The organism is Rhizobium sullae, from assembly GCF_900169785.1.
Classification (GTDB): Bacteria; Pseudomonadota; Alphaproteobacteria; order Rhizobiales; family Rhizobiaceae; genus Rhizobium; species Rhizobium sullae.
This window is the reverse complement of sequence record NZ_FWER01000042.1, coordinates 1-48,879: the sequence shown is the minus strand read 5'-3', so window position 1 is coordinate 48,879 and position 48,879 is coordinate 1. Positions and strand designations below refer to the sequence as shown.

52 protein-coding genes, 1 pseudogene and 1 riboswitch are annotated in these 48,879 nt (G+C 59.6%); of the genes and pseudogenes, 41 read left to right on the top strand and 12 right to left on the bottom strand.

The genetic code is table 11. The features are described from left to right. Positions 1-353 precede the first annotated feature (353 nt). The 28 genes from BN1800_RS28320 (at position 354) to dhaK (ending at position 28,979) form a co-directional block, all read left to right on the top strand. A complete protein-coding gene (locus tag BN1800_RS28320; RefSeq protein WP_027510905.1) occupies positions 354-1,136 on the top strand; it encodes a DUF899 domain-containing protein in 783 nt (260 codons plus the stop codon). A gap of 192 nt (positions 1,137-1,328) precedes the next feature. Continuing rightward, a complete protein-coding gene (locus BN1800_RS28315) occupies positions 1,329-1,895 on the top strand; it encodes a hypothetical protein (protein WP_143534119.1) in 567 nt (188 codons plus the stop codon). Between the two features lie 388 nt (positions 1,896-2,283). After that, entirely contained in the window at positions 2,284-4,068 is a 1,785-nt protein-coding gene (locus BN1800_RS28310) for a sensor histidine kinase (protein WP_244564682.1), read from the top strand. Beyond that, the gene (locus BN1800_RS28305) at positions 4,029-4,718 is read left to right on the top strand and encodes a response regulator (RefSeq protein ID WP_244564681.1); all 690 of its coding nucleotides are present in this window, start codon (positions 4,029-4,031) and stop codon (positions 4,716-4,718) included. Before BN1800_RS28310 ends, BN1800_RS28305 begins: the two co-directional genes overlap by 40 nt. 53 nt (positions 4,719-4,771) lie before the next feature. Then, entirely contained in the window at positions 4,772-6,103 is a 1,332-nt protein-coding gene (locus BN1800_RS28300) for a GDSL-type esterase/lipase family protein (RefSeq protein ID WP_087002189.1), read from the top strand. A 155-nt stretch (positions 6,104-6,258) separates the two neighbouring features. Then, entirely contained in the window at positions 6,259-6,690 is a 432-nt protein-coding gene (locus BN1800_RS28295; protein WP_087002187.1) for a hypothetical protein, read from the top strand. Positions 6,691-6,735: 45 nt separating this feature from the next. Next, positions 6,736-6,885, top strand: a complete 150-nt coding sequence (locus tag BN1800_RS28290; protein WP_087002203.1) for a DUF5989 family protein — start codon at positions 6,736-6,738, stop codon at positions 6,883-6,885. Positions 6,886-6,899: 14 nt separating this feature from the next. After that, positions 6,900-8,732: a carbamoyltransferase family protein gene (locus BN1800_RS28285; RefSeq protein ID WP_087002185.1), complete on the top strand. Its 1,833-nt coding sequence runs from the start codon at positions 6,900-6,902 to the stop codon at positions 8,730-8,732. Positions 8,733-8,905: 173 nt separating this feature from the next. Next, positions 8,906-10,030, top strand: a complete 1,125-nt coding sequence (locus tag BN1800_RS28280) for a glycosyltransferase family 4 protein (RefSeq protein WP_051336614.1) — start codon at positions 8,906-8,908, stop codon at positions 10,028-10,030. Beyond that, on the top strand, positions 10,027-11,001 hold the full coding sequence (locus BN1800_RS28275; protein ID WP_087002183.1) for a sulfotransferase: 975 nt from the start codon (positions 10,027-10,029) through the stop codon (positions 10,999-11,001). Before BN1800_RS28280 ends, BN1800_RS28275 begins: the two co-directional genes overlap by 4 nt. 262 nt (positions 11,002-11,263) lie before the next feature. Further along, complete coding sequence (locus BN1800_RS28270; RefSeq protein ID WP_027510912.1) at positions 11,264-11,962, top strand: CerR family C-terminal domain-containing protein; 699 nt, start codon at positions 11,264-11,266, stop codon at positions 11,960-11,962. Then, positions 11,959-12,969, top strand: coding sequence for a secretion protein HlyD (hlyD, locus tag BN1800_RS28265; protein WP_087002181.1), 1,011 nt, complete (start codon positions 11,959-11,961; stop codon positions 12,967-12,969). The genes BN1800_RS28270 and hlyD overlap by 4 nt, the downstream gene beginning before the upstream one ends. Further along, positions 12,966-14,708, top strand: coding sequence for an ATP-binding cassette domain-containing protein (locus BN1800_RS28260; protein WP_087002180.1), 1,743 nt, complete (start codon positions 12,966-12,968; stop codon positions 14,706-14,708). The genes hlyD and BN1800_RS28260 overlap by 4 nt, the downstream gene beginning before the upstream one ends. Next, positions 14,705-15,859 (top strand): ABC transporter permease, encoded by a 1,155-nt coding sequence (locus BN1800_RS28255; protein ID WP_087002178.1) that lies wholly within the window; start codon positions 14,705-14,707, stop codon positions 15,857-15,859. Before BN1800_RS28260 ends, BN1800_RS28255 begins: the two co-directional genes overlap by 4 nt. A 1-nt stretch (position 15,860) precedes the next feature. Beyond that, positions 15,861-16,973 carry an ABC transporter permease gene (locus tag BN1800_RS28250; RefSeq protein ID WP_027510916.1) on the top strand — a complete coding sequence of 371 codons (1,113 nt, stop codon included), beginning with the start codon at positions 15,861-15,863 and terminating at the stop codon, positions 16,971-16,973. A 234-nt stretch (positions 16,974-17,207) separates the two neighbouring features. Next, positions 17,208-18,533: an ABC transporter substrate-binding protein gene (locus tag BN1800_RS28245; protein ID WP_087002176.1), complete on the top strand. Its 1,326-nt coding sequence runs from the start codon at positions 17,208-17,210 to the stop codon at positions 18,531-18,533. Between the two features lie 101 nt (positions 18,534-18,634). Beyond that, on the top strand, positions 18,635-19,600 hold the full coding sequence (locus BN1800_RS28240) for a carbohydrate ABC transporter permease (RefSeq protein WP_132563303.1): 966 nt from the start codon (positions 18,635-18,637) through the stop codon (positions 19,598-19,600). Next, the gene (locus BN1800_RS28235; protein ID WP_027510919.1) at positions 19,597-20,550 is read left to right on the top strand and encodes a carbohydrate ABC transporter permease; all 954 of its coding nucleotides are present in this window, start codon (positions 19,597-19,599) and stop codon (positions 20,548-20,550) included. Before BN1800_RS28240 ends, BN1800_RS28235 begins: the two co-directional genes overlap by 4 nt. After that, positions 20,547-20,759 (top strand): hypothetical protein, encoded by a 213-nt coding sequence (locus BN1800_RS28230; protein WP_087002172.1) that lies wholly within the window; start codon positions 20,547-20,549, stop codon positions 20,757-20,759. Before BN1800_RS28235 ends, BN1800_RS28230 begins: the two co-directional genes overlap by 4 nt. Positions 20,760-20,762: 3 nt before the next feature. Beyond that, the gene (locus BN1800_RS28225) at positions 20,763-21,860 is read left to right on the top strand and encodes an ABC transporter ATP-binding protein (RefSeq protein ID WP_087002171.1); all 1,098 of its coding nucleotides are present in this window, start codon (positions 20,763-20,765) and stop codon (positions 21,858-21,860) included. After that, positions 21,853-22,860, top strand: coding sequence for an ABC transporter ATP-binding protein (locus tag BN1800_RS28220; RefSeq protein ID WP_087002169.1), 1,008 nt, complete (start codon positions 21,853-21,855; stop codon positions 22,858-22,860). The genes BN1800_RS28225 and BN1800_RS28220 overlap by 8 nt, the downstream gene beginning before the upstream one ends. Before the next feature lie 51 nt (positions 22,861-22,911). Continuing rightward, positions 22,912-24,552, top strand: coding sequence for a dihydroxyacetone kinase subunit DhaK (locus BN1800_RS28215; RefSeq protein ID WP_087002167.1), 1,641 nt, complete (start codon positions 22,912-22,914; stop codon positions 24,550-24,552). 28 nt (positions 24,553-24,580) lie between these two features. After that, positions 24,581-25,195 (top strand): dihydroxyacetone kinase subunit DhaL, encoded by a 615-nt coding sequence (gene dhaL, locus BN1800_RS28210; protein ID WP_027510924.1) that lies wholly within the window; start codon positions 24,581-24,583, stop codon positions 25,193-25,195. Continuing rightward, entirely contained in the window at positions 25,192-25,590 is a 399-nt protein-coding gene (gene dhaM / locus BN1800_RS28205) for a dihydroxyacetone kinase phosphoryl donor subunit DhaM (RefSeq protein ID WP_027510925.1), read from the top strand. Before dhaL ends, dhaM begins: the two co-directional genes overlap by 4 nt. Then, the gene (locus BN1800_RS28200) at positions 25,590-25,934 is read left to right on the top strand and encodes an HPr family phosphocarrier protein (protein WP_027510926.1); all 345 of its coding nucleotides are present in this window, start codon (positions 25,590-25,592) and stop codon (positions 25,932-25,934) included. Before dhaM ends, BN1800_RS28200 begins: the two co-directional genes overlap by 1 nt. After that, complete coding sequence (locus BN1800_RS28195; RefSeq protein ID WP_087002165.1) at positions 25,918-27,513, top strand: putative PEP-binding protein; 1,596 nt, start codon at positions 25,918-25,920, stop codon at positions 27,511-27,513. Before BN1800_RS28200 ends, BN1800_RS28195 begins: the two co-directional genes overlap by 17 nt. Before the next feature lies 1 nt (position 27,514). Beyond that, the gene (locus BN1800_RS28190) at positions 27,515-27,925 is read left to right on the top strand and encodes a hypothetical protein (RefSeq protein ID WP_027510928.1); all 411 of its coding nucleotides are present in this window, start codon (positions 27,515-27,517) and stop codon (positions 27,923-27,925) included. 58 nt (positions 27,926-27,983) lie between these two features. After that, on the top strand, positions 27,984-28,979 hold the full coding sequence (gene dhaK, locus BN1800_RS28185; protein WP_027510929.1) for a dihydroxyacetone kinase subunit DhaK: 996 nt from the start codon (positions 27,984-27,986) through the stop codon (positions 28,977-28,979). Between the two features lie 20 nt (positions 28,980-28,999). On the opposite strand, the gene BN1800_RS28180 is transcribed toward dhaK, so the two are convergent. The 4 genes and pseudogenes from BN1800_RS28180 to BN1800_RS28165 all read right to left on the bottom strand — a co-directional run bounded on the left by BN1800_RS28180 (position 29,000) and on the right by BN1800_RS28165 (position 32,279). Continuing rightward, positions 29,000-30,205, bottom strand: a complete 1,206-nt coding sequence (locus BN1800_RS28180) for an MFS transporter (RefSeq protein WP_027510930.1) — start codon at positions 30,203-30,205, stop codon at positions 29,000-29,002. A 252-nt stretch (positions 30,206-30,457) separates the two neighbouring features. Continuing rightward, positions 30,458-30,758, bottom strand: a pseudogene (locus BN1800_RS43670) (hypothetical protein). Between the two features lie 90 nt (positions 30,759-30,848). After that, positions 30,849-31,784 (bottom strand): L,D-transpeptidase family protein, encoded by a 936-nt coding sequence (locus BN1800_RS28170; RefSeq protein WP_244564683.1) that lies wholly within the window; start codon positions 31,782-31,784, stop codon positions 30,849-30,851. Between the two features lie 177 nt (positions 31,785-31,961). Then, positions 31,962-32,279, bottom strand: a complete 318-nt coding sequence (locus BN1800_RS28165) for a hypothetical protein (protein ID WP_087002161.1) — start codon at positions 32,277-32,279, stop codon at positions 31,962-31,964. Between the two features lie 361 nt (positions 32,280-32,640). Beyond that, positions 32,641-32,737: riboswitch (TPP riboswitch) on the top strand. A 50-nt stretch (positions 32,738-32,787) separates the two neighbouring features. Between BN1800_RS28165 and thiM the strand changes: the two genes are divergently transcribed. The 3 genes from thiM to thiD are packed head-to-tail and all read left to right on the top strand — an operon-like array spanning position 32,788 to position 35,020. Continuing rightward, on the top strand, positions 32,788-33,591 hold the full coding sequence (gene thiM / locus BN1800_RS28160) for a hydroxyethylthiazole kinase (protein WP_087002159.1): 804 nt from the start codon (positions 32,788-32,790) through the stop codon (positions 33,589-33,591). After that, positions 33,588-34,223, top strand: a complete 636-nt coding sequence (gene thiE / locus BN1800_RS28155) for a thiamine phosphate synthase (protein WP_027510934.1) — start codon at positions 33,588-33,590, stop codon at positions 34,221-34,223. Before thiM ends, thiE begins: the two co-directional genes overlap by 4 nt. Then, positions 34,220-35,020 (top strand): bifunctional hydroxymethylpyrimidine kinase/phosphomethylpyrimidine kinase, encoded by an 801-nt coding sequence (gene thiD, locus BN1800_RS28150; protein ID WP_087002157.1) that lies wholly within the window; start codon positions 34,220-34,222, stop codon positions 35,018-35,020. The genes thiE and thiD overlap by 4 nt, the downstream gene beginning before the upstream one ends. A 13-nt stretch (positions 35,021-35,033) precedes the next feature. Here thiD and BN1800_RS28145 read toward each other — a convergent pair whose 3' ends face one another. The 3 genes from BN1800_RS28145 to BN1800_RS28135 all read right to left on the bottom strand — a co-directional run bounded on the left by BN1800_RS28145 (position 35,034) and on the right by BN1800_RS28135 (position 38,194). Next, entirely contained in the window at positions 35,034-35,882 is an 849-nt protein-coding gene (locus BN1800_RS28145) for a carbohydrate ABC transporter permease (RefSeq protein ID WP_087002155.1), read from the bottom strand. Further along, complete coding sequence (locus BN1800_RS28140; RefSeq protein ID WP_027510937.1) at positions 35,875-36,813, bottom strand: carbohydrate ABC transporter permease; 939 nt, start codon at positions 36,811-36,813, stop codon at positions 35,875-35,877. Before BN1800_RS28140 ends, BN1800_RS28145 begins: the two co-directional genes overlap by 8 nt. 73 nt (positions 36,814-36,886) lie before the next feature. After that, positions 36,887-38,194, bottom strand: a complete 1,308-nt coding sequence (locus BN1800_RS28135; RefSeq protein ID WP_027510938.1) for an ABC transporter substrate-binding protein — start codon at positions 38,192-38,194, stop codon at positions 36,887-36,889. A 210-nt stretch (positions 38,195-38,404) separates the two neighbouring features. On the opposite strand from BN1800_RS28135, the gene BN1800_RS28130 reads away from it, so the two are divergent. From BN1800_RS28130 to BN1800_RS28110, 5 genes are all read left to right on the top strand, one after another. After that, the gene (locus BN1800_RS28130; RefSeq protein WP_087002153.1) at positions 38,405-39,604 is read left to right on the top strand and encodes an ROK family transcriptional regulator; all 1,200 of its coding nucleotides are present in this window, start codon (positions 38,405-38,407) and stop codon (positions 39,602-39,604) included. A 34-nt stretch (positions 39,605-39,638) separates the two neighbouring features. Beyond that, a complete protein-coding gene (locus BN1800_RS28125; protein WP_087002151.1) occupies positions 39,639-40,739 on the top strand; it encodes a Gfo/Idh/MocA family protein in 1,101 nt (366 codons plus the stop codon). 18 nt (positions 40,740-40,757) lie between these two features. Then, a complete protein-coding gene (locus BN1800_RS28120) occupies positions 40,758-41,399 on the top strand; it encodes a ThuA domain-containing protein (protein ID WP_087002149.1) in 642 nt (213 codons plus the stop codon). Positions 41,400-41,510: 111 nt separating this feature from the next. Then, positions 41,511-41,810, top strand: coding sequence for a hypothetical protein (locus tag BN1800_RS28115; RefSeq protein WP_087002201.1), 300 nt, complete (start codon positions 41,511-41,513; stop codon positions 41,808-41,810). Positions 41,811-41,911: 101 nt separating this feature from the next. Continuing rightward, entirely contained in the window at positions 41,912-42,592 is a 681-nt protein-coding gene (locus BN1800_RS28110) for a spermidine synthase (protein ID WP_087002199.1), read from the top strand. On the opposite strand, the gene BN1800_RS28105 is transcribed toward BN1800_RS28110, so the two are convergent. From BN1800_RS28105 to BN1800_RS28095, 3 genes are read right to left on the bottom strand one after another with little or no spacing between them, the layout of a single operon-like run. After that, complete coding sequence (locus BN1800_RS28105; protein WP_087002147.1) at positions 42,589-43,389, bottom strand: HpcH/HpaI aldolase family protein; 801 nt, start codon at positions 43,387-43,389, stop codon at positions 42,589-42,591. The two genes, BN1800_RS28110 and BN1800_RS28105, sit on opposite strands and share 4 nt — an antisense overlap. Before the next feature lie 19 nt (positions 43,390-43,408). Next, complete coding sequence (locus BN1800_RS28100; protein ID WP_087002145.1) at positions 43,409-44,269, bottom strand: sugar phosphate isomerase/epimerase family protein; 861 nt, start codon at positions 44,267-44,269, stop codon at positions 43,409-43,411. Between the two features lie 50 nt (positions 44,270-44,319). Beyond that, positions 44,320-45,690 carry an amidase gene (locus tag BN1800_RS28095; RefSeq protein ID WP_087002197.1) on the bottom strand — a complete coding sequence of 457 codons (1,371 nt, stop codon included), beginning with the start codon at positions 45,688-45,690 and terminating at the stop codon, positions 44,320-44,322. A 228-nt stretch (positions 45,691-45,918) separates the two neighbouring features. On the opposite strand from BN1800_RS28095, the gene BN1800_RS28090 reads away from it, so the two are divergent. Both BN1800_RS28090 and BN1800_RS28085 read left to right on the top strand, forming a co-directional pair. Then, on the top strand, positions 45,919-46,233 hold the full coding sequence (locus tag BN1800_RS28090) for a hypothetical protein (protein WP_244564680.1): 315 nt from the start codon (positions 45,919-45,921) through the stop codon (positions 46,231-46,233). A gap of 74 nt (positions 46,234-46,307) precedes the next feature. Continuing rightward, positions 46,308-46,745 carry a DUF1810 domain-containing protein gene (locus BN1800_RS28085; protein WP_087002143.1) on the top strand — a complete coding sequence of 146 codons (438 nt, stop codon included), beginning with the start codon at positions 46,308-46,310 and terminating at the stop codon, positions 46,743-46,745. Here BN1800_RS28085 and BN1800_RS28080 read toward each other — a convergent pair. Next, a complete protein-coding gene (locus BN1800_RS28080) occupies positions 46,742-46,930 on the bottom strand; it encodes a hypothetical protein (protein ID WP_027510948.1) in 189 nt (62 codons plus the stop codon). The genes BN1800_RS28085 and BN1800_RS28080 overlap by 4 nt on opposite strands. Positions 46,931-47,012: 82 nt before the next feature. Further along, entirely contained in the window at positions 47,013-47,636 is a 624-nt protein-coding gene (locus BN1800_RS28075) for a TetR/AcrR family transcriptional regulator (RefSeq protein ID WP_087002141.1), read from the bottom strand. Between the two features lie 128 nt (positions 47,637-47,764). Between BN1800_RS28075 and BN1800_RS28070 the strand changes: the two genes are divergently transcribed. The 3 genes from BN1800_RS28070 (at position 47,765) to BN1800_RS28060 (ending at position 48,806) form a co-directional block, all read left to right on the top strand. Beyond that, positions 47,765-47,983: a hypothetical protein gene (locus BN1800_RS28070; protein ID WP_027510950.1), complete on the top strand. Its 219-nt coding sequence runs from the start codon at positions 47,765-47,767 to the stop codon at positions 47,981-47,983. A 155-nt stretch (positions 47,984-48,138) separates the two neighbouring features. Next, entirely contained in the window at positions 48,139-48,387 is a 249-nt protein-coding gene (locus BN1800_RS28065; RefSeq protein ID WP_087002193.1) for a type II toxin-antitoxin system Phd/YefM family antitoxin, read from the top strand. Then, positions 48,387-48,806: a type II toxin-antitoxin system VapC family toxin gene (locus BN1800_RS28060; RefSeq protein WP_087002139.1), complete on the top strand. Its 420-nt coding sequence runs from the start codon at positions 48,387-48,389 to the stop codon at positions 48,804-48,806. The genes BN1800_RS28065 and BN1800_RS28060 overlap by 1 nt, the downstream gene beginning before the upstream one ends. Positions 48,807-48,879 lie beyond the last annotated feature (73 nt).

Sequence of the window (48,879 nt, the reverse complement as noted above, 5' to 3'; positions counted from 1 at the left end):
ATCGGACGCATCGGCTCGACGAGCCGACAAACGCGTCGGCGCTCCGCCTGACGGTCACCGCGACAAACGGCGCGGCCGAGGCGCATGTGGTCGCGGTGCGTGCTTACGGGGCGTGAGCCGGCACAGACTGGCTGGCCGACGTGGGAGGCCGCGCCGCGAAGAGATGACATATCGCGTGACGCTACGGTCGTAGTCATCGCCTCCATCGGAATGCCGCCACACTTGTTACTCCCACTGTTCGCTTTCCGGTGCCACACTATCTCACAGACAACAACGAGCGATGAGCAGCGGATGGACCCGCGCCTCGGCCACAAGGCGCGGGAACTCACCCAAACCAGGAGGTTTCAGCAGCCATGACGACATCAGCAAAGAATGGACAGTCTATCATGCACACACCGCCGGTCGTGTCGCCGCAGGCGTGGGAGGCGGCCCGCCAGCAGCTGCTCGTGAAGGAAAAGGCGCAGACCCGCGCCCGTGACGCCCTGGCCGCAGAGCGCCGGCGAATGCCATGGATGACCGTGGATAAGGCATATACGTTCGAGGGGCCCGCGGGTAAGGCGAGCCTGCTCGACCTGTTCGACGACCGGCGTCAGCTGATCGTCTACCGCGCCTTCTTTGAGCCGGGGGTGTTCGGCTGGCCAGACCACGCCTGCCGGGGTTGCTCCATGGTGGCCGACCAGGTCGCCCACCTCGCCCACCTCAACGCCCGCGACACCACTCTCGTCTTCGTCTCGCGTGCTCCTCAGGCAGACATCGCGCGGCTGAAGGCGCGGATGGGGTGGGAGATGCCGTGGTTCACCATCACGGACAGCTTCGACGCCGACTTCGGCGTGGACGAGTGGCACGGCACGAACGTGTTCTACCGTGACGGCGAGCGGGTATTCCGCACCTACTTCATCAACAACCGCGGCGACGAGCAGATGGGAGGCACATGGAACTACCTCGACATCACGCCGCTGGGCCGGCAGGAGGTCTGGGAGGACTCGCCCCAGGGCTATCCTCAGACCCCGACCTACAAGTGGTGGAACTGGCACGACAGCTACGTCGCGGACGCAGCACCCGACAAGACGTGGGTCGAGGTGTCGGAGGCCGGAGAAGCGGCGTTCCGGAACCAGCACCCGAACACGAAGCTGTGAGCCTGCTCCCGTCGATCCGATAGGCGGCGGTTGGTCTGATGGGCCGCCGCCATGCAGCGCCAAGATCCATCGCGCGTATCCGGCACTTGGCCTATTGTTGTTGATCCCAATGCAGCGTCCGGACCGCGTCTGCTGCCTGGCCGTCCGGGTCGGAAATCTCTCCCCCTATATCCAAGGACATATATTCCGCAGATGGAGAACGAGCTACAGTATTTTGTCGAAATGGCTGGCGGGGATGGTTTCCGCTGGGTGATTTGCTGTGCGATGCTGTTCTGCGTACGGCTGAATTGCCGGGTCGGAATGTTTGGCCAGGAGATGACCATGTTAGGCTGCAGCGTCATCGAAATCATGCCATCGAACGGGCGGTTACCTGCCGAATTGATCGAAGCAGGCTATCGGTCGAGCCAATATGGTCTCGTCGTATTTGTCCTGAACAACGTGACGCCGCAGGCTATTAACTTGGTTCTCGACCCGGTCGTCAGGACAATGCCGCTGTCGATTCCAGGCGTGCTTTACATTGAAATTGGCGACGAGCAGCGAGTGCGCGACGCGATAACTTCCGCGTCGATCATATATTTCGCAAGCAACGCCCTCTACAACTTGGCGGCCAGCTATGGCGTATCGCCGGCGCTGGTCTATTCGGATTTACCCCCGCAGCCGAGCGACACAGCCGAGCTCCCGGCAATACACCGACAGGTTCCGCCTCCGGAAACCGTTGATTGGCGCCGCCACAGCTTTCATCATGTTTTCGCGGCATAGCCACGACTACAATTCTGCTTCGCGTGAACTAATAAAGTTTACAATGCGAGGCGAAGACAAGAATACAATCCCTGCTGAATTCCAGATGACCAAGAAGCCTCTGGCTGGCGGGAAGAGATGGCACGCGTAGTAAAAAGAGTTGCCACGGCCTTCAAGCAGTCAGTCGTTCGCATGATTGGAGCAACGCAATTCATCATTCTGTTTAAGTTCATTTTTTAGTATGTTATATAGAAGTAATATACGTTCCAGGACTCGGGAAGCAGCAAGTCCATGGCCTGAGAATATCCCAGTCGTCACATCGAGTAGTTAGCAGTCGGTAGGTTAATTCTGAGCGCCGTTTACGAGCGCGGGCAAAGCAGCCCGGCTCGGCCATCGCTGGAGACGGGCCATGCGCATGAAAGTCTGGCGAAACTTCGTCCTCAGGGGCTATAACGCCTCGCCTGTTCGACCCCAGGATCTTAGCACAACCGACGAAGCAGACGCCCCGAGCCGTCAAACGACCTGGATCAACACCCATCGTGCCCGTGCGGATAAGGTCATCGCGATTGGCCGTGTCATGTCGGCGATCGGCAGCGTTCTCCTATCCTGGCTCGACGCGGAGCATCAGCTAATTCCTGCGGCGTTTGTGTTTCCTCTTCTGTCGGCCTATCTCTCATACGCGATCCTTTGCGCAATCCACGTTTGGAGAAGCAAGATTTCGCGTGTTAGCGGGACCCTCATACGCCATGTGGTCGATGTCGCGACCTTTGTTGTCTTCATGCTACTTACTGGCGGAGCTTCCAGTCCATTTTTCATATTTATGCCCTTCGTTCTCCTGAGTGCAACGCTGCATTGGCGTTGGCGAGGTGCGTTTTGGACGGCCCTCGTCTGCATGACGGCCCCTGTATACCTGATGGCGTTCGAAACCACCTCCGACGTGACGACGGACATGTCACACATGCTGTTCGTGACTGTCGCTGGCACTTTACTGGTCTGGCTCGGTGCTCACCAGGAAGTCGTTCGCGCCGAGATGCTGCGCCTGGTGGAGAAAACTCCTGCGGCACCCGAAGGGCCTGAGTGGCCCGCTGACGCGGCTCTTGAATACGCAGCGCACGTGATGCACTTGCCCCGCGCACTCCTTATCTGGAGCGACTCGGATGAGCCGTGGACGTATGTAGCAGTGCGCAAGAATGGCGCTTGCAGTGTCGCGCAATTGCCGCCGGACGCCTATTGGCCATGGGTCGCCGAACCCTTGCAGCGCGCGAGCCTCTTAATCGCCGACGCCGTACATTCCCAGGTCCTCGTCCACCGGGGCGAGGGATATTTCGACGAATGGGCTGATGCAATGTCACCTGTTTGTCCTGCGCTCGCTGCCGATTTTTCGATTGCCTCGGCTGTCTCGACACAATTCCGCGTCGATGATCTTGAGGCGCGCATCTTTCTCTTGGATCCACCGACACTTTCTCTCGATGACGTGGCGGTTGCAGAGGTCATCGCCGACAGAATCAAAGCATTGTTCGAGCAAGCCATGTTGATGCGCAGGCTTAGCGATGCAGCGGCTGTCGAGGAGCGTATCAAGATCGGGCGCGATCTTCACGACGGAGTGCTTCAAGCTCTGGCCGGAACGGCGTTGCAACTCGAGTCCCTGCGTTCATTCACTCTCGGGGAGCATCAACAGATCGATGGGCGCGTAACTGCAATCCAAGCCATGCTTGCCGACGAGCAACGCGAACTTCGCTCTTTCATCCATGCGCTCGAACCAGGTCAAGGGTACCGCACCCTCCCCGAATCTCATTTGGCACTGCAATTCGAGGCATTGGCCCGGCGTTTACGAAAGCAATGGTCGATCGATATTCGCTTCGCTCTCAACCCTATAGATCTTCGTCTTCCCGCCACGATGGTCTACGAGCTAATACGCATGGCTTCCGAAGCCACTGCCAATGCGGTTCGTCACGGTGGCGCGCGAACGCTTGAAATCAACTTGCAGCTGGATGCCGGCACGATCTTGCTGACGGTCGATGATGATGGATCAGGCTTCGGCTTTGAACGACGGTTTGATCATGCGGAGCTGAAGAACAGCAAGACCGGACCTCGCAGCCTTCGCGAACGGGCCGCAGCCCGTGGTGGAGAACTTTCGATCGACAGGGTTGCGCAGTGGACACGCATATTGATCAGATTGCCGGTGCACCCATGAGCTTGCGCATTGTCATTGTCGATGATCACCTGATTGTTCTGGACGGATTGCGCCGCATGATCGAGACCGAGGACGATTTGCTGGTGATCGCTACATGTCAAAGTGCGTTACACGCAATCGAGGTGATCGATGGGGAAAAGGTTGATCTCGTCGTGCTGGATCTGCGAATGCCCGCAATGAGTGGACTCGAGTTCATTCATTACATCCGCGCCAGTAGGCCGGACCTGCCAATCGTCGTCCTTACCGCCGATATCAGTGACGAAAATCTGGCCATAGCCATGCAATATCGCGTCAATGGCATTGTGCTGAAGGAACAGGCACCGACGGTACTTCTCAACTGCATCCGGACCGTTGCCACCGGCGGCACATATCTTACGGACAAAAACCTGGTCTGCGCGCTGGACAGGCTCCGCGAAAGCGATTTCCAATATACCTCCCTTCTGCAAGCATTGACACCGCGTGAAGTTGAGGTTTCGCGTCTTGCTGCCGATGGATTGCGCAGCAGGGAGATCGGGGACGAGCTCGGAATTTCTCACGGCACCGTCAAACTGCATCTTCACAGCATCTACGGCAAACTTGGCATTTCATCACGCGTTGAGCTAGCAAACCTAGCAAAACGGCAATGGCTGACGAATGACAGCCGATTTTAGCAAGACGTCAAGCGCGACCTTTTGAAGCCCAAAGGCGAGAAAGTAGAAACGTTGTGATCAAGCGAAAACGTGGCATTCTAATCTGCGTACTCATTGCTGTTTATCTTCTGGTGAGCCCGGCATATGCGCTTTTAAACTTTCGGGATTTTGCCTCAGATCTTCCACTTTTCATCCGCTATGTCGCCGTACCTGGTCTGCTCGGCGTTGCCTTCCTGGCAACAGCCTTGTTTGCGAAACCGGCTTTTGCAACGGCGGTTGGCGTTTACGGACTGAGCGTCCTGGTGGCCCTTTTCGCATTCGAGGCGTTTCTCGCCTTCCAATCGATCTCGGTGCGACTGGCCATGCTGGGCCAACTCAGCCCTGCGCAGGCTGAAACGGTTGAGCAGGACAAGAACATCGTCCGCGGCTTCGCGCTAGGCAGTCTGAATCGATTCTTGGAAACAGACGCGCTATCGACAGCGCTTTTGTCGGGCTTCCCAAACACCGACGTCGTTTTGTGCACGCCTGACAATCAAATCATAAAGTACACTGCGGACCGCTATGGCTTCAACAATCCGGACGATGTCTATGACAAACAGCTGGACTTGATGCTTTTGGGTGATTCCTTCGTCGAGGGGTTCTGCCTGCCACCAGGCCAGGATCTTGCGTCGCGTCTAAGGGCGAGCGGTTTTTCCGCGGCGGGGGCGGGAATTCGCGGTAACGGTCCCTTGCTCGAACTCGCGACGCTGGGCCGTTTTGGGCCGCTCTTTCGACCACGCCACGTGGTGATGGTTTTCTTCGAAGGCAATGACTGGGAGAATTTCGAGACCGAGCTAGGCAAGCCCTGGCTGCGCGATGCGCTATCGCCGACCGCCCACTTTGGAACACCGTCGACCGCGCAGCAGGCCTTGCTTGAGGCCAGAGTCATATTGAACCGGAACAACAGCAAGCCCATCAACTTCGTTGATGTACTGAAACGAACAGCGATGCTTCGAAACTTCCTCGCCCTGCAGCAAACCTTTACGAGGCTCGGGCTAATTTACCCGAAGGCCGCACGTGTGATGCCGGAATTCAGGGAGACATTGCATCGAGCTAAAACGCTGTCCGCCGGATGGGGTGGAAAATTCGCCATTGTATATGTGCCGAGAGTCGACCGCTTCATCGGCCCATTCGCTGCAGACCGCGTCTTCGATCAGCTCCGCACGATCGTGACCGATGCTGCGGCAGCCGAAGGAATCGAGGTCATTGATCTGCGCCAGGCGCTGGAGAGGCAGCCCGACCCAGCGCGCATGTACGCCCCCGACAGCCATTTCAACCGCGACGGAGCAGCCTTTGCCGCCGATGTCATCAGCCAGCATCTGCAAACCGTCGACGGGCCGTCCAAGACTGCAACGAATGTCAGGTAACTGCGTAAGACTGCGGGAAGAACGCAAACGCTGTCTATATCCATCGGCATATTGACCGGGACGGTGCGTACCTGTTGAATCCACCGCGAGGCTAATAAAACGATAATCGAGCTGCGTCCCTTACCGTCTGTTCCGTGGTCTATGGGCAAGAAACAGTGAGCGAATCGCACGAGCTATTATTCGAGGATATTCCCGAAGGGCCATCGAATCGTAATTTCGGTTACACGGTGGGCGGGATCCTCCTTTGTCTTGTTGCGGCGAGATGGATCATCAACGGAACGATGACACCCGTCATGCTGGGCTTTGCCAGCTTGGGTGGCCTTCTGGTTCTGCTGGCTCTTATTTACCCGGTCTCTCTGACCATGCCCAATCAGATTTGGAGCAAGCTCGGCCTGCTCCTATTCAAGGTCGCCAACCCCGTGGTGATGCTCTTCATCTATGTGACGACGTTCGTGCCGATCGGGTTCGTCCTGAGAATGCGCGGCCACGATCCTCTCGCGCTACGATTCGACCGGGCGGCACCCACTTATTGGACCAACCATCCACGGGAGGGGGCGGATCCGTCCACAATGCGAAATCAGTTCTGACGACGCAGTTTTCGCTGCGATCGAACATTGATGAAGGACCGACACATGGAAATGGTACGCGAGCTTTTCCTCTATATGCGCATCCGCAGGAAATTCTGGCTGTTGCCCGTCCTTATCATGGTCACTGTCTTTGGAACTCTTGCGGTCCTGACCCAGGGCACCGCGGTTGCGCCCTTTATCTACACCCTGTTCTGATCGGGAGAGGATTAGTGCGCGTTCTCGGGATCTCGGCCTTCTATCATGACAGTGCGGCAGCCTTAATCGAGGACGGACGTATCCTCGCTGCAGCGCAAGAAGAGCGCTTCACCCGCAGGAAGCACGACGCGGCCTTTCCGACGAGGGCGATCGAATACTGTCTGGCCGAGGCAGGCTGCAGCATGGGAGAAATTGACCACGTCGTCTTTTATGAAAAGCCATTCTTGAAGTTCGAGCGATTGCTTGAAACTTATCTCACAACGATCCCGAGAGGCTTTCGCTCGTTCAAGGCCGCGATGCCGATATGGATCAAGGAAAAGCTGTTCCAAAAGAAAATTCTGCGGCAGAAGCTCGGAAAACTGGCCGGCTCGAAAGAGTGGACAGGCTCGCTCCTGTTCACGGAGCACCATCTCGCGCATGCAGCCAGCTGTTACTTTCCGTCTCCTTTTTCGACTGCGGCGGTGCTGACAATGGACGGCGTGGGCGAATGGTGTACGACATCAATTGGCCATGGTGTTGGCGATCGCCTCGCCATTCTAAAGGAGATACACTTCCCCCATTCTCTGGGCCTGCTCTATTCCGCCTTCACCTATTACACGGGTTTCAAGGTAAACTCCGGCGAATACAAGCTTATGGGTTTAGCGCCTTACGGGCGTCCGCGTTTTGCCCAGACTATTCTAGATTATCTGATCGACTTGAAAGAGGATGGCTCATTTCGCCTCGATCAGCAGTATTTCGACTACTGCACGGGTCTTACAATGACCTCGCCGGCGTTCCACCGCCTCTTCGGAGCCGAACCACGAAAGCCGGAATCCACCCTGACCCAGCGCGAAATGGACCTGGCTGCGTCCGTCCAGGCGGTGACCGAAGAGGTGGTTTTGAAACTCGCACGCTTTGCCCAACGAGAAACGGGCGAAACAAACCTGTGCCTTGCCGGTGGTGTCGCGCTGAATTGCGTCGCAAACGGCAAGCTCCTTAAGGCAGGCATTTTCGAGAACATCTGGATCCAGCCGGCAGCCGGCGACGCTGGAGGTGCTCTTGGCGCGGCCCTTGCCGTTTGGCACGGATTCCTCCGCAATGGTCGGATGGTCAATGGTCGCGATAGCATGGCCGGTGCCTATCTTGGCCCGGCCTACGGCCAAAAGGAGATCGAACAGCGCCTTGCTGCCGCCGGCGCCATCTATGACGTTCTCTCAGACACCGACGTTGCCGAGAGCACTGTCGATGCTCTCGTCGAGGAGAAGGCTGTGGGATGGATGCAAGGGCGCATGGAATTCGGGCCCCGCGCGCTCGGGGCCAGATCCATATTGGGTGATCCGCGGTCGCCTACCATGCAGAGAACGCTGAATCTCAAGGTTAAATATCGCGAAAGTTTTCGTCCGTTCGCTCCATCCGTGAGGCGCGAGGATATATCGGACTGGTTCGATATCGATGTCGACAGTCCCTACATGTTGCTTGTTGGCGACGTATTGCAAAGTCGAAGACATCATCCGAACACGGACGAGGAGGAATTGTTCGGCATCGACCGCCTGAACGTCTCACGATCGGAAATCCCGGCTGTTACTCACGTCGATTACTCGGCTCGCGTGCAGACAGTGCATAAAGAGACCAATCCCCGTTACTGGGAGTTGCTGACTGCCTTTAAGGCGCGCACCGGCTGCCCCGTTCTGGTCAATACAAGCTTCAACGTGCGTGGCGAGCCGATCGTCTGCACCCCAGAAGACGCGTTCCACTGCTTCATGGGCACCGAGATAGAGCGTCTTGTCATCGGCAACTGCGTACTTCGAAAGGACGATCAGCCCGCTCGGCTCAAGCAGGACTACAAGGAGCACTTTGATCTCGACTAAGTAACTCCTGTGCCTCTCGGATGAGAGATGGTGTGCTGCGCGTCGGATACCAAGCGGAGCTTTATGGGAGAACCTTGTTCAAGATGACCGGAGCGGGACAGCGAAGGTTAGGAACAACCTCAATCATCGCCGGGCCGCGAACCCGGCAGCAGCACCTGCGATTGTGAGGAAGCATGCGACTTGCGTTAGTTGAAGCAGGCCTCGGCGCCGGAGGGACTGAACGGGTCGTCAGCCTTATCGTGAAAGACCGCCACGCGCGCGGCGACGAAGTGCATGTCTTCGCCTTCATCTCCGATGAGGACGACAGTTATTTTTCCTTGCCCAGCGGCGTGATTGTCCACCGGTTGCCGGACGCCCAGGTGGGCCCGTTTTCCAGGGGCTCTTTCAAAACCGTGAAACGGATCTTGCGGCTCCGCTCAGAACTGCGAAAGCTTCGCCCGGACGTCGTGCTTTCCTTTCTGACAAAGATCAACATTGTTTCCCTGCTTTCCACGCGCGGACTAGGCATTCCAGTGGTGGTGTCGGAACGCAACAATCCCGATGCTCAACCCAGGCATTTCCTCTGGAATATGGTCGAGCCCTTGGTTCTACGGCAAGCTCACCGCTTGATCATGCAAACAGAGGCCATCTCAAAAACTCTGCCCACATCGTTGAGAGCAAAGGCGGTCGTCATCAGTAATCCTTGTGACCGAAGCCGCGACCTTCCTGCCCGTAGAGCTTTACGTGTCGTGGCAGTTGGGCGGCTGGTGGATCAGAAGGGTTTCGATACGCTTATTGAAGCATTTGCCAAAGTATGTGCGGAGGTTCCCGAATGGTGCCTGACGATCTATGGCGAAGGTCCGGACCGGCACCAATTGCAACAGAGGATCCGGGCTCGGCATTTGCAGGACAGAATCTCGCTTCCCGGCGTGACGGCAAAGGCCGGCTCCTGGATTGATGACGCCGCCTTGTTCGTCCTTAGTTCGCGTTATGAGGGATTTCCCAACGTTTTGATGGAGGCGATGGCGGGGGGACTGGCGGTTATTTCCACGCGATGCGATTTTGGCCCGGCGGAGATCATCGAGGACGGCGTCTCAGGCCTTCTCGTTCCCGTCGACGACGTCGATCGTTTAGCGGCCGCGTTGAAGACCTTGATGCTGGACGATAGCCTGCGTGGAAGCTTTGCGGAAGCCGGCTATCAAACCGTCCGCCGCTTTGCGACGGGAACCGTCATGGCAAAATGGGATTCCTGCATCAGGCAGGTGACTGCAACCAACCGGTGGAGCCAAGGGCGCTCGCTGAAAAAGGGGGCGCGATGAACTTCAATCGGGTGATTGATAGCGGAGGAACGGCACCCGCGGACGCAGATTTCGCCGACATACTTATCCATATCGGCTATCACAAGACCGGATCGACCTATCTGCAGGACCATTGCTTCCAGCCCATCAATGGTTACTCCAGCGACATCGGCGGGTCGAGAACGCGCATTGTGAAAGATATCGCATTCCCCGACAATTTCACCTTCGACCCCTCTGGGTGCCGAAACCTTTACCTCCCCTACATCGAGACCGCGCGCGTCAACGGTCTGCGCTTCGTCCTTAGCCACGAACGACTTTCCGGATATCCGCCGAGTGGCGGTTACGATCGCATGCTGATTGCGGATCGGCTCGTGCACACGTTCCCCTCGGCGCGAATTTTGATCGTGGTACGAGAGCAGGTATCGCTCATCAGATCGATATATAGCCAGTACATTACCGACGGCGGGAACCTCTCGCTCGACCGGTTTCTTGAGACCCCTGAGCCGCAATTAGGACGCATGCCTGGATTCCGTCTCGAGGTCTACGAGTTCGACCGGCTGATCCGGCACTACCAGGAGCTCTTTGGCCGCGTCCTGGTGCTGCCTTTCGAGATGATGGTGCGGGATCTGGAAGGCTTCGTGGGGCAAATCACCCAGTTCATGGAGATGCCGCCTCCCGCCGTGATCGCAAAGGTCCTCACCAACAGCAGGCGTCCGGTTACGATGCAAGTCATTCAGCGCTTTGCAAACCGCCTTATGAGCAACAACGAACTCAGCCGCGGCGGGATCGTTCAAATCCCCCGCTTCGCGCGGCGCTTCGGACTGCTGCAGCCGGTCTTCGAACACCTAACTCCGCAATCATTTGACGAACGGCTTTACAGGAATATCGACCGAAAGATACGCGCATTCGTTGGTGGCCATTATCGGGATAGCAACCGTCGCGTCATCGCGTTAACCGGCCTGGATCTGGAAGAGTTCGGTTATCCGGTCTGATGCATATTGTGATCAAGCATCGAATGCAGCCCCGGCACAAAATGTCATTAAGTGGCTGAATTTGCTCGTATATTCTGTGACGCCGTGGCATGTGAATAAGAACCAAAGTTCGACCCTTTCGGCGCACAACCTTCGATACCGATCCAACCATTTCAGACGGCGCTCGTTTTTTTGCCATCGTCGCCAACCTTTGCAAACTGGCTTCCGAAGAAGAATAATTCATTCGATTGACTGAAAACTCAAGGCGATGTATAATCGCGCTATGAAAGAGATCAGCAACGCAAAAACTGACACTCCCCGAAGCGACGCCACCCGCGAGAAGCTGCTTGCAGCGGCACTCGACGTGTTTGGCCGATATGGCTTCGATGGCGCCAGCACGCGCAAGCTTGCCGATGCGGCAGGCGTCAACCTGCAGGCTATCCCCTACTACTTCGGCGGCAAGGAGGGGCTTTACATCGCGACCGCCGAATATCTGGCCGGCGTTGTCGCGGGACATGTCGCCGAGATACGGCACCGCGTCGGCCGTCATCTTGCGGAACTCGATGAAGCGAATATGCCCCTTAATGCCTCGCAGGCGCGCCTCTTTCTGACAGAGATCGTCGAGACGATGGTGGTCCTCTTTGTCAGCCGAGAATCCGAGGCCTGGGCCCGTTTCATCATCCGAGAGCAGCTGGAGCCGACGGCGGCTTTCGAAAGGGTCTATGCCGGCATCATGGGGCCGATGATCAATATGGGACGGCGGCTGATCGGAGCTATCCTGAAAGACGATCCCGCCTCCGAAAACGTGCGCCTGCGCAGCCTGTCCTTCGTCGGCAGTCTTCTGGTTTTCCGGATGGCGAATGCTGCCGTGCTGGCGCAGATGGAGTGGGACCACATCGGCGAAGAGCAGATCGCAAAGCTGCAGGCCCATGCACGTAACCTTGTCGCCGTGCTCGAACCGGCGAAAGGAGAACCAGAATGAACAAGATCATCCCGGTTACGATCCTTCTTGCCGGCGCAGCCGCGGCTGGCTGGTGGTACGACATGCCGTCCAGGCTCGGCTGGGCGCAGCAAAGTGAGAGACAGTTAACGCTCTACGGCAATGTCGATATCCGCCAGGTTTCGCTTGCTTTTCGGGTCAACGGCCGGATCGAGGAAGCGCACGTCGACGAAGGTGATTCCGTAAAGCGCGGCGCTGTTCTGGCTCGGCTGGATAACGAGCCTTACGACTATGCAGTCCGCTCGGCCGAGGCAAATGTTGCTGCGCTGCGTGCCACGCTCGACAAACTCAAGGCCGGTCCGCGGCCGGCAGAGATCGCGCAGGCAAGCGCCTCCTACAACGAAAGCCTTGCTGACCTGGAGAATGCCAACCTTGCTTATGATCGTGCCCGGCAGCTGCGGCCACAGGGTACGGTTTCTCAGGCTGGTCTCGATCAGGCGACGGCTGCAAGAGCAATGGCTGCGGCCCGCGCCGAATCCGCAAATCAGGCGCTCGCTTTGCTGAAGGAAGGCAGCCGCGCTGAAGACATCGCTGCGGCGGCGGCCCAGTTGAAAGCGGCCGAAGCAACGCTTTCGACGGCGCGGACCTCGCTTCGCGATACGGAGCTTCGCGCCCCGAACGACGGGATCATCCTGTCACGGATCAAGGAGCCCGGTGCGATCGTATCATCCGCCGATGCCGTCTATGTGTTGTCGCTGACGGAACCCGTCTGGATACGCAGTTATGTCGCAGAGACGGAACTCGGCCGGATTCATCCAGGCATGAAAGTCAAGGTCACGTCCGATACCAAACCGGATCAGCCCTATGACGGCACCATCGGCTTCATTTCCCCAGTTGCGGAATTCACGCCGAAATCTGTCGAAACGCCGGAACTTCGCACCGACCTCGTCTATCGCTTGCGCGTCGTCATCGAAAAACCCGGACCGGATCTTCGCCAGGGCATGCCGGTGACGCTGCGCTTTCCATCATTGCAGGCAGCGGAAAAATGAGTGCTCCGGAAAAACCGCGCGATACCGCCGAGCTCGTTCACCTGAAGGGGGTGACGAAGCGTTTCGGCGAGGCGAAACCGGCACTCGATGCGATTTCAGCGTCGATCGACGGCGGCAAGATCACGGGTCTCGTCGGGCCCGATGGTGCGGGCAAGACCACGCTTATCCGCCTGATGACCGGTCTCATGCTTCCGGAAAACGGCACTGTCGAGGTGCTGGGTTTCGAAACGCGCGATCGAGCAGCCGACATTCAGGCCGCCATCGGCTACATGCCCCAGCGCTTCGGGCTTTATGAAGATTTGTCGGTCCAGGAAAACCTCGATCTCTACGCCGATCTGCGCGGACTGCCGAAGAGTGAACGGGCGGCGACCTATGATGAACTTCTGACCTTTACGGACCTGAAGCGCTTTACCGGACGTCTTGCCGGAAACCTTTCGGGTGGCATGAAGCAGAAGCTCGGCCTTGCCTGCGCGCTTTTAAAGAAGCCTCGCCTTCTGCTCCTCGACGAACCCGGGGTGGGCGTCGATCCGATTTCCCGGCGCGATCTCTGGAAGATGGTCGAGAATTTGACGGCGGAAGGCATCGGCGTCGTCTGGTCGACGGCCTATCTCGACGAGGCGGAGGCCTGCGACCGCGTTTTGCTGATGAATGAGGGCAAGCTGCTTTTTTCCGGCGAACCGAAGGATCTGACCGGCCGGGTCAAAGACCGCGTCTTTCGGTTGACCGGTGTTTCGGGACGGCGCCGTCAATTGCTTGCAAAGCTCCTAGACGAAGACGGCGTTGTCGACGGTGTTATCCAAGGTGAGGCAATCAGGCTGGTTACCGCAACAGGCCACAACGGTCGCTTTACGGCAGCTGGCACAGCGAAAATAACCCCCGCCGAGCCGCGTTTCGAAGACGCTTTCGTCGACATGCTGGGCGGAGGGCCGGGCGGCCGGTCGAGGCTTGCCGAAGCGCAGGAGCCGCTGGCGCGCAATGACGATAGGCCTGTTATCGAGGCGAAGGGTCTTACCAAGCGCTTCGGCGACTTCACGGCGGCCGACGACATCACCTTCGACATCCCGCGCGGGCAGATATTCGGACTGCTTGGGCCGAACGGCGCGGGCAAATCAACGACATTCAAGATGCTCTGCGGACTTTTGAAACCGACAAGCGGCGAAGGCCGGGTGGCCGGCTTCGATCTGCGGCGCGATGCGGCCGAGGCACGCAACCGTCTCGGCTACATGGCGCAGAAGTTCTCGCTCTACGGCGACCTCAGCGTGGCGCAGAATCTCGATTTCTTTGCCGGCGTTTATGGCCTGAGAGGCGTGCGCAAGCGCGAGCGGACGCAGTTGATGACGTCGATTTTCGATCTTGGGTCGCGTCTTGCGATGTCCGCAAAGGATCTGCCGCTCGGGCTCAAACAGCGGCTGGCGCTTGCCTGCGCCGTGATGCACGAGCCTGAAGCGCTCTTTCTCGACGAACCCACTTCGGGCGTCGATCCGATTACGCGCCGCGAATTCTGGACACATATCAACGGGCTCGTCGAAAAGGGCGTCACCGTCCTCGTCACCACCCACTTTATGGACGAGGCCGAATATTGCGATCGTATTTCGCTGATCTATCGCGGCCGTTCGATCGCACTCGGTTCTCCGGATGAGCTGAAGGCGCGTTTTGCAAATGCCGACAATCCCGATCCGACGATGGAGGACGCATTTATCGCGCTGGTGCAAGCCTCGCAGGAGAGGATTGCGGCATGACGGCTCCCCTCCCCGCAACGGGCGCGCTGTCCCGCTCCAGCCGAACCCGCCGTTTCGCAGCCTTGGTTCGCAAGGAAAGCTTTCAGGTCATCCGTGATCCGAGCAGCATTCTGATTGCATTTGTGCTGCCGCTCATCCTGCTCTTTCTCTTCGGTTACGGCGTCTCGCTGGACACGACGCGGACGCGAGTCGGCTTGGCGATCGAGGAAACAACACCGCTGACGAATGATCTGGCCGCAAGCTTCCAGGCATCACGCTATTTTTCGGTGACGACAGGCCGCGACAGGCGGCTTTTCGAAGAGGACCTGGTGCTTTCCCACATTCGCGGCATCATCGTCATCCCGGCGGATTTCTCGAGGAACTATGCAGCGGGCAACCGGCCGCAGGTCCAGGTGATCGTCGACGGTTCCGACCCTAACACCGCCAATTTCGTCCAGAACTATGTCCAGGGCGCCGTCGCCAACTGGCAGCTGCAGCAGCAGTCCGAACTGGCCGCAGGCGGGCCGCCGATTTCCGTGGAGCAGCGCTTCTGGTTCAATCCGGAACTAACCAGCCGGTCGTTTCTGGTGCCGGGGTCGATCGCAATTGTCATGACATTGGTCGGAACGCTATTGACGTCGCTTGTCGTTGCCCGCGAGTGGGAGCGGGGTACGATGGAAGCTATGATGGCAACGCCGGTGACGGCCGCCGAGCTGCTTGCCGGTAAAGTCCTCCCCTATTTCGTGCTCGGCCTCACATCGATGACGCTTTGCGTGCTGCTCGCCATCTTTCTGTTCGGCGTTCCCTTTCGCGGCTCCGTCCTCGCGCTCTATGCTCTGTCCGCAGTTTTCCTCATGCCGGCCCTCGGGCAGGGCCTGCTGATCTCGGCTATCACCAAGAACCAGTTCCTCGCCTCGCAGCTGGCGCTGATTACGGCCTTCCTTCCCGCCTTCTTGCTGTCGGGCTTTCTCTTCGAGATCAATTCGATGCCGACGGTGATCCAGTGGATTACCTTCATCGTGCCGGCGCGCTATCTGATTCCCAGCCTGCAGACGGTTTTCCTGGCCGGCGATATCTGGCCGATGTTCCTCCATGCGATCCTCGTGATGTTTCTGATCGGATCCGTCCTTTTCCTGCTTGCCGCGCGCAGCACCAGAAAGAGGATTGCCTAAGATGTGGTGGACCCGATTGAAAGCGCTCATTGTCAAGGAATTGCTGGCCGTGCTCCGCGATCCGAGGGGCCGTACCATACTGATCGGCCCACCGATCGTGCAGTTGCTGGTCTTTTCCTATGCGGCCACGCTCGAGGTTCGAAATGTCGATGTGATGCTGCTCAACCGCGACAGCGGTTACTGGGGACAGGAACTCGTGCAGCGCATCGACGGCTCGCCGACATTCCGCCAGGTTATCATCGCCGGCACGCCAGCCACCGTGCGGGACGCAATCGATCGCCAGACGGTAACCGCCGCAATCGAAATCGGCGCTGATTTCTCGCGCAAGATCGAAGCCGGCGAACCGGCCGATCTGCAGGTCATCCTTGACGGCCGGCGCTCCAATGCGTCGCAGATCGTCTCGGGATACATCACGCAGATCGTCGCAGCATTGTCCGCCGAGACCCCAGCAGGCATACGTGGAGGTGCCCGTTCCGTCACGACAGTGCCGCGCAACTGGTTCAATCCCAACCTGATCTTCCAATGGTTCATGGTGCCGAACCTGATCGCGAGCATCGCACTGCTCATTGGGCTCATCGTCACCGCCCTTTCGATCGCCCGCGAACGCGAGCTTGGAACCTTCGACCAGTTGATGGTCTCGCCGCTTCGCACCCATGAGATCCTGATCGGCAAGCTCATCCCGCCGATGATGATCGGGCTTTTTCACATGACGGTCTATATCCTGGCAGCGATCTTCATCTTCGGCGTGCCGCTGCGCGGCTCGCTGCTGCTTCTTTACGGCAGCTCGCTCTTCTATCTCGCCTCCGTTGCCGGTCTGGGGCTCTTCATCTCCGCCTTGTCGATGACGCAGCAGCAGGCGATCCTCGGCGCCTTCCTGTTCATGGTGCCGGCCATGCTTCTTTCCGGCTTCGCGACACCGATCGAGAATATGCCCGACTGGCTGCAGCCGGTCACGCTGATCAACCCGCTGCGCTACTTCCTGGTGATCGTGAAGGGCATCTTCCTCAAGGACATTCCTCTCATGGAGGTGTGGCACCAGACGTGGCCACTCTGCGTGATCGCGGTCGGAACCCTAAGTGCTGCGTCATGGCTCTTTCGCAGAAGGCTCGAGTGATTATTCCGACGCGCCCCAAGAGGCGCTGAATTGCCTTGCAGTGCTTCCCCCTCATCCGGTCACCCGCAAATTACGCGCAGCGCCGCAACATCGCCGCTTGCATTGTTTATAAAAATGCGTTTTACTAAACACATTGCTAAACATGATGATTGAGGAGTTCATGTGAGCATTCTTTAGAAGTGGGTGAACTTGCGACGCCGGTGGGGAGCCGGCCTTTGGTTCTGGGAGGAACTTATGCAGAAGAAATCGAAAGCCCTTCTCGGGCTCGCCTCGGCACTTATGCTGTCGTCGGCATTGCCCAATCTTGCGAAAGCCGATGAACTGACGCTCTGCTGGGCCGCGTGGGACCCGGCCAATGCGCTCGTGGAACTGTCGAAGGACTTCACCGCAAAGACCGGAACGACGATGAAGTTCGAGTTCGTCCCGTGGACGAACTATGCCGACCGCTTTCTCAACGAACTCAACTCTCATGGCAAGCTCTGCGACCTGATCATCGGCGACAGCCAGTGGATCGGCGGTTCGGCGGAAAACGGCCATTATGTCAAGCTGAACGACTTCTTCGACAAGGAAGGCATCAAGATGGATGACTTCGTGCCGGCAACGGTCGTCGGCTATTCCGAATGGCCGAAGAACACCCCGAACTACTGGGCGCTTCCGGCAATGGGTGACGTGGTCGGTTGGACCTATCGCAAGGACTGGTTCGAAAGGCCGGAGCTGAAGACAGAATTCAAGGAGAAATATGGCTGGGATCTCGCCGCGCCGAAGACTTATGATCAGTTGAAGCAGGTCGCCGAATTCTTCCAGAAGCGCGAGATCGACGGAAAGACCGTCTACGGCGCTTCGATCTACACCGAGCGCGGTTCGGAAGGCATTACCATGGGCGTCACCAACGTCCTCTACTCTTGGGGCTTCCAATACGAGGACCCGAAGAAGCCTTACGAGATGGAGGGGATCGTCAACTCGGCCGACGCGATCAAAGGCCTGGAGTTCTACAAGTCGCTTTATGACTGCTGCACGCCGCCCGGCAGCTCCAACGTCTATATGGTCGAATCTGCTGACGCCTTCAAATCCGGTCAGGTCGCGATGCAGATGAACTTCGCCTTCACCTGGCCCGGCCTCTACAAGGACGAGAAGGTCGGCGGCGACAAGATCGGCTTCTTCCCCAATCCGGCCGAGAAGGCGCATTTTGCCCAGCTCGGCGGCCAGGGCATCTCTGTCGTTTCCTATTCCGACAAGAAGGACGCCGCGCTGCAATACATCAAGTGGTTCGCCCAGCCTGACGTGCAGGCCAAGTGGTGGGAACTTGGCGGCTTCTCCTGCTTGAATTCGGTCGTCAAGGCGCCGGGCTTCGCCACAAGCCAACCCTACGCCCAAGCCTTCCTGGACTCCATGGCTATCGTCAAGGACTTCTGGGCCGAACCAAGCTACGCCACCCTTCTCCAGGACATGCAGAAACGCGTTCACAACTACGTCGTTGCCGGCAACGGAACCGCGCAGGAAGCGCTTGACGGATTGGTGGAGGATTGGACCGAGGTCTTCAAGGACGACGGCAAGATCTAGTGTCCATCTGGACACGCGACATCCTTGTCAGAATGGCGGCTCGGATCGGCAAAGGAGCCTGGCCGCCGGATGTCTCACATACACAAAGACCGGGTGACATCTTGAATATTTCCAATTCCATTGTCGAGCAGGCAGCGGATGCAACAGCAAGGTCAACGCCGGTATCTGTTGCCAGACGCGTCCGCGGTCTGTCGGACAGCGCAATCGCTTGGGTGTTTATCGCTCCCGCCATCACGCTATTGCTTGCCATCAACATTTTCCCGCTCATCTGGGCAATCTATCTTTCCTTCACGAATTATCGTGCCAACCGGCCGAATGCTGCTGTTGAAGGCGTGGGCTTGCGAAATTATGAGCGCGTCCTCACCGATCCGGACATCTGGCAGGCGATGCAGACCACGGCGCATTTCGTCTTCTGGACGATCGTCCTGCAGACGGTAATCGGCTTCACGCTCGCTTATCTGATCGACCGCAAATTTCGCGGCCACGCCTTCTGGACGACCATCATCCTGATCCCGATGATGCTGTCTCCCGCCGTCGTCGGCAATTTCTGGCGTTTTCTCTACGAACCGCAGATCGGTCTCTTCGCTTATGCGGTTTCGTGGCTTAGCGGCATTCCGACATCGGATATCCGGATGCTCGGCGACGTCTCACTGGCGCCCTGGGCGATCATCATCGTCGATACTTGGATGTGGACCCCCTATGTGATGCTGATCTGCCTCGCCGGCCTGCGCTCGATCCCCGACTACATCTACGAAGCGGCCGAAGTTGACCGGGCATCGGCTTGGCGCCAGTTCTGGTCGATCACCGTGCCGATGGCCCTGCCGTTCATCATGCTCGCCGTCCTCTTCCGCGGCATCGAGAACTTCAAGATGTTCGACATGGTGACGCTGCTGACCGGCGGCGGGCCTGGCTCGGTCACTGAGGTCGCCTCGATCACGCTGAAGCGTGCAGCCTTCGAAAGCTGGGCAACCGGCCGGGCTTCCGCCTTCGCGATTATTCTCTTCGTCGCAGTATTCGGCCTCGCCAACATCTACGTCAAAGCCCTCAATAAGGTGAAGCAACGATGAGCTCCGCAAACGCTGCCCATTCTGTCGTCGAGCCTAGCCTCGCCAGTAAGCGGGTCGCCGGCGCGATCGTGATCCTCTATGCGCTGATCACGCTCGTCCCTCTCGTCTGGATTTTCCTGACCAGCATCAAGTCGCCGCCGGACTCCATCAGCTATCCGCCGAAGATCGTCTTTGCGCCGTCGCTCGAAGGTTATTGCAATCTTCTGACTACGAGGACGCGGCAGACGCCGGAATATATTGCCTCCCTGCCCGCACCGACCGGCACCTGTGATGAGGTGACCCGCAAGCGCAACATGGTGATCGCCGGCCCCTCGAATTTCCTGCCGCGCTTCGTCAATTCGCTGGTGATTGCCTTCGGCTCCACATTCCTTGCGGTCTTTCTCGGCACCTTGGCCGCGTACGGCTTCTCCCGCTTCAGGGTGCCACTCGCCGACGATCTTTTGTTCTTCATCCTGTCGACGCGCATGATGCCGCCGATCGCCGTCGCGATCCCGATCTACCTGATGTACCGGGAGCTTGGCTTGTCCGACACGGCATTGGGCATGATCCTGCTCTATACCGCGGTCAATGTTTCGCTGGCTGTTTGGCTGCTCAAGGGGTTCATCGACGAAATCCCTCGCGAATACGAGGAAGCTGCGATGATCGACGGCTACACGCGGCTGCAGGCCTTCCGCAAGGTCGTCCTGCCGCAGGCAACGACCGGCATTGCTGCGACCGCGATCTTCTGCCTGATCTTCGCCTGGAACGAATATGCCTTCGCCGCACTTCTGACATCGGGCAGCGCGCAGACCGCGCCGCCATTCATCCCTACGATCATTGGCGAGGGGGGGCAGGACTGGCCGGCCGTCGCTGCGGGGACTACGATCTTCCTGATCCCGATCCTGGTCTTCACCATTCTCCTGCGCAAGCAGCTGCTGCGCGGCATCACCTTCGGAGCGGTCCGCAAATGACGCACCTGGTCGAAACGCCCCGCCCTGCCCGTCCGAAACGGCCTTTTTTCCTGCGGCGCGGGCCGATGGAAAACATCGCCACGGTCCTGATCGCAGCGGGCTTCCTGATGCTGTTCCAGCCCTTCCTGTTGGTGCTCTATACCTACTCGCTAGTGACGCTGCTTGCGGGAACGGCGATGTTCATCGTTGTCTCGAAATTCCCGGAGTGAACCATGGCGGAAATCAGAATTGAGCATCTCCGCAAGGAATTCGGCAGCTTCGTCGCAGTCGAGGATTCGAGCTTTGTCGTCCATGACGGCGAGTTCCTAGCGCTTCTTGGGCCGTCCGGCTGCGGCAAGACGACCACGCTTCGCATGATCGCGGGACTGGAATTGCCGACCAGCGGCAAGATCTATCTCGACGGCGAGGACGTCACTTTCAATCGTGCCAGCGCCCGCGATATCGCCTTCGTCTTTCAACTCTTCGCGCTCTATCCGCACATGAACGTGCGCAAGAACATTGGCTTTCCGCTGTTGTCGCAAGGAATGTCGAGGGCGGAAATTCAGGCCCGAGTGGAGGAAACCGCGCGCCTGCTGCAGATCGACCATATTCTCAACAGATCCGTCTCCGGGCTTGCCGGTGGCGACCGCCAGCGTGTAGCGCTCGGTCGCGCCATCGTGCGCCGCCCGAAATGCTTCCTGATGGACGAACCGCTCGGCACGCTCGATGCCGAGTTCCGCGAGGTCATGGTTCATGAGCTTCGCGAATTGCACAATCGCATCCACGCGACGACGGTCTACGTCACCCATGATCAGCACGAGGCGATGGCCATGGCCGACAAGATCGCCGTCATGAATCATGGCGTTATTGAGCAGTTCGGGACGCCGCAGGAGATCTACAACAAGCCGGCGACGATGTACGTCGCAGATTTCATCGGGTCGCCGCCGATGAATTTCATGCGCTTTATCTCCGGCCTTCAGAAGGGCGATCGATTCATCTCTCTCGATGGCGTCGATGTCGCCGTTCCAGAGATTCACCAGGACCTGACCGTAGGCGAGCTGGCACTTGGCGTGCGGCCGGAGCACATCCGCTTCAGCGACGCCTCGACCCTGCGCGGTGCCGTCTATGGCAGCGAGTATCTCGGAACAAATCAGATCGTGGCGATCGAAACCCGCAGCGGACTGATCAAGGCCCGCGTTCCGGCAAACCGCAACTTCCGCATCGGCGAAACGGTCGGTCTCGAATTCAACCCTGCCAATCTAGCGCTCTTCGACTGCCGGTCGGGTCGCGCGGTTGCTTCATCGCTCCATTCGGAGGTCCTGCATGGCTGATGTCGTTCTTAAAGGCCTCAACAAGCGTTTCGGCGACACGCAGGCGCTCAGCGCCCTCGATCTTGCGATCCGCGACGGCGAATTCGTCGTGCTCTTAGGACCGACCGGCGCCGGCAAGACGACGACGCTTCGTCTGATCGCCGGCCTGGAGCGGCCCGACAGCGGCCGTATCGAGATCGGCGGCCGCAACGTCGCCGGCGAAGCCCCAGCCGAGCGCGACGTGGCTTTCGTCTTCCAGCAATATTCGCTTTATCCGCACATGACGGTCTACGAGAACCTTGCCTTCCCTTTGAAGGCGCCGGTGCGGAAGCTCAGCACTGATGAGATCGATCGGCGCGTGCGCGAGATCGCGCGTATGGTCAGGATCGACCACAAGCTGGAAAATCGCTCGACCCGTCTTTCCGGTGGGGAGATGCAGCGAGTCGCGATCGGTCGGGCGCTGGTGCGTGAGCCCGCGATCTACCTCATGGACGAACCGCTTTCGTCTCTCGACGCCAAACTTCGGTCAGAGCTTCGGCTAGAACTCAAGCGCATCCAGAAGGAACTGGGTTCTACCTTACTTTACGTTACCCACGACCAGGTGGAGGCCATGACGATGGCGGACCGCATCGGCATCGTTGCTGAAGGCAGGCTCCTGCAGGTCGGAACGCCTCGGGAAATCTACGGCAATCCCGCCAGCCTTCATGTCGCAGCCCGCCTCGGTCAGCCGCATATCAATCTCCTTCCCGCCAATCTGCTTCCGGGCGGCAGCCCTCCTAAGGGTACGAAGACAATTGGCGCACGGACCGAGCACCTCGACATCATCGTCGGCAAGGATGCCAATGCCGAGGTCGACTGGATCGAACACCTGGGCGATCAGAACCATCTGCATATCCGCGTTCGCGATCACAAGCTCGTCACACTTGCGGATCCATATCTCGCAATCAGACCGGGCGACAGGATCAATCTTACGCTCCGCGATCCGCTCTATTTCGACGCGAGCGGACAGCGGCTCGCTTGAACCGCAGAAACTGAACCGAAGTAGGCATGCAAAACAGACAGGTCTCAATCAATGAAACATTTCTTCAATCGCCGGGAAAACATCGTTACGGAAGCCCTGGACGGCCTGCTTTTAACAAGCGGCTCGGGCCGCCTCGCCCGTCTCGACACATATCCGGAGATCAAAGTGATCCTGCGCGCGGACTGGGACAAATCGAAAGTGGCCATCATTTCCGGCGGTGGTGCCGGGCATGAACCGTCGCATGCGGGCTTCGTCGGCAAGGGCATGCTGACGGCAGCAGTATCCGGCGAGATATTCGCCTCGCCAAGCGTCGACGCTGTTCTGACGGCGATCCGCGCCGTTACCGGCCCCAAGGGAACTCTGCTGATTGTGAAGAATTACACGGGCGACCGGTTGAATTTCGGTCTCGCAGCGGAAAAGGCCCGCGGCGAGGGTTTCGACGTCGAGATGGTCATCGTCGCCGACGACATCGCGATTGCGGATATCAACCAGCCGCGCGGCGTCGCCGGCACGTTGTTCATCCACAAGATCGCCGGATATTACGCCGAGGCCGGCGAGAACCTGAAGACAGTGGCCGGACACGCCGCCTCGGCGGCAGCCGACATCGTCTCTCTTGGCATGTCGCTTTCGACCTGCAGCGTCCCCGGCCAGTTGCAGGAGGAACGCCTCGGGGCCAACGAAGGCGAGCTTGGCCTTGGCATCCATGGCGAACCAGGCGCCGAGCGCATTGCGCTCCAACCGGTAGCAGACCTCGTGGCCACAATGGCCGAACGGCTTGCCGCGAAGGTTAACCATTCGGCGAGCTATGCCCTGCTCATCAACAATCTCGGCGCCGTACCGCCCCTCGAAATGGGCGTGATCGCCAATGCCGTCCTCTCGTCGTCCCTCTCACGCCGCGTCAAACTGATTATCGGGCCGGCGTCGATGATGACGGCGCTCAACATGAACGGTTTCTCGCTCTCGTTGATCCGGCTGGATGGCGCCCGCGAGGCGGCTTTGATGACTGTGGTCGAACCCCATGCCTGGGTGCCGGCAGTCGAGCATCATGAGATCAAGATCGTTGCAGCCCCTCAAACAGGCGCCAAACCGAACGGAACAGCCGCAAGCAGCGACGACGGCCAGAGCCGTCGCCTGATAACCGCGCTCTGCGAGCACCTGATCTCGCTCGAAGACGAGCTTAACCGTTTGGACGGCCGCGTCGGCGACGGCGATACCGGCTCCACGGTTGCGACCGGCGCCCGCAGTGTGCTTGCCCGCATCGACATGCTGCCACTGAAGGAGCCCGCTGCCACGCTGGCTTCGGTCGGCGATATTCTGAGCATCAGCATGGGCGGATCAAGCGGCGTGCTGCTGTCGATCTTCTTTACCGCCGCAGCCAAGGCAATGGCGGAAAAAGCTGATATCGCCGCAGCCCTCCTTGCCGGGCTCGATCGGATGACGTTCTATGGCGGAGCCGAGATCGGCGACAGGACGATGGTCGATGCGCTTGCCCCGGCACTCGCAGCCCTCGCGTCCGGCAATGTCGCGGCGGCAGCGAAGGCGGCAATGGTAGGTGCAGAGTCGACAAAGGCGATGAAGAAGGCAAAGGCCGGGCGCGCGTCCTATGTCGGCGAGAGGGATCTGGAGGGAGTGCCGGATCCTGGTGCTGTCGCGGTGGCAGGAGCATTTGAGGTCGCGGCAGCAATGGCGTGAGAAAGCGCCGCCGTTGGGAGGATATGAGGTGCAGGCAGAACCGGTGCTTGTTGCGGGATTGATCGAAGCTTGCCGCTCGGCCATCGCGGCAAATACCGATCATCTTTGCGCGCTGGATTGCGCGATCGGCGATGGAGACCACGGCATCAATATGCAACGTGGATGGGAGGCGGTAAGCGCAGAAGCGGCGGCGCTTACCGGCCTTCCCTTTCCCGATGCCGTGGAAAGGATTGGCATGACCTTGGTGATGAATGTCGGCGGTGCTGCAGGTCCTCTCTATGGCACGCTGTTGATCGAAATCGGCCGGGAGCTGCGTGCTCGGGACAGGACCGAGGATTTCCCGATCGTATTGAAAAAGGCGATTGACGCGGTTGCAAGACGCGGACGTTCCCATGCGGGCGACAAGACGTTGCTCGACGTGCTCTATCCGGTCCAGGATGCGCTTCAGAAGTGTTCGTCGTTGAACGACATCGCCCAGCAGGCCGAGTTTTCCGCCAACCTGACCGCCGCCATGAAGGCCATGCGCGGCCGCGCGTCGTATCTCGGCGATCGCTCGATCGGCCATGTGGATCCGGGTGCGTCAAGCTGCGCGCTCTTGACCACGGCCATCTGCCGCTATCTCGGGGAGAACCATCCGCAATGAGTGGAAATACCGCAAATGTCGGGATCGTGATCGTTTCCCACTCGCCGCTGATCGCTCGAGGCATTGCCGATATGGTGCGGCAGATGGTGGGCGACTGCGTGCCACTCGCCTGGTCCGGAGGCAACGTACGCGGAGAGCTCGGTACCGACGCCGGCGGCATACTGCGGGCAATCGAGGCTGCCTGGTCCGCTGCAGGTGTTGCCGTCTTCGTCGACCTCGGTGGGGCGGAAACGAACAGCGAGATGGCGATCGAGATGCTCGGCCCGCCGCGCTCGGCACGCGTTGCGATCTGCAACGCTCCATTGGTCGAAGGCGCAGTTATCGCTGCGGCGGAAGCCTCCGGTGGAGCATCGCTGGCGAAGGTCGTCGCCACAGCCGAGGAGCTTTCACCCTGATGAGCCGCGAACTGCAAATAGAAACCATAAAGGCCAAGCCATTGCATGTCAGCTGTCAGACGGACGTGGAGGTCAGGCATGGCGTGGGGCTGCACGCGCGCCCGGCCGTGACGTTCACCCGGCTTGCAAAATCGTTCCCGTGTTCGATCGAAGTTGCAGTCAACGGCAGCGATGTCTGGCTGAACGGCAAAAGCATCATCAAGATAATGGGTGCCAGAATCCGGAAAGGATCGGTTCTGCGCATAAAAGCCGACGGAATTCTGGCAGACGAAGCAATCAAGGCATTGAAGGAACTCGTCGAACGCAATTTCGATGAGGACAAGAAATATGGCCGAAACGGATAGGCTGAGAGCAACGAGCGCCTCTGCCGGGGTCGCACACGGACCGGCCTATCTGGCCGAGCTGCCGGGTGTCGCCCCTTCATCTCAACGGCAGATCGCTCCGGGCTACCAGGCGTTGATGGACGCCATCGAGACATCGATCCGCGAGCTTGAAGGCCTTGCCGGGAAATCCGATGCCGAAAGCCGGGACATCATCGATTTCCAGATTGAAGTCCTCCGAGACCCGACCATAGTGGAGACGACCGAAGCGCGCATGAATGCCGGAGAAAATTCGATCTTTGCATGGGTCGGCACGCTCGACGACTACATCGGCGAATTGGAGACAGCAGACGAGGAGCAGGTGCAGGCCCGCGCTGTCGATATCCTGGACATCAAGAACCGCGTGCTCTGCGCGTTGGCTGGAACGCCGGTTGCTGATTTCCCCGCTGGCTCGATCTTCGTCGGCAGAGACATGGAACCGAGCCGCTTTTTAGCGCATGATTGGTCGGCGGGCGGCGGCATCGCTCTCTTCAATGGCAGCGCCGCCGGCCATGTCGCGCTGCTCGCACGAGCGAAATCGATCCCGATGGTCGTCGGCGCAGGGCGTTTCGCGGTTTCGGAAGGCGACCCTATCCGGGTCGATGCGGATGCCGGCGCAGTCGTCATCCATGCCGGCGATGCCGCACGCGTTTCGCACCGAACGATTTTGACTCCCGCCGGTCAATGCCCTTGCGACAATGGCGAAATATGCACAGCCGATGACATTCGGGTCCTGCTGTCCATCAATATCAACGATGCAGCAGAGCTGGACGCGGTTGACCCGGCAACGGCAGCAGGCATTGGATTGATGCGGTCTGAATTTGCGGTTTCGTCCGTCGCGGACGCGGCAAACGAAGAAAAGCAGCTTGCCGTCTATCATCGCGTCCTGAAATGGGCGGCGGACCGGCCGGTGACGATCCGTATGCTGGATATCGGCGGAGACAAGCCGCTCACCGGGCTTGATGATCCACCAGCGGCGGCGGATCTGCGGGGCGTCCGCCTCTTGCTCGCTCGCCCGGAAATTGCCCGCGTGCAGGCACGCGCCCTGCTGCGTGCTGCAGTTTACGGCAATCTGCGCGTCATGTTGCCCATGGTGACCTTTCCGTCGGAAGTCGACGAAATGCGCAGATTATTTCATGAAGAGGCCGCGCGCCTCACCAGCCGCGGCATATCTCACCTCATTCCCCCAATCGGCATGATGGTGGAAGTACCGATAGCCGCACTGATGCTGGACACGTTTGAAACGGCTGATTTTTTCTCCTTTGGAACCAACGACCTCACGCAGTATCTCACCGCTTCCGCCCGTGATCGCGCGGGCTCGCAGATGTACTTCCACCCAGCCGCACCGGCCGTGCTGCGTTTTCTTAAAGGCGCAATGCGGCTTGCAACACAGGTAGGCAAGCCGGTCAGCATCTGCGGAAGTATCGCAAGCGATCCGCAACGGCTTCCGGGACTGCTCGCGATCGGTTTGCGGCATTTTTCCGTGGCGCCCGAACAACTTCGCGCGATAAGATCAGCAATCGTCGGATTGAGAGCCGATGGAACAAAGGCAGTCGGAGACTAAAATGGCGCGCGACGACACCGAAGACGCCATTATCGCTTACAAGTCCATCCTGGCACAGATCATCGACAACCGGCCTTCCGGAACGCGCCAGCGGCTTGCGACCGAGCTTGGAAAGCACCGCAGCTTCGTCACGCAGATCACAAGCCCGACCTACGCCACACCTCTGCCGGCCCGGCACCTGGCGACGATTTTTCGGGTTTGCCACGTTAGCGCTGCCGAGCAGGAACGTTTTCTGGACGCCTATCAAACGGCGCATCCGGGAAAACTTCCAGAGCTTGGCCATGCTGACAAGTTGCGGCAACTTTCCCTCATGGTTCCGGATTTCGGGGACGAGAGGAAGAACCGCCTCCTGGAGGAGGCCATTTCCGACCTCGTGCAGAAAATTGCCGCGCTTTCCGGAGGCGCGGATTGATGGGGGGTTCACGGGATCAGTTGAGAGCCGCAATCTATATCGCCTTGGGGAGGGCTCGATGAAGAAGTTCATGAACACGGCGGAAACCATGGTTGCCGAAAGCATGGAAGGTTTCGTCCGCGCCCATGAGGCGTTCGTCGTGTTCGGCACTGGGCGGAAATGCATTCGCCGTCGCCACCTCACGCCGGGCAAGGTCGCGCTCATCTCCGGCGGGGGCGCTGGTCACGAGCCGATGCATATCGGCTTCGTCGGCAAGGGAATGCTGGACGCTGCCTGTTTCGGGCATATTTTCACGTCACCGACGCCGGACCAGATCGCGAGCGCCATCGAGGAGGCGGACACGGGCGCCGGATGCCTGCTCATCATCAAGAACTACGACGGCGACGTCATGAATTTCGAGATGGCGATGGAAATGGCCGCTGATCGGCACAGGATCGAGACTGTCGTCGTCAGCGACGATATCGAGACGGCAAGGACCGGCGAAGGCCGTGGACGCCGCGGTGTCGCGGGCACGCTGGTCGTCGAGAAAATCGTCGGTGCAGCCGCAGAACAGGGTCTGGAACTTGGGGAGCTGAAGCGGATCGGTGACCGGTTGAATGGCCGTATCCGGACAATGGGCGTGGCGCTCGGTGGGGTCACGATGCCGCAGAACCAGCGGCCGACATTTTCATTGAACGCCGACGAAATGGAAATGGGCATCGGGATCCACGGAGAACCGGGCCATTCGAGAGAGCACTTCTCCTCAGCCGAGGCCATAATCCGCCATCTCTGCGAGACAATCTCCGCAGACATCTCCATACAGCCGGACACGAAGGCCCTGCTCTTCGTCAACGGCCTTGGCGCCACGCCGCCGGCCGAACTTTACCTTGCCTACTATGCCGCTCACCGCTTCATGGAAGAGCGGATGGTCCACATCGAACGCGCGCTGGTTGGCACCTATGTCACCTCGCTCGACATGCAGGGCCTGTCGGTCACGCTGGCGTTGCTGACCGACGAGGAGATAGCTTTGTGGGACGCACCGGTGGTAACGGCGGCGCTGCGTTGGTCGCCGTAAAGGAGGCTGCCGTATACGACCTATGCCTGCTGAAGCCGCGCGCGTGGCAGCGGCGGGAAGGCAAGCGCTATCGCCACGGCGCCGAGACCCACGACGGCTGAGCCGATGAAGAGCCAGGAATAGTTGGCGAATGTATCGAAAATCCAGCCGCCTGCGAGCGGGCCGAACGCCATGCCGATGCTTGAGAGCATGGTCACCGCGCCAAACACCGTGCCGATGATGCGCGGTCCGAAATACTCCCGGGCCAGCACCGCGTAGAGCGGCATCACGCCGCCATAGGCGCCACCGAAAATGACGGCGAGCGCATAAAACTCGCTAAGCTGGCTGACGAAGAGATAGGTCGCGATCGCAAGCGCCTGAACCATCAGCCCGGCGACCAGCACCGGTTTGACGCCAAGTCTGTCGCCGAGCACACCGAAGAGAACGCGGCCGCCCAGCCCAGCCAGGCCTTCGACGCTGTAGATGCTGACGGCAGCCATCGGGGCCACGCCGCACACCATCGCATAGCTCACCATGTGAAAGATCGGTCCCGCATGCGCCGCGCAGCAGGCGAAGAATGTCAGTCCTAGGACAAGGAGCTGCGGCGAGCGGAACGCTTGCTTGATCGACATCCCCTCACCCTCGGCGATCAGACCCGGGCTTGCATCGGCAGGGTTGGCGGGAGCCGGCGAACGGCGGATCAGCAGGGCCGCCGGCACAAGCAGCGCCCAGGCCACAATGCCGATGACGAACATGGCTGTCCGCCAGTCATAGGCCGAGATCAGCCAGCGTGCGAAAGGCGAGATCGTCATCGGCGCCACTCCCATGCCGGCGGAGACCAAGGAAACCGCAAGGCTGCGGTTCGTTTCGAACCAGGCGGTGGTGGTCGCGATCATCGGAGCGAAGAAAGCGCTGGCGGCAAGGCCGACGAGAACACCGTAAGTCAATTGAAATGCAAGCAGCGACTCCGTCTGGCTTGCCAGGACGAGAGCAAGCCCCAGGAGCCCAGCGCCGGTCAGCACGACGATGCGCGGGCCGAAACGGTCGGTTGCCGCACCCCACGCAAAGCCTCCGACGCCCATGACGAGAAAATTGAGCGTCATGGCGCTCGATATGCCGGCGCGAGACCAATGGGTCGTCGTCGCCATCGGTTCCAGGAAGATTGCCAGCGAAAACATCGCGCCAATGGCGACACAGGTCATCAATGCGCCAGCACCGACGATGACCCAACGGTAAGAAAAGCTCATGTCCATTATCTCCCATGATCTCACGTGACGCCGCGAATGGCTTCTGGCGCCGCAGCGCCTCACCGACCTAGGACGTTCGGGCAGGCCCAAGATCGACATGGGGTTGATTTTTTTGGCAAGATCCGGCGTTTTGATTCCGGCGGGTAATCGATCGCCATCGTCCCGGCGCAATACGACGGGCGCTTGAGCCCGACCGCGAGCGGGCCGCGCATGAGCCGCCATTCCCCGCCTGGTTCGACGTTCTCCTCTGCCTTAGAACCATTGGGGCGCATAGAAGGGTCGCACCTTATCTTCGTTGGAAGCAGGCAGAGGTGATAGGCGCCATCCGGCGACTCCCTTATCTGGGCCTGTCGGATAAGGAAAACGTGTCTGCGCGTCGCCAACCGATGGTCGCCAGGCAGCAGCGTCACTTCATATCCTTCCTGACCGGGGCGAACGGCGTTGGACGAAATCCTCTGCAATCGCCGCTGTCACCGTCTCCGTTGCAACAGAACGGCTCTCAGGTGAAGCCCGACGGCGCTTCATGGGCGTGGACGGCCGTGGCAAACGCCATCCCCGATCGCCGCAAGGGTCATTTGCATGGCGTCCTCGCTTTCACGTGCGTCGTGGAACGCGGCAGCCTCCGCGATCCCGACAGGATTCGTCACTTGCTTCCGTCGAACGGATCGGCCAGCGCCGCCACCGGGCGACTTATCGGATATTTGATGACGGAGACCTTCTCCGCGAACTTGACGTCGCCGTTTTCCTTGAGGAGCGCGCGGAAGCTTGAGTGCATGCCGCCATCCTGATAGGCGAGCGGCGTGAAGCTTTTGGCGGCCAGTTCCCGGTATTTCCGATCGTCGGCGGACGATTTGGCCACGACCGCCGGATCGGATGGATCGATGCGCTCCGGGCATGCCGCGAGCGGATCGCCAGGATCGCCGCCCTTGAATTCGGCATCGAAAACGTACTTCCTGCTACAGGCGGCGACCCTCGGCTCGCGTCGCCGAACTTCGAAGATGTCGTAGCCTTCCTTGAGGTTCTTCCAGAAGGCGAAATTCGGGTCATCGCGATGTGCTGCCAGGTTCTTCGGCGTCATGCGAAATGGATAGGCCTGGACCTGGAGCGCTTGCTGCCCGCCTTTCAAGGCCTTCTCGACCACGGCGTAAATTTCCCCCACTCCCTGGTCGGTCAGCGCAAAGCACCCCGACGACGAGCAGGCGCCATGTACCATCAGGGCCTCGCCGGAATAACCGAGTGCGGCCTCCAGACGGTTCGGATAGCCGAGGTTGAAGGAGAGATAGAATTGCGATTTTGGATTAAGACCTCCCATCGAGACGCGGTAGAAACCCTCGGGCGCCTGTCGGTCTCCGGTCTTCGTCTTGGGGCCAAGCTTGCCGGACCAACGGCACATCGGATAGACCTTGAGCAACGCGTATTTGCCGCTGCCGTCGACTTTCCAGACCTCCAGTTCGCTTTCCATCTTGAAGATGCGCACGAGGACTGGACTTTCCGGCTTCATGCCTTTGGCCCGCATGCTGGCCAGCAGCTTCGGCGGTACGTCGTGCGACGGCTCGCCGAGACCGTCGAGCGACTGCATGCAGCCGCTGAGGACCACCGCGACGACGGCAAGCGCCAACCCGCGTAGGTATCGCCGGCCCCGGTTTATTTGATGTTGAACATTAACAAATGTATTTAACTCACTGTTGTGGCTTATAAATATCGACATGCGGAGAGTCATGCCCTTCCTTCTTGTCTGGATTCGAGCGAACAGAAATCAGACGGAGGCAATCGGGGGGCGCTGCTCGACAGGTTCGAGAACGCCCGCAAAGGCAATGGCAGCGATAACGCCAAACGCGACGGCGTCCGGCTGCGAATAAAGGAGATCGGGAGCCTGTGCGACGATGCCGTCCTGCTGACAGTGCATTCCCGAAACAGATCGGCCGTCACCGCGATGGTGTCCATCGGAGGTCGAAGGGACACCGACGATGACCTGGTCGGCGCGAGCGCGATCGACTGGCGCGGCGATGCAGGGCGCGGCAAGCGAACCCAGCAGCATCATGGTCGCGACAAAGACGTTGATCAACAGGCGCATCGGCTCGTTCTTGCAGGGGTCATCCCTGATTCAGCGCCGTCATAATGGTGAAGTTTGCCTTTTCGGTCAACGAGAAGGCCCGAGTTTCCCATCGCAGCCTCTCGACGTCCAATGGTGGCAGGACTCAACCTGCCCAAACAAGATCCAGGACAACTGCGGTTGTTCATCCAGCCCGTCGACTATCTTTCTGTTGCCTGGCTTCTCCTCTGCGTGCCGAGTACCGCCTGGCCGCGGCATCGCGATCAACTCGCTGCTTGCCAACGCGCCAGCAGTCTTCCAATCTCTGGCCAGCTGCGGTCACAAGCCAGCCATGCACTTTTTTCAGGGTGACAGATCGGCGTTTGTCTGCGAAGAAGATCACAATGAGAGACAGGGGCGTTCGTTGCGAGACGGGCTGAGAAGTACCCTTCGAACCTGAACCGGATAATGCTGGCGGAGGGAGTCGCTCGGAGCCTTCGGTCTTATTGTGCCTGGCTCCCGGCGTCTCTCCCCGCCGGAAAGAGGCAAAATGCCGAAACAAAATTCGCCAGGAAGACTGGTCACGGCAATGCGCGCAACGCCGCCGCTCGTTCATTGCATCACCAATTATGTCGCGATGAATATCGCCGCCAATGTTCTGCTTGCCGCAGGCGCCTCGCCCGCCATGGTCCATGCCGAAGAAGAGGCCGGCGAGTTCGCCGCAATCGCCAGCGCGCTGACGATCAATATCGGCACGCTTTCGGCGAGCTGGGTGAAGGGCATGCACAATGCAGCCAGATCGGCGGCAAGAAACGGCAAGCCTTGGGTTCTCGATCCGGTCGCCCATTATGCGAGCGGTTTCCGGCGCGAAACAGTGGCTGGGCTGATCGATATCAAACCCACAATCATTCGCGGCAACGCATCGGAAATCATCGCGCTTGGCGGAGCCGAAAGCCGCGGCCAGGGCGTCGACAGCCGCGACACCGTCGAGCAGGCGGAAGAGACGGCACGCGACGTCGCTATTCAATATGGCGCTGTGGTCGCCGTCACCGGCGCGGTCGATTTCGTCACCGATGGCGCAAACGCCGTGCGCATTGTGGGCGGATCACCGCTGATGCCCCAGGTGACGGCGCTTGGTTGCGCGCTCACCTGCCTCGTCGGTGCCTTTGCCGCAATAGCGCCTGAGGAGCCTTTCGATGCCACCGTCGCGGCACTGGCGAGCTTTGCCGTCGCAGGTGAAAAGGCAGCTGTGCTCGCAGACGGCCCCGGTTCCTTTTCATGGCGCTTCCTTGACGCACTTGCTGGGCTTGACGGCACGACGCTCGATGCAGCGGCGAGGGTGACGCCGGTATGAAGCGCTTCGATCTTTCCCTCTACCTCGTTCTCGACCCGGACCTGTGTGCAGGAACCGGCATGGTCGCGACGGCGCGCGCCGCCGTTTCAGGCGGAACGACGATCGTGCAACTGCGCAATAAGCAGGCCGGTACGGCAAGCCTGATCGAGACCGGCCGTGCGCTGAAAACCGCGCTTGCCGGAACCGGCGCCCTTCTGATCGTCAACGACGACGTCGAGGCGGCTATAGCGGTCGATGCGGACGGGTTGCATATCGGTCAGGACGATCTGGCCACCCGCATCGCACGCGAACGGATCGGACCGTCGATGATCCTCGGACTTTCGGTGGAGACCGAGGAATTGGCAGCGACCGTCGATCGGGCGGTGGTCGACTATGCCGGCATCGGACCGGTCTTTGCCACATCGACGAAGCCGGATCACAAGCCTCCGATCGGCATTGATGGATTGTCAAGGCTGGCGAAGGCCTGCCCCGTACCGGCGGTCGCAATCGGCGGTCTCAAGGCAAAGCATGCAGCGGACGTTCTTGCCGCAGGCGCCAAGGGCCTTGCGGTCGTTTCCGCCATCTGCGGCACACCCGATCCGCGGCAAGCTGCCGCCGACATCACTCGCGCAATCCGAAGGGCACGGGCATGATCTGCAACGTTCTTTCCATCGCCGGGTCCGACCCTTCGGGCGGCGCGGGCATCCAGGCCGATCTGAAGACCTTCTCGGCACGCGGCACCTACGGCATGGCCGTCGTGACGGCCCTGACGGCGCAGAACACCCAGGGTGTTTCCGGCGTCCACGCCGTGCCGCCTGACTTCGTGGCCGAGCAGATCCGCATGGTGTTCGCCGACATCCGCGTCGATGCGGTAAAGATCGGCATGATCGCCAATGCGCCGATTGCCGAAGCTGTCGCTAACGCGCTTTTGCCGCATCGCCGCATCCCGATCGTGCTCGATCCGGTGATGATTGCCAAGGGAGGTGCCGCCCTCCTCGATGTTGAAGCTATCGACATTCTCAAGACCCGGCTTTTGCCGCTTGCAACGCTTCTGACGCCCAATCTGCCGGAAGCGGCCGCCCTGCTCGGAGAGCCGGCCGCAGCGAACCGCGACGCTATGGAACAGCAGGCGGAAAAACTGCGCGCACTCGGCCCCTCTGCCATTCTCGTGAAGGGCGGTCATCTTGCCGGAACGCAAAGCCCCGATGTACTTGTAAGCGAAAGCGGGATCACCTGGTTCGAAGCGCCGCGCGTTCCGACGAAGAACACGCATGGCACCGGCTGCACCCTTTCAAGCGCGCTTGCCGCCGAACTGGCAAAGGGCGTGCCGCCTGAAACCGCGGCCGCCATCGCCAAGGATTATTTAGACCAAGCCGTCGCTGCAGCCGGCACGCTCTGGGTCGGCTCGGGCCACGGGCCGGTCCAGCACTTTCATCAGCTCTGGCGGTGATCCGCGGCGCCCGTCAGGTTTTCACGGCGCCAGCCGTCAGACCGGCGATGATATGCTTCTGCGCGACGAAGAAAACGATGACCGTCGGCAGGATGGTGAGTGTGATGAAGGCGAGCACCAGCTGCCATTCGGTGCCGAACTCGCCGCGATAGACCATGATTCCGAGCGGCCACGGATATTTCGATTCCGAATTCAACATGATCAGCGGCAGGATGTAGCTGTTCCAGCTGCCGACAAAGGAGATGATGCTGACGGTCGCAACGATCGGCCGCGACAACGGCAGCGAGATATACCAGAAGAAGCGCAGATAGCCGCAGCCGTCGACAAAGGCCGCCTGGAACAATTCTTCCGGGAGATTGCGAAAATAATTCCTGAAAAGCAGGATGCTCATGCCGAGGCCGAAGGCGACCTGCGGCAGCACCACGCCCCAATAGGTATCGAGCAGGCCGAGATCGCGGATGCGGATGAAGAGCGGCAGGATCGCCGTTGCTGCCGGAAACATCAGGCCAAGCAGGAAGTAGTTCAGCAGGAACGAAGAGCCAAAGAAGCGGACATGCGCGAAGGCAAAGGCTGCCATCGATGAGACGATCAGCGTGAGGGAGACCGTCAGCGCGGCAATCACCAGCGAATTGAAGATCTGCAGCCAGTATCGCTCGCCGAAGAGAATATCGGCGTAGTTCGACCATTGCCATGCCGCAGGCAGTCCGAAAGGATTGGTGCGCAGATCGCCTAAAGTCTTGAAGCCGCCGAGCGCCGTCGTCAGCAACGGGATCAGAACCAACGCGGCAATCAGCGTCAAGGACGCATAGAGATAGACCCGCGTCTGCAGCGGCATGCGAATGGTGGAGCTCGTATCAATCATTGCGCATGAAGATCCTTTTGTAGCCGAAGGCGAGCGTCATGCAGATGATGAAAAGCACGACGCCGACGGCGCTGCCGAGACCGACCTGCATGCGCATGACGCCGTATGTGTAGAGGAAGGTCACCATCGTCTGCGTCGAGTTCGACGGCCCACCACCCGTCAGCGGCATGATCATGTCGAATAGCTGCAGCGAACCGATGACCGCGAAGAAGATGGAAAGGCGTAGCGTGGATCCAAGCAGCGGCAGCGTCACATAACGGAACTTCTGCCAGCCCGTCGCGCCATCGATTTCGGCAGCTTCGAGCACGCTTTTGTCGACCGATTGGAGGCCGGCGATGAAGAGCATCATATGGAAGCCGAAATACTTCCAAACGATAACGGCAAGCACCGCATAGATGGCGAGATCCTTGTCGGCGAGAACGTACGGCGTCGCCAAACCAAAGAAATTCGAGATTGCGGCAAAGAGCCCGTAGTCGCCGTCATAGACGAAGCGCCAGATGAGGCCGGCCGCGACGTCGGCAAGCACGTAAGGCAGAAAAAAGATCAAGCGGAAGGTAACGACGCCCGGAATGCGATGGGCCAGCATCGTTGACAGCCAGATCGCCAACGGGACCTGGATGGCGATCGATATCAGGATGATGAGGCCGTTGTTGACAAGCGCCTGCGTGAAGGCCCCATTCCGGAACAGGACCTGGAAGTTGCGGAGCGCGATAAATTCCGTTGGTGTCCCGTAGCCATTCCATTTGTAGAGGCTGTACCAGGCCGCCTCCCCCATCGGCATGATGACGAAGAGCGTAAAAAGCAGCAAAGCTGGCGGCAGAAAGAGAAGAAGGACCGCCCAGCGGTCATGCGCAACGGAACTGCGGTTCCGCGCAAGATTTTTGGCCGGTCTTGCCGTCCTAATCCCGGATGAAATGGAAATATTTGCCATCTGTCCTGCCTTCGCATTCGTCGTGTCCGATCCCGGCACCCCTGAGAGGCGCCGGGAAGGAATAGGAGCGCGCCTACTGCTCCAGTTCGAAAGCGTCCTGGATTTGCTGCGCGCCGTCCTGCGAAGTCATCTGGCCGGACACGATTTCGACGGAGACGTCGTTGACAACGCGACCGACGGCGGCGCCCAGATCCTGGTCAAAGTAGTTCTGGTGCCAGGTCGAACCCGCCAACTGTTTTGCAGATTCGGCGAGCAGCGGGTTCGTGACGCCGTCATCTGCGCCGACGGCAACTGGCAGCAGCATTGCGGCCTTGGCCATGTCGCGCTCGTTATCGGCATTGGTCAGATAGGCGAGGAAGTCGAGCGCCTCCTTGGATGCGTTCTTCGTGACCACCCAGCCGTTAAGGCCGCCCAGCGTGTCGGTGACCTTGCCTGCCCCGCCTTCCACAGCCGGGAAGGCAAAGCGGCCAATGTTTTCCGGTGCCAGGCCCTTGCCATCGCCGGCGTTTTTGCGCTGGTTCGCCTCGGTATTTTCGAAGCCGAGGATCATTGCAGCCTTGCCATCGCCGAAGACGCCGAGCGCCTGCGGCCAGGTAACGCCAAGATAGCCGGGCTGGAAGGGCTCGAGCTTGCCGAGGGCTGCAAGGTCGTCACCAGCTTTGATGATGGCCGGATCCAGGAAGCCTTCGCCCTCGCCTTTCTTGGCTGCATCGAAGACCTTCTGTCCGCCTTCACGCATCACCAGATAGCTCCAGTAGAAGTGGATAGGCCACTTCTCCCCGCCGCCACCGGCAATCGGAACAATGCCGGCATCCTTGAGCTTCTTCACGGCCTCGAGGAAATTGTCCCAGCTCTTGATGTCCTCGGCCTTTACACCCCCCTTGGCGAAGAGCTCCTTGTTATAGAAGAAGCTGACAAGGCCGACTTTGTAAGGCACAGCCCAGACCTTGCCATCGAAGGTAAGGCCATTGACCGAGGCCGGAGTATATTGGTTGCGCAGCTTGCCGCCATCGGCGTCGAGTGCGGCCGTCACATCCTGGAGCGCGCCGGTCTCGGACTGCTGCTTGAGGACGCCGCCGCCCCAGCTGTAGAAAAAATCCGGAACGTCATCGGACTGAAGAAGCGTCGGCAGCTTGGCCTTGAAGGCTTCGTTTTCCAAAAACTGCATCTGGACATCGACGTCCGCGTGCTGCTCCTCGTACTTCTTGACGATCTCTTCCCACTTCGCCACAAATTTCGGATCGAGCTCCAGATGCAGCCACTTCACCACGGTCTTTGCCGAGGCCGCCCCGGCGCCGAGCATTACGGAGATTCCCGCAGCCGCTGCCACAAATGCGATGCGCTTGCCGCGAAGGGCAATACCCTTTTGCATATATGTCATGATGTTCCTCCCAAGGGGCCAATGTCCTCACCAATTTTTCCCCTATGCGGATTAATTCACCGGAGCTTTTGCCCGATGTCAACCCAATGGTTCGAATTTTTGCCAAATCCGCTTGACAGAGACAGTAACCTGCCTGTTATTTATTCGTATCCCGTCAAAAATATTCTGGGCCGTCGGCCCTGAAGCGAAGCGATTGCCCGGCTAGTTTCCATGAAGACCGCAGATCCAGAATTGATGCGCGCGATCAATCGCTTGAACGTGCTGGACACGATCCGCCGCCACGGACCGATCGCGCGCGTGGAGATCAGCGAACGCACCGAACTTTCGACCACCACTGTATCGGCAATTACCGCCTCGCTGCTCGATGACGGGCTCATTCTGCCGCGTCACGAAGGCGACATACGCAACGAGGCGGCGCGCGGCCGTCCCCGCGTCATGCTCGAGTTAAACCCTGATGCCGCGCGCGTGGTCGGCGCGAAGATTGCCGCCAACCGGCTCGTTTTCGTCGTCACCGATTTCCGCGGTGACGTACTGTCGAAGCTCACGCTGCCGATCCGTATCGACCGGCAGCCGATCACAGTCATCGCCGATCTGGTGGAGGACGGCGTGCGCCGCTGCGTCGTCGATGCCGGCTTGTCGCTGGAAGATGTCGATACCGTCTGCCTCGGCCTTCCAGGCGTCATCGAACATCGCACCGGCCACGTTCGCAGCAGTCCCATCTTTCGCGACACGAATGTCGATTTCGCCTCCGAGATGACAGCGCGGCTTGGCACGCCGACCATCATCGAGAGCGACGCGCATGCAATCACGCTTGCCCATCATTGGTTCGGCAAGGCGCGGGATCTCGAAGATATGGTGCTGATTTCGCTAGAACAGACGCTCGGGCTCGGCGTGCTGCATGGCAATCGGCTCTTCCGCGGTGCTGGCGGCCTCAGCCACAATCTCGGCGACCTTGTGCTCGGCATGGCCCCGCAGGGAACCGTGCGGCTGTCGAGCCAGGCAGGTGAAAGCGCGATCCTTGGCGAACAGCAGGCCGATGGGCGTTTTGCAGAAGCAATCCGTCTCGGCCGCGGCATGAACCACGCCCGGGCGCTGATCAAGGCGGAGGACAATGTTCTGATCGGTGCTGCCGTCCGCGCCGGCGAGGCCGTCGGGCTGACGATCGCCAACATCGTCACCCTCTTTGCCCCGCCGCGCGTCATCCTCGTCGGTTCCAGCCTGGCGCTCGGCGAGCCGTTTTTGAACAGTCTGCGCGATGCCTATGCGCTGGCGATCCCGCCGTCGCTGAAAGACGTCACCGAACTCGTCTTCGACGACTCCACGGACGACTTCTGGGCGCAGGGTGCGGCGGCCGTTGCCCTTTACGAACTCTACGAGTCGCCCTGGAGCACGACAGGGCCGGCACTTTGAACGCTGAAGCTCAAAAATCGATTGGGAGGAATTCATGGAGAAAGTCGGCATCGGCATCATCGGATGCGGCAATATTTCGGGCGCATACCTCAAGGCCATGGCCTCGTTCCCGATCCTCGACATCCGCGGCCTCGCCGATCTCAACCAATCGCTGGCAGAGGCGAAAGCCGCCGAATTCGACCTTCCGGCAAAGAGCGTCGACGCGCTCTTTGCCGACCCGAAGGTCGAAATCATCGTCAACCTAACGGTGCCGAAGGCGCATGTGTCGGTCGGCCTGCAAGCGCTCGACGCAGGAAAACACACCTACTCGGAAAAACCCCTCGGAATTAATTTCGCGGAGGGGAAAAAACTGGCAGATGCTGCAAGATCGAAGAATCTTCGCATCGGTGCAGCACCCGATACCTTCCTCGGCGGTGGGCACCAGACGGCTAGAACCCTGATCGACCAGGGCGTGATCGGCCAGCCTGTTGGCGGCACGGCCACTTTCATGTGCCCCGGCCATGAGCGATGGCACCCGAACCCGGCCTTCTATTACGAGGTGGGCGGCGGGCCGATGCTCGATATGGGGCCCTATTACATCACAGACCTTGTCAATCTCTTCGGACCGGTGGCGCAGGTCGCGGGTTTTGCGACTGCGCCGCGCAAGGAGCGCGTCATCACCAGCGAGCCGCGCAACGGCGAGCGCATTCCCGTGCACGTGCCGACCCACGTCGCCGGCATCATGGCCTTTGCCAACGGTGCTGTCGTGCAGATCGGCATGAGTTTCGACGTTGCAGGACACAAGCATGTGCCGCTTGAACTTTATGGCACGGAGGGCACGCTGATCGTTCCCGACCCGAATCATTTCGGCGGCGAGGTCCAGTTCCTGAAAAAGGGCGGCAGCTTTGAGCCGCAGGAACTGACGGCGCCTTACGCGGACGGCAACTACCGCTCGCTCGGGGTTGCCGATCTCGCGCACGCCATCCGTTCAAGCCGGCCGCACCGCGCGAACGGCGGCCTCGCGCTCCACGTTCTTGAAGTCATGGAAGCGTTTCACACCGCCTCCGAAACGGGCCGTACGGTGACGATCACCACCGAGACGGAGCGCCCGGCGCCGCTGTCGGACTCCCTTATCGATGGACGGTTGGGCAAGTAATACTCAGGAGGAAAGAACATGCGTGAAGCACTGATCGTCTGGGGCGGCTGGAGCGGCCACGAACCGCAGGAATGCGCGGCCATCATCAAGGACATGCTCGAAGAGGATGGCTTCAAGGTCTATGTCGAGCACAGCACCGAGGCCTTCGCCGATCCGTCGGTGCATGATCTGAGCCTCGTCGTGCCGATTGTCACCATGTCGAAGATCGAGAAGGAGGAGATCAAGAATCTCGCCGCTGCGATCGAAAATGGGGTCGGCATCGCCGGCTATCACGGCGGTGCGGGCGACAGCTTCCGCGAATGCGTCGAGTATCAGTTCATCATCGGCGGCCAATGGGTCGCCCATCCCGGCAATATCATTGACTACAAGGTCAACATCACGCGGCCGGACGACCCGGTGATGGAGGGGATTGCCGATTTTCCCTACACGTCCGAGCAATATTATATGCATGTCGACCCGTCGAACGAGGTGTTGGCGACGACGACGTTCACCGGCGATCACGCCTACTGGATCGATGGCGTAGTGATGCCTGTCGTCTGGAAGCGGAGATACGGCAAGGGCCGCGTTTTCTATTCCTCGCTCGGCCATCAGGCCAAGGAATTCAGTGTGCCGCAGATGAAGTCGATCTTCCGCCGCGGCGCCAACTGGGCAGCACGCTAAACCCGCTGGATTTCAAGGCGAAGCGCTCCCGATGAAATGATCGAACAGCCCGGAACAAATGGCCGTCTTCGCCGTTGTTGCCGCGTTGATCAGCTCGAAAGGAATTTGATCATGCGCACGATGATCGCGGTGACTTCGATTGTCTTTCTCGGCATAGCCGGTCCCGTGTTGGCGCAATCCAATATGGGTACAGACTATACCGGACGCATTGACGGTACGCCTCCGCTCGGCACTTCGCCACAGAGCGCAACGACGAATGCTTTCGTCATTCCGCTTGATCCGGTCGAGACCGGCAGCGTCGATGTCATCATACCGCGCGACGCCGGCACGACCGAGATCAATCGCTGCCCGCCGCCGAAGCGTGGCGCCGCGGCCAAGACCAGCCGCTACGGCCAAGCGTGCCGGCAATAGGAAAACAGCGGCGGCAGCAGAGCCGTCACGTCAATTTATATCTCGCCGGCATGCGTTTCATGTTAGGGGAGACCAAGAATTTCCGTGAGGCTTCGCCGCAGATGCTACCTTGGATACAGCTCGATTCCACGATCATCCCCGGGGAAGGGGGAGAATTGCGCCTGAAGCAGCGCGGTAGCGAATTCTCCATCATGCTCGGGTCGAACGAGCTGATGAACAGCCGCCTCAGCGGATCCGAAGAAGCGCTGGCAACGCTTTCCTACGAGCGGATCAAAGACCACAAACGTCCGAAGGTTCTCATCGGTGGCCTCGGCATGGGCTTCACGCTGCGTGCCGCGCTCGCGGTCCTGCCGGCGGATGCCGAAGTGGTCGTCGCAGAGCTCGTTCCAGCCGTGGTTGCCTGGGCACGCGGCCCCATGGCTGAGGTTTTCAAGGGATGCCTCGGCGACCCCCGGGTCTTAATCCATCAAGGCGATGTCGGTGAAACGATCCGCTCGGCCAGAGCAAGCTTCGACGCAATCCTGCTCGACGTCGACAACGGTCCCGAGGGGCTGACCCGGAAATCCAATGACCGGCTCTATGATTTCAACGGCCTGCGCGCGTCCCGCAACGCGCTGCATCCCGGGGGCATTCTCGCGGTCTGGTCCTCAAGCCCCGATCCGAGCTTCACCCGCAGGCTGCGCGACGCCGGCTTTTCCCCTGACGCCGTCAACATACGCGCTAACGGCAAACGCGGCGGCGCGCGGCACGTCATCTGGCTCGCCGTCAAGCAACTTGCCTAACCAGTGACGGCAAACGTCCGCGCCGCGGCAATCGCACTAGCAGCGCCGGCACGCAGTTGCGTCGTATCCGCGCTCGCAACAACAAGATCGCAACCGAGCTTCAGCAAACCGCCGGCACGTTTGCCATCACTGCCGAAGGCGCAGACGAACTTCTTGTGCGCACCGCACCGCGCGACGATGTGCGACAGCTCCTTGTCGATGTCATCGGTATCCGGCGCGAGCTTTTCGCCCTTTGAAAGCGCGATCGACAGATCGGAAGGCCCAACGAAAATGCCGTCGATGCCTTCAACACCGAGGATGCCGTCAACCGCATCGAGTGCTGCCTGTGTCTCCACCATGGCGATTGTCAGCGTCAGCCGGTTGGCCGTGCGAAGATAGTCATCGCCCGAAAGCTTCATATGGTTAAGTGCCAGCGTTGGACCCCAACTGCGCTCGCCGAGCGGTGGGTACTTGGTGAACCTGACCAAAGCCTTTGCATCCGCGACCGAATTCACCATTGGCGCGATGATCCCGGTGCAGCCGGCGTCCAGCAGACGTGAAGCCGAAGCGAAATCGCCGACCGGAATGCGCGCAATCGCCGGCTTTCCGGCGGAACGGCATTGGGCAACGGCATTCGACGCCGAAGCCATGTCCCACATGCCGTGCTGCATGTCGAGAACGACGGCATCGAAGTCTTCCTGTGTCAGATGGTGAACGACCATCGGTTCGGGTATGCCGACCCAGGCGGAAACCAGGCCGCCGTGCCCGCCCGTCCTGATCCTGTCCGCAAAGCTGTCGATTGCCGATGTTTCCGTCATGCCATTCTCCGTTCACCGCTCAGGCGAGCGCGTGTTTGTTGGTCTCTTGAAATTCCTCGATGAAACTTCTCTGCAATAAAATGCCTTCCCACTCATCCCGGAAAAACGGTGAGTCGTAAATCAGCGTGAACGGCCCGGCATAAGCCGCATCGCTGCAGGCTTCCAGGCACCTGCTATAGTCGGCTGCATCCAGACCGGAGGCATTGTAATCCGCTTTCGCATGACAAAGCTCCGCGCGGCGCATGATATCGGCAAGGCCTGCATATTTTTCAGGCGCAGCCCAATTGCCGAGATCGCCGTTGAGCCCGACTCTGCCCTCCAACCCGTCCAGCAGCCAGTTCATCTGCTCAGGCGAAGGCAGAAGATCGAACCAGTTTTCGACAACGATGCGAACGCCGCTGCCCTCCGCTTCGTCGGCCAGCCACCTCAGATGCTTCAGCGCCCGGCTGAGATTTTCCTCGGTCGGCGGCTGCTTGCCGGCAATCACGCGCATGTTCTGCGCGCCGAGCGAAACCGCCCTTTCGATCCAGCCGGCCATCCATGCGGCATCGCGTTCGGCGTTATCTCGATGACTGGGATCGCCGTCTTCCAGCAGGAGCGTCTGACAGAATACGCCCGATGCCTCCATCGCACGGCCGAGGTCAGCGAGATAGCCTCTCTCAAGGCTCGGCAGATGAAAGGAGCAAACCTCGATCCGGTGAATGCCGCGCTCGGCAAGCTGCCTTGGCAGCTCGATCAGACAGGCCGCACCGGGGCCGTAGGGCTCCTTGCGCCCCGAACTTTTTTCCGGATCGGGACTGTAGGGATAAACCGCTCCAAGCAGGCGATGCAGCGACCATGTGGAAACGGCAAAACGGCCATTCGGCAAAGCCTGCGCCATCAGTCTCCTCCTCGACTATCATGCATCCTAGGCAACAAAGCCTTGATGCTTCAAACGAAATCTCCGCGAATGACGGCTTCCGCAGAAAGTGCCGCACCAAGCAGCGCCTCGTCGCGATTGGCCGGGGCCGACAATAAGAATCCGACCGGCATCCCGGCATCACCGGTGCCGCAGGGGATCGAGACGCCACACCAATCAAGGAAATTGCCGAGTGCCGTATTGCGCAGCGTTTTGGCATTCGTCGCAACGAAAAGATCGTCGTCCGTCTCCAGAGGCGCGATCGGCGGCGCCACGTGGGCGACGGACGGGAATCCAAGCAGCCTGTCGCCGATCAGCCGCTCGCTTTCAGCGATGAGCCGCGCGCGAAGGTCAAGGATCGCAATATAATCCGGCGTTGCGGTCTTCTCGCCAAGGCGCGTACGCATGACGACGCGACGATCCATATCCGCAGCCTCCGGTCCAGCCAGGCGTTCGCGATGCAGCGCGAACGCTTCGGCGGTGACCAGCGCTCCGCACCGGGCCATCGAAGCCAATATTTCGTCGAAAGCGGGCATCGCCATGCGACTGATGATGGCGCCGGCCTTCGCCAGCCGTTCTACCGCCGCATCGAAGGCAGCCGCGACACCGTGCTCCACGCCGTCGAAGACCACATTTTGGGGAATGGCAATCTCAATGCCTTTCAGCGGGCGGGCACACACCTTAGATGCGGTCAGGCCGTGCATGGCAGCATCGATCCAGACGGCATCCTTGACCGTCCGACAGAGCGGGCCAAGTGAATCCAGGCTCTTTGCAAGGGGAAAGACGCCATCCATGGTATAGCGGCCGCGCGTTGCCTTGTAGCCCGCGATGCCGTTAAGGGCTGCCGGGATACGGACCGACCCTCCGGTATCGGTTCCCATCGCGACCGGCACGAGGCCGGCAGCGACAGCCACGGCCGCCCCTGAAGAGGAGCCCCCCGGGATGCGCGGCACATCGATGCCATGGGGGTTCTGCGGCGTGCCGTAATGCGGATTGATGCCGAGACCAGAAAAGGCGAATTCGCTCATATTCGTTCGCCCCACCGAAATCATTCCGGCACGCTTCAACGCTGTAACGATCGCCGCATCGCTTGCCGTCGGCGCAGCGCTCGTCAGCACTTTCGATCCGGCCGTCGTTGCAAGGCCTTCGATATCGAAGAGATCCTTCCAGGCGATCGGAATTCCGTCGAGCGCGCCGAGCGAGCGGCCGTCGCGAATACGACGTGAAGAGGCACGCGCCTCTTCGACGGCGCGCTCCTTCAAAAGCACCGTGAAGATCGCCTTGTCCGGGTGTTTATCTATGCCCTCGAAGATCGACCGCACGATCTCGACCGGATCAGCAGCGCCGCTCTGAATGAGAACCGAGAGTTGCGCGACAGTCATCGCGCCGAATGGCTTGGTCATGGGAGAATCCGCAAAAAGCATCGTCTCCCTTGACCTATCGCGGATCGCCGCCGCGGACCAGCCTGTTTACACGGCATCCGCGATTGGTCTGATTTTCTGAACAGTGAGTTTGCAGATCGGCTCTTCAACTCTGCCCCTTGGAAGACCACATGCACCCGACGCGCAGGAACCCCACCGGCCATCTTATTTTGATCCGCCCGGTCCTGCTGTGCCGCAGGAGTAATAAAAATGACGCATCACGATATTTTGAACCCGAGCCGCGATGATATGGTGGCGCACCACGCAAAGCATGACGAGGCCGCCGGCGAAGGTGAGCTGGGTTATGTGCAACATCTCAACGCGCAGAAGCTCACTTTGGGTGAACGGATGCTTGTCGTCGGCGCCTTGGTCCTTCTCGGCGTTGCCGGGTTGACCGCGCATCTCAGTTCTTCTGTATCGCCTGAGGTGACCGGTGCTATTGCTGCGCCTCAACCTGTTACGTCGCCTCACAACAGCTTGGACCATTGCCGCGAATACAGTCCATACGCTGAAAAGAGCTGCTGACCGGATCGACCTTGCTTGCTGGGCGTGGAAATCTGCCACCTTCAATGCGTTAAGGACAGGAAGGAAAAGAAGCCATGGCAGGTGAGATCGATTACAATCTCGAGCGCTTCATCAATGCACAGAACGGCATTTATGATCAGGCGCTGGAAGAACTGAGGTCAGGCCGGAAGCGTTCGCATTGGATGTGGTTCATTTTCCCGCAGATCGCCGGGCTTGGCTCATCGGCGATGGCTGAGAGATATGCAATCCGCTCCGCCGAGGAGGCTGCCGCCTATGTGGCAGATCCCATTCTGGGTTCCCGGCTCATTCGCTGCGTCCAAGCGATCCTCTCGGTCAAAGACCGCACGGCGCACGACATTCTCGGGTCCCCGGACGATCTCAAGCTTCGCTCTTCACTGACGCTTTTTGCAGCCGTGAGCGACCAACGCTCACCGTTTCATGAAGCAATCGATCGTTTCTATGGCGGAGAATTCGACGAGCGGACGATCGAAATCCTCAATGCCGCGGCTTAGCTGCCGGGAGAGCGTTCCAGCGCTGCAATCTCTTCGGAGATTTCATTGAGGCGCTCGCGCAGGTCGGATTGCGTGCCGTCCTCGAGTTCTTCCTCGCCAAAACAATTGCGCGCATCATGTAGCTCGAGCTTGGCTTCCAGCTCAGCGCGCTTGGCATACAGACGATGGAGATAGGTGTAGTTCATATCTTTACCACCTCCGATATTGCCTTCCCCATCAAGTGGGAAAACGAACTCGAAAATGGAAGGTTCCGATACAGCCGTTAGGTTAGCAGAGTGATGCAATTGCCGCTTTGCAGGCTTTTGAAAAGTGGCTGCAGCAACCGTCGCTGCCCATCGCCTGCCGGGTAACGCGGGCGCCTTCCAAAAGAAGTGTCAAAGTATCGGCAAGAAGCTGGGGCTCGCGAGCCCCAGCGGAGGAACAGAGTTTTTCAAGGCGCTGACGCTGCTCGGCCTTGTGGCGTTCGATCACCTCCTGGGCGGGGTGTCCCTCGCCCTTCAGTTCAATTGCCGCATTGGCAAGATCGCAACCGGCCGGCTCGCCATTCAGACACTCGGCCCGCGCCTGAACCCATGCGTCGAGCTGCGCCCGTGGGTTGCCCGGATGCGCCGCCTCGAGATCACGCCAGATCGCTTCGGCCTTTTCCGAGGCGCGGCGCAGCGTCTCACAGACGAGCTCGTCCTTCGAGCCGAAATGCCGGTAGAGCGTCATCTTGTTGGTGAGCGCCGCATCGGCAATCGCATCAACGCCGATGCCGCGGATGCCATGCTCGCGGAACAATTCCGAAGCCGTCGAGACGATACGCTCCCTCGGCGGGATTTTCACGTCTGTCAGCACGTGGGAGATTTCATGCGAAGTTTGGGAGTTTTTTACGGACGAAGTCCTTGACATCGATGTGACCGATCGGTAACAAATGCATTGTTACTTACCGGTAACACCGCTGATCGTACAAGTCAATGCCGAGAGGGCTGGCGGCATCAGCGGAACACGGGCGACTGCCCACGAAAGGAGGACGAACCATGAGAAAGACCAGTGACCTCACGATATCCGAAGCCCTTCGCGACCCGCTGATCGCCATGGTGATGCGCGCCGATGGCGTGAAGCTTGACGATTTCAGGCAACTCCTGGAGACGGCAGCCGGCAAACGTGAGAAGAATACCGCCAAAGTCGGCGGCTTCATCAACGCGATCGCCAATCGCGCCGGCGTGAACCCGACGACGGTTTCCTGCTTCTGCTGACTTCCCGGGGACTATACCCTGCCCCGTGCGAGAGCTGCCGCCTCCCCCCAACGGCGGCTTTCGCTGTTTTTACGCCACAATCGGCGCAGCACGTCATTACAGCCAGGCACATTTTCGCATAATATGACTACCTAGATAGTCATAAGGAATCGATGATGACCCAGGTCAACTTGGCGGATGTGAAGGCACATCTGAGCGAACTGGTCCAGCGCGTCGAGGCGGGCGAGACCGTGCAGATTTTGAAACGCGGCAAACCGGTCGCGGAGATCGTCCCGATCCGAAAGCCAAAGAAGCCGATTGACATAGAGCAATTGAAGGCCTTAACGGCCTCCATGAGTCAATCGGCAGAGCCGGTCGATTCGGATGCATTCATACGAACGCTTCGCGATAACGCGCGTTATTGATGTTCTACGTCGATACCTCTGTTCTTATAACAGTATTTTCCCCGGAGACGCAGACGACGCGCGTCCTCGAATGGCTGAGCCGAAACCGTGACGCATCGATATCCATAAGTGATTGGACCATCACAGAATTTTCCTCTGCAATGAGTTTGAAAATCAGAAATTCGATGCTGATCCAAGACGACCGCAACCAAGCGCTCAAGGTCTTCAAGGAATTTCGCGAGAGTATATTCGAATGCCTGGAAGTTCCAAGAGGCTGCTTCATCGAAGCCGCCCGTCTTTCCGACCGTCATGACACTAGCCTGCGCTCGGGCGACGCGTTGCATATGGCCGTCGCCCACCATTATGGACTAACTCTGCTCACCCGCGACAAAGGGCTTGCAAAGGCTGCCGCAGTCATTGGTGCTCAGCATCAATGGTGAGTTCAACTGATCGCTGCAACACACTCTGCAAACCTCTCCGCGGGCGTCTGATAAAGCAAGGTCTTTCTTGGAC

Excerpts from the sequence above, each read along its gene's own strand:
- BN1800_RS28320 (WP_027510905.1), top strand. The coding sequence starts at position 354 with ATGACGACATCAGCAAAGAATGGACAGTCTATCATGCACACACCGCCG.
- BN1800_RS28315 (WP_143534119.1), top strand. The coding sequence starts at position 1,329 with ATGGAGAACGAGCTACAGTATTTTGTCGAAATGGCTGGCGGGGATGGT.
- BN1800_RS28310 (WP_244564682.1), top strand. The coding sequence starts at position 2,284 with ATGCGCATGAAAGTCTGGCGAAACTTCGTCCTCAGGGGCTATAACGCC.
- BN1800_RS28290 (WP_087002203.1), top strand. The coding sequence starts at position 6,736 with ATGGAAATGGTACGCGAGCTTTTCCTCTATATGCGCATCCGCAGGAAA.
- BN1800_RS28280 (WP_051336614.1), top strand. The coding sequence starts at position 8,906 with ATGCGACTTGCGTTAGTTGAAGCAGGCCTCGGCGCCGGAGGGACTGAA.
- BN1800_RS28275 (WP_087002183.1), top strand. The coding sequence starts at position 10,027 with ATGAACTTCAATCGGGTGATTGATAGCGGAGGAACGGCACCCGCGGAC.
- BN1800_RS28270 (WP_027510912.1), top strand. The coding sequence starts at position 11,264 with ATGAAAGAGATCAGCAACGCAAAAACTGACACTCCCCGAAGCGACGCC.
- hlyD (WP_087002181.1), top strand. The coding sequence starts at position 11,959 with ATGAACAAGATCATCCCGGTTACGATCCTTCTTGCCGGCGCAGCCGCG.
- BN1800_RS28260 (WP_087002180.1), top strand. The coding sequence starts at position 12,966 with ATGAGTGCTCCGGAAAAACCGCGCGATACCGCCGAGCTCGTTCACCTG.
- BN1800_RS28255 (WP_087002178.1), top strand. The coding sequence starts at position 14,705 with ATGACGGCTCCCCTCCCCGCAACGGGCGCGCTGTCCCGCTCCAGCCGA.
- BN1800_RS28250 (WP_027510916.1), top strand. The coding sequence starts at position 15,861 with ATGTGGTGGACCCGATTGAAAGCGCTCATTGTCAAGGAATTGCTGGCC.
- BN1800_RS28245 (WP_087002176.1), top strand. The coding sequence starts at position 17,208 with ATGCAGAAGAAATCGAAAGCCCTTCTCGGGCTCGCCTCGGCACTTATG.
- BN1800_RS28235 (WP_027510919.1), top strand. The coding sequence starts at position 19,597 with ATGAGCTCCGCAAACGCTGCCCATTCTGTCGTCGAGCCTAGCCTCGCC.
- BN1800_RS28230 (WP_087002172.1), top strand. The coding sequence starts at position 20,547 with ATGACGCACCTGGTCGAAACGCCCCGCCCTGCCCGTCCGAAACGGCCT.
- BN1800_RS28225 (WP_087002171.1), top strand. The coding sequence starts at position 20,763 with ATGGCGGAAATCAGAATTGAGCATCTCCGCAAGGAATTCGGCAGCTTC.
- BN1800_RS28220 (WP_087002169.1), top strand. The coding sequence starts at position 21,853 with ATGGCTGATGTCGTTCTTAAAGGCCTCAACAAGCGTTTCGGCGACACG.
- BN1800_RS28215 (WP_087002167.1), top strand. The coding sequence starts at position 22,912 with ATGAAACATTTCTTCAATCGCCGGGAAAACATCGTTACGGAAGCCCTG.
- dhaM (WP_027510925.1), top strand. The coding sequence starts at position 25,192 with ATGAGTGGAAATACCGCAAATGTCGGGATCGTGATCGTTTCCCACTCG.
- BN1800_RS28200 (WP_027510926.1), top strand. The coding sequence starts at position 25,590 with ATGAGCCGCGAACTGCAAATAGAAACCATAAAGGCCAAGCCATTGCAT.
- BN1800_RS28195 (WP_087002165.1), top strand. The coding sequence starts at position 25,918 with ATGGCCGAAACGGATAGGCTGAGAGCAACGAGCGCCTCTGCCGGGGTC.
- BN1800_RS28190 (WP_027510928.1), top strand. The coding sequence starts at position 27,515 with ATGGCGCGCGACGACACCGAAGACGCCATTATCGCTTACAAGTCCATC.
- dhaK (WP_027510929.1), top strand. The coding sequence starts at position 27,984 with ATGAAGAAGTTCATGAACACGGCGGAAACCATGGTTGCCGAAAGCATG.
- BN1800_RS28180 (WP_027510930.1), bottom strand. The coding sequence starts at position 30,205 with ATGAGCTTTTCTTACCGTTGGGTCATCGTCGGTGCTGGCGCATTGATG.
- BN1800_RS28170 (WP_244564683.1), bottom strand. The coding sequence starts at position 31,784 with ATGCAGTCGCTCGACGGTCTCGGCGAGCCGTCGCACGACGTACCGCCG.
- BN1800_RS28165 (WP_087002161.1), bottom strand. The coding sequence starts at position 32,279 with ATGCGCCTGTTGATCAACGTCTTTGTCGCGACCATGATGCTGCTGGGT.
- thiM (WP_087002159.1), top strand. The coding sequence starts at position 32,788 with ATGCCGAAACAAAATTCGCCAGGAAGACTGGTCACGGCAATGCGCGCA.
- thiE (WP_027510934.1), top strand. The coding sequence starts at position 33,588 with ATGAAGCGCTTCGATCTTTCCCTCTACCTCGTTCTCGACCCGGACCTG.
- thiD (WP_087002157.1), top strand. The coding sequence starts at position 34,220 with ATGATCTGCAACGTTCTTTCCATCGCCGGGTCCGACCCTTCGGGCGGC.
- BN1800_RS28145 (WP_087002155.1), bottom strand. The coding sequence starts at position 35,882 with ATGATTGATACGAGCTCCACCATTCGCATGCCGCTGCAGACGCGGGTC.
- BN1800_RS28140 (WP_027510937.1), bottom strand. The coding sequence starts at position 36,813 with ATGGCAAATATTTCCATTTCATCCGGGATTAGGACGGCAAGACCGGCC.
- BN1800_RS28135 (WP_027510938.1), bottom strand. The coding sequence starts at position 38,194 with ATGACATATATGCAAAAGGGTATTGCCCTTCGCGGCAAGCGCATCGCA.
- BN1800_RS28130 (WP_087002153.1), top strand. The coding sequence starts at position 38,405 with ATGAAGACCGCAGATCCAGAATTGATGCGCGCGATCAATCGCTTGAAC.
- BN1800_RS28125 (WP_087002151.1), top strand. The coding sequence starts at position 39,639 with ATGGAGAAAGTCGGCATCGGCATCATCGGATGCGGCAATATTTCGGGC.
- BN1800_RS28120 (WP_087002149.1), top strand. The coding sequence starts at position 40,758 with ATGCGTGAAGCACTGATCGTCTGGGGCGGCTGGAGCGGCCACGAACCG.
- BN1800_RS28115 (WP_087002201.1), top strand. The coding sequence starts at position 41,511 with ATGCGCACGATGATCGCGGTGACTTCGATTGTCTTTCTCGGCATAGCC.
- BN1800_RS28110 (WP_087002199.1), top strand. The coding sequence starts at position 41,912 with ATGCTACCTTGGATACAGCTCGATTCCACGATCATCCCCGGGGAAGGG.
- BN1800_RS28105 (WP_087002147.1), bottom strand. The coding sequence starts at position 43,389 with ATGACGGAAACATCGGCAATCGACAGCTTTGCGGACAGGATCAGGACG.
- BN1800_RS28100 (WP_087002145.1), bottom strand. The coding sequence starts at position 44,269 with ATGGCGCAGGCTTTGCCGAATGGCCGTTTTGCCGTTTCCACATGGTCG.
- BN1800_RS28095 (WP_087002197.1), bottom strand. The coding sequence starts at position 45,690 with ATGACCAAGCCATTCGGCGCGATGACTGTCGCGCAACTCTCGGTTCTC.
- BN1800_RS28090 (WP_244564680.1), top strand. The coding sequence starts at position 45,919 with ATGACGCATCACGATATTTTGAACCCGAGCCGCGATGATATGGTGGCG.
- BN1800_RS28085 (WP_087002143.1), top strand. The coding sequence starts at position 46,308 with ATGGCAGGTGAGATCGATTACAATCTCGAGCGCTTCATCAATGCACAG.
- BN1800_RS28080 (WP_027510948.1), bottom strand. The coding sequence starts at position 46,930 with ATGAACTACACCTATCTCCATCGTCTGTATGCCAAGCGCGCTGAGCTG.
- BN1800_RS28075 (WP_087002141.1), bottom strand. The coding sequence starts at position 47,636 with ATGTCAAGGACTTCGTCCGTAAAAAACTCCCAAACTTCGCATGAAATC.
- BN1800_RS28070 (WP_027510950.1), top strand. The coding sequence starts at position 47,765 with ATGAGAAAGACCAGTGACCTCACGATATCCGAAGCCCTTCGCGACCCG.
- BN1800_RS28065 (WP_087002193.1), top strand. The coding sequence starts at position 48,139 with ATGACCCAGGTCAACTTGGCGGATGTGAAGGCACATCTGAGCGAACTG.
- BN1800_RS28060 (WP_087002139.1), top strand. The coding sequence starts at position 48,387 with ATGTTCTACGTCGATACCTCTGTTCTTATAACAGTATTTTCCCCGGAG.